The sequence below is a fragment of the Thiohalophilus sp. genome (genome assembly GCF_046483665.1).
Taxonomy (GTDB): Bacteria; Pseudomonadota; Gammaproteobacteria; order UBA6429; family Thiohalophilaceae; genus Thiohalophilus.
Genome location: NZ_JAWOCR010000049.1, coordinates 1 through 50800, shown reverse-complemented (window position 1 = coordinate 50800; position 50800 = coordinate 1). Strand labels below are relative to the sequence as shown.

Below are 50800 nucleotides of genomic sequence, written 5' to 3'. Positions count from 1 at the left end.
GACCGTGTGACCCTCGGGAATAATCGGTCGTCCACGCCGGTAAATAGCCGCCACCCGGGCCTCGACCCCGGGCATGTGCTGGCGCAGGGTGCGCAGCTCATGCCCGACCAGCGGGCCGCCATAATAGGCGCGTACCCCGACCAGCTGGACCAGCCCCTCGGCAAAATCGAGCACCTGCAGGGCGCCGCGGTGATTGATCAGACTCTGTACATAATTGGTGATCAACTGTTCGGGACTGATCAGCACATCGATGGGCAGGGCAGCCGGATTGAACAGGTTTTTGTATTTGAGATATTCCAGGGCCCGGATCCGGGCGATCTTGGTCGGGGTATGGAAGATGGTAGAGGCGACCTGACAGGCGACCATGTTGGTTTCGTCGCTGTCGGTAACGGCGATCAGCATATCGGCGTCGTCGGCCCCCGCGCGCTGCAGGACTTCGGGATGCGATGCATGACCGACGACGGTGCGCAGATCGAGGCGATCCTGCAGTCCCTGCAGAACCTCTTCACGCTGGTCGATCAGGGTAATGTCATTGGCCTCGCTGGCGAGATTCTCTGCCAGCGAACTGCCGACCTGACCGGCGCCGAGGATGATGATCTTCATAAAAGTCCAGAGACGTTCTTGTTATTTGAACGCAATTGTAAAGTGTTTGCTGGCTGTTTACCCGTCCTGGGGAATATTTTTCGGATCGATACCCAGCGAGCGAAGCTTGCGATACAGATGGGTCCGTTCCAGCCCCACGGCCTGGGCGACCTTGCCGACACTGCCCCGGGCCTTGCGCAGCTGATACTCGAGATAGTCGCGCTCGAACTGTTCGCGGGCCTCGCGCAAGGGCAGATCGTAATTGACCTCTACCTCTCGCTTGTGCAGCGCCGACCCGGTATCGCCCAGGGCGATATCGACCTCGTCGACATCGATTTCATGGCCGGAACCGACGATCAGCAGTCGCTGGATCAGGTTGGTCAGCTCGCGCAGATTGCCCGGCCAGTGATAGTTGCGCAGCCGGTTCTGGGCCGCCAGGCTAAATTTGCGATAAGGCAGCTTTTCCTGATCCACCAGCAGGTTGGTGAAAATGTTGAGCAGCTCGGGAACATCCTCGCGGTGTTCGCGCAGCGCGGGGATGCGCACCGGGACGACATTCAGCAGATAAAACAGGTCCTTGCGAAACTGGCCATCGGCCACCCGTTGTTCCAGATCCTGGTGGGTGGCGGCGATAATGCGCACACGCAGCTCGACCGGCTGATTGCCGCCGGTACGATAAAAGCTATGAGTATCCAGGGCTGAATAGAGCCGGGCCTGGGTGGCCAGGTCCATTTCGGCAATATCGTACAGCAACAGCGTGCCACCGTTGGCCTGTTCGAGCAGGCCGTAATGCACGCTGCCGCCCTGTTCGGCGCCGAACAGTTCGCGGGCGGCATTGTCCGGCGCGAGACTGGCAGCATTGACCTCGACAAACGGACCGTCGCGGCGGGTGCTGGAGTCGTGCAGGTATCGGGCGGCGATGTGGATGCCGCAACCCGGTTCGCCGCTCATCAATACGCCGCTGTCGTGTTCGGCGATGCGTCGCAGCTGATCGCGCAATCCCTGCATGACCGCGCTTTTGCCGATGGGCTCCTGAACCTGCAGGTTGTGGCGGCGCAGACCCTGGTTCTCGCGTTGTAGTTTCTGGGTTTCCAGCGCATGTTCGATGGTCAGCAGCAGCTTGGCCAGGGAAATCGGCTTTTCGATGAAGTCATAGGCTCCCAGGCGGGTCGCCTCGACGGCCGTTTCCACGGTGCCGTGACCGGACATCATGATCACCGGCCCGCCGGCCTGCTCCTCGTCTTTCCACTCCTTGAGCAGGGTGATGCCGTCGATATCCGGCATCCAGATGTCCAGCAGGATCAGATCCGGTTTGCGCTGACGATGTTGCTGGCGGGCGGTTTCCCCGTTTTCGGCCACGGCGACTTCGTAACCTTCGTCCTCGAGGATCTCCTGGAGTAACTGGCGAATGTCCGGCTCGTCATCCACCACCAGAATATAGGGCGCAGACGTGGTGGGCTCGGACAGTTCCCGGGCGGCGGCTTCAGGCGGCTGCATCATCTTTGCTGTTATAGGTTGATTCGGAATCGCTGTCCATTGTATCGCTGATTTCCGCGCCGGAGGAAACCACCGGCAGGCGAATAATAATGGTAGCACCGCCGTCGGGATTGTTTTCGGCCCACAGCATGCCGCCGTGTTCCTCGATGATTTTCTTGACGATGGCCAGACCCAGGCCGCTGCCACGCGGTTTGGTGGTGACATAGGGATCAAACAACTGGTCGAATACATTGGCCGGAATGCCCGGGCCGTTGTCCTCGATTTTCAATTCCACATAGCGGCAGCTGTGTTCGTGGGCACAGCGGGTGCTGACCTGGATGCGGGCGCCACTGGCATACTCCATGGCTTCGAGCGCATTTTTGAACAGATTGTGCAGAACCTGGCGCACGCGGCCGGCGTCGGCCTCGATCTGCGGCATGCTGGGGTCCAGTTCGAGTCGAAAATGGATCTGGTGATTGCTGGTGCGATACAGATCCAGGACCTCGTCGATGATGTGATTCAGATCCAGCGTTTCCAGCTCTAGTTCAGGCATGCGCGCGTAGTCGGAGAACGCCTTGACCATCTGCTTGAGAGATTCCACCTGCTGAACAATGGTGTGGGTCGAACGGTCCAGAACCTCGGCATCCTTTTGTTCCATCTTTTTCAGGTATTTATGTCGCAGACGCTCGGCCGCCAGCTGAATGGGGGTGAGCGGATTTTTGATTTCGTGCGCCAGACGTCGGGCCACTTCACCCCAGGCCGCGTTGCGCTGGGCCTGAATCAGGGCGGTGATGTCATCGAAGACGATGATATTGCCGCTGTCGCGATCGCCGCTGTCGGGTAACGGGGTACCGCGGCACATCAGCACCTTGCGGCCGTTGGGACCGAACAGGGTGACCTGTTCCTGCCATTCCTGTTCACCGGCATCCAGGTACTGGCAAATGGCATCGATCAGCTGATGGGTGGCGGGCTCGGCTTCGGCCAGCGTATCCAGGCTCGCATCATGATAGCGATTGAGATCCACGTTCAGTATCTCGCTGGCCGCCAGATTGTGAGTTCGCAGGCGATGATCGTGATCCAGGGTCAACACGCCGGAGGAGAGGTTGGCCAGCACGGCTTCCAGATAGGCGTGCTGGGCTTCCAGTTGGTGCTGACTCTGCTGGGCCTGTTGCTGGGCGATGGCGATCTTGTGGGTCATTTCGTTGAACGAACGCACCAGAAAACCCAGTTCGTCCTTACCCGGCAGGGGCAGGCGCTTGTCATAATTGCCGGCCGCCACGGCCCGGGTCCCTTCCACCAGATCGTAGATGGGTTGCACCATGCGTCGCGCGGCATAAAAGGCCGCCCAGATCGACACCAGAATACTGAGCAACAACACCAGAGACAGGGTCAGGATAAAACTGTATTTGAGCGGTGTGCGCAGATAGGCCACTTCCCGATACTGACTGAACGCGGTTTGCACACTGTCGGCCAGAGTGTTGAGGCGATCGCTGACCGGGAACAGGGCCTGTAAAAAGCGGGATTCGGTCACCGCGTCGGGCCCCGGCAGGGTGACGGCCGCGCGAAAATGCAGCCCGCTATCCTTGATCGGTACCAGTCCGATATCGTCATTGCCCTGACGGAGCATGTGCAAACTGCTGTCATCCAGTCGTTCGGGTAACAGGTGAGTCGATTCCATACTGCTGGAAGCGATAATGCGCCCGTTACGAGAGAACAGTGTCAGTTCGGATGCCTCGGTACTGCGGTGAATCTCATTCAGTTTCAGCGCCATGAGATTGTCGGGGGTATCGGACAGATTGCGGCCCAGACTCCGGGTTTCGCGCAACAGCTCGCGCATACGCATGCCCAGTGATGCCTGACTCAGTTCCAGGGCATCATTCAGAGCGTTTTCCACTCGCACATCGAACCAGCTGTCGATACCGCGCTTGATAAAGTCGAGCGAGAAATAATAGACCACAGACACCGGCGTCACCGAGAGGATAATAAACATGACGACCAGCCGGGCGGTGAGGCGGGTTCCGGTGTCCTGTTTGCGGTATTGCTGGATCAATTGCCACAGGCTTTTGCCGATCAACACCAGCAACAGGCCGATGGCCAGCAGGTTAATGCCGAGCATCAACGAATAGAGTTTGCCGAACAGGGCCGAGTTATGCGTGGCTCCGCTCATCAGATAGAGCGAGGTCAACAGCAGCACGAACAAAATGATGATCGGCGCGCTGCCGGAAAACAGCTTGCGAATCAGTGAACCAATGACCATGAGTACCAGTCGCTTTGCAGTTGCCAGTCACTGGAAATATAGGCCAGGGGGCGCATCGGTGCAGGCAGGGATTCGATATCCAGGCGGCTGCGCAGTTCCACCTTGTATTCGGCGCCCGGTTCCAGCAGGTTGGCGTCAATCAGCGGCAGACTGTCGATGCGCCCCAGTGCCCACAGGGCAGTGTCCAGATTGACATAGTTTTCCTGAATCCCGCTGTTGAGATTGTGAATGACATATTTTTCGGTCAGCGCATGATAGAGCAGCAGGTAATTCTGGGTGAGCGTCGCCAACTCCTTGTTCAACCACCAGCGGTGGGTACGTTCCACCCGGATATCCATGGCGATGATCAGCGGGAGCCCATTTTTGACCGCGTCGATGGCCTCGGGGGACAGTTGATAATCGATACGGGCCTGGAGGTGATAGACATCGCCTTGCAGAGCCATGCCGGCATCCCGAATAACAAACCCGTTACTGGCAACGGCCAGTGGCGCGCTGCCCAGCACACTGGCCAGCAACAGGCCGCGGAGCCAACGTCCGGGTGCCGGGCGGCTGGTGTCAGCTTGTTTTGACCAGACGTGCGTAATAGAAACCATCCATCTCATCCTCACCCGGCAGGATCTGTTGTCCGGCCGACAGGGGGTATCCCCAGCTCGCCCCGAGAGGCACATGCCGTGCCGTATTCCCGGTCGCAAGAAAGCGTTCCACCTGTTGCGTGTTTTCCTCGGGAAGTACCGAACAGGTTGCATACAGCAGCGTACCGCCGGGTTTGAGCAGGGGCCACAGGGCCAACAGCATAGCATGTTGTGTGGTGGCCAGTGCGGGGATGTCGCTTTGCCGACGATGTAGTTTGATATCCGGATGACGACGAATCACGCCGGTGGCGCTGCAGGGGGCATCGAGCAGGATACGATCGAAGGGTTGCCCGTCCCACCAGCTGGCGGGTCGGGCGGCGTCGCCGGTGACCAGCGTGGCCGTCAGTGCCAGGCGGCTCAGAGTGTCCTGCACCCGTTGCAGGCGTGCGGCATCCACATCCAGTGCGATCAGTTGTTGCAGATCCGGCTGGCGTTCCAGCAGGTGGGCACTCTTGCCGCCCGGGGCGGCGCAGGCATCCAGTACCCGTTCACCCGGTTGCGCATCGAGCAGGGTCGCCGCCAGCTGGGCGGCTCCGTCCTGCACGGACACCTCGCCCGTGGCAAAGCCGGGCAACTGCTCTACCGGGCAGGGATCCTGCAGAATCACGCCGCTTTCGGTATGCGCGGCCGGGCGGGCTTCCAGACCGGCATCGAGCAAACGCTTTATATAGGTATCACGATTCCCGCGCCGGTCATTGACCCGCAGGGCCATGGGGGCCTGGGTGTTGTTCGCTTCCACGATCGCCGGCCAGTGATCGGGCCACGCCTGTTGCAACGCGGTGAGTAACCAGGGGGGGTGCGCGGTGCGGGCCGTGGGGGCCTGCTCCAGGCGCAATTCCAGTTCATTTTGGCGACGCTCGTAATTGCGCAGCACCGCGTTGACCATGCCCCGCGCCCAGCCCTTGTTCAGGCGTTTGGTCAGGGCCACGGTCTCATCGACCGCCGCATGAGCGGGAATCCGGGTAAAACGCAGTTGATAGAGGCCGAGTAACAGCAGCAGGCGCAGATCGGCATCTTTCTTCTTTAAAGGTTTGTGCAATAGCTGTGAGAGCAGGAACTCCAGCTGCGGATACCAGCGCATCACCCCGTAACACAGATGCTGGAGCAGGCCCTGATCCCGGGATTGTTCCAGTTGTGGAATCACACTGTCCAGGGCGTTATCGAGCTTCTGCCCCTGCTGAACGATTTGCTGCAGGACCTGCAGGCTGGCGAGGCGGGCATTCATGGTTTGTCGCTGTTGGCCAGCTGCATGCCGGGTTCGATGCGTCCGGGACGACCATGCAGGAAGGCCGCGGCGCTCATCGCCTTGCTGCCGGCCGGCTGGATTTGCTGCAGCAGCAGGGTGCCCTCACCACAGGCTACCTCAATGCCATCGACGTCGGTACTGAGTACGCTGCCGGGTGTCGCGGTCGGCCTCTGTGTCCGGGCGTTTGCCTGCCAGATGCGCAGGGGCTGACCGTCGAGCAGGGTGTGACTGACCGGCCAGGGATTAAAGGCGCGCACTTCGCGGGCCAGTTGTTCGGCCGGTTTGTGCCAATCAATACGCGCCTCGGCCTTGTTCAGTTTGCGGGCGTAGGTGGCCTGGCTGTCGTCCTGGGGCTGCGGTATGAGGTTCTCCAGGTTAGCAAGTGCTTGCACAATCGCCTTGCCGCCCAGTTTTGCCAGCCTGTCGTGCAGACTGCCGCCGGTATCATTCGGGGCGATGGGGCAGGACAATTTGAGCAACATATCGCCGGTGTCCAGCCCGGCATCCATCTGCATGATGGTGATGCCGGTCTCGCGGTCGCCGGCCAGAATGGCCCGCTGAATAGGCGCCGCGCCCCGCCAGCGCGGCAACAGCGAAGCGTGAATATTCAGGCAGCCGTGGCGGGGAATCTCCAGTACTTTTTGCGGCAGCAGCAGCCCGTAGGCGGCAACGATCATCCGATCCGCCTGCCAGCTCGCCAGTTCCTGCAGGGCTTCGTCGGATTTGAAATGCTCCGGCTGGCAGACGGGCAGGTTGTGCGCCAGCGCCAGTTGCTTGACCGGGCTGGCCTGCGGCTTGCGCCCCCGCCCCGCCGGGCGATCCGGCTGGGTATACACTGCAGCAATCTCATAACCCGCATCCAGCAGGGCACGCAGGGCCGTGGCAGCAAAGTCGGGGGTTCCGGCAAAGATCAGGGGAGAGGGAGAGGCCATCGTTATTTTTTTAAGTTAAGTGCCGCCGCTGGATAAGTGACTAGGTGCTAGGGCCTAGGTTCTAGGACCTAGAAACTAGCCCCTAGCCCCTGTCGGATTTATCCGACCTGCCGTTGTTGTTTTTGCAGCTTTTTACGGATGCGCTGGCGCTTGAGGTCGGAGAGATAGTCGACGAACAGCTTGCCTTGCAGGTGATCCATTTCGTGCTGGATGCAGACCGCCAGCAGCCCTTCGGCCTCCATTTCCACCGGCTTGCCGTCGCTGTCCTGCATCTTGAGGCGAATATGCTCGGCCCGCTCGACCGGCTCGTAAATGCCGGGCACTGACAGGCAGCCTTCGTCGATCTGCTGGATGCCGTCCTTTTCGGTGATCTCCGGGTTGATCACCACCAGCGGCTGGCTCTTGTCCTCGGAGACGTCGATCACGATCAGCCGCTGATGGAAATCCACCTGGGTGGCGGCCAGGCCGATGCCGGGCGCGGCGTACATGGTCTCGAACATGTCGTCGATCTGCCGGTGCAGGCGCGCGTCAAACTCGGTCACCGGCTTCGCCTTGATGCGTAACCGATCATCGGGATAATTCAAAATATTGAGTATTGCCATATGATTTCGTGATGTTTCTCTAGTACAAGTGTAGAAAAAGCTGCTAACATTATGATACTACTAGGATAGACCTGCCAGATTCGGGCTTGTTCCGGGCGCCAGGTCGATTAAACTCGAATAATAAAGCGGCCTCTGACAGGGGAACCTTGCATGGTGAATAATAAACTGACTGGCCTCAGATTGACACGTTTCCTGTCCATTGTTTTGCTGGGCCTGGGTCTTACGGCCTGTGGCTCGCCTCCGGAACAGCCGCCTGCGCCGGCACCCCAGACCAGCAGCTATTCCCTGCAGGAGCCCGAGGCCCCGGAACCGGAAAAACCGGTTTTCAAACCCGACTATCCCGAACGTTATGTGGTCAAAAAGGGTGACACCCTGTGGGGTATTGCCGGGCGTTTTCTCAATGATCCCTGGTTATGGCCGCAGGTCTGGCATATCAACCCCGAGATTCGCAATCCGCATCTGATCTATCCCGGTGATGTCGTCGTGCTGTATCGCGACGCCGACGGTAAACCCTATCTCACCCTGGAAGGCAGTGGCGGCGTGGCACCGCCGACCGGTGGTATCGAGACCGAAAAATTGTCGCCCCGGGCGCGCTATGAGTCAATCGAAAAGGCTATCCCGACCATCCGGCGCTCGGTGATTGCCCCGTTTTTGCAGCGTCCGCGGGTCATCGGCAAGGACGAGCTGGAGGAGGCTCCGTATATTGTTTCCAGTTTCGAGGAGCATCTGATCAGCGGTACGGGTAACCGGATTTATGCCCGGGACATCCAGGATGAGAGCATCGGTCGTTATGAGGTGGTGCGTCCGGGCCGGGTCTACCGGGATCCACAAAGCGGGGAAGTGCTGGGCTATGAAGTCATCCGGCTGGCCGATGCCCGGGTCACCCGGGGCAAGAGCGGTCGGGATGACGTGGTTACACTGAATATCACCCGGGCCCAGCAGGAAGTACTCAATGGCGATCGCCTGCTGCCGGTCGAGGATCAGCAGCTCGAGTTTAATTTCTTCCCTCGGCCACCCAAAAAAGAAGTCGAAGGCGAGATCATTGCGGTGCACAACGGTCTTTCCCAGATCGGCCAGTATAATGTGGTCGTTCTGAACAAGGGGACCCGGGAGGGGCTGGAACCGGGCCATGTGATGGCCATTTACCAGGACGGCGGCACGGCCCGGGATCCCGACAGCTGGTTCGGCTTTCATGTGGATCTGCCCGACGAGCGGGCCGGCATTCTGATGGTGTTTCGCACTTACGAGAAGGTCAGCTATGCACTGGTGATGGAAGCCTATCGTGCACTGCATGTGAACGACAAGATCGCCAACCCCTAGCTAAAAGGCCTCCTCTGTCGGAGGCCTTTATTCAGCCAGGGGTTTAAAAGTGGCAGGGCTGTGCAAATCGCCGCCAGGTGATACACTAGCCTGATAAACCGTCAATCCGACCGGCAGATCCGCTCAGGATTGGTGACCAAACGGAGTTGGTCTGGACAGGAGCTATGGCTGAGCAACAGGAATCACTGCGCCCCTGGCTGGTGCTTCATCGGGCCCCGTACCTCGGCCCCGCGACTTTTCACTCCCTGAACGAGCGTTTTGGCAGCCCCGGGAAGATTCTCGGTGCCGGACGAGCGGCGTTGTCCGCCGCCGGTTTGCGCGAGGAGACGGTAGCGGCATTGTTGAGCCCGGATGAAGCGGCGATCGACGCCGATCTGGCCTGGGCCGGTCAGTCCCGGGCACACATACTGCCCCTGACGGATCCGCGTTATCCCGCGCGCCTGCGGGAGATCAGTGCCCCGCCATTGCTGTTGTATGTATTCGGCGACCCCGATTGTCTGTCTCTGCCCCAGCTGGCGATGGTCGGGAGTCGCAACCCGACCCCGGTCGGGCAGGAAACCGCCCGGGAGTTTGCCCGCCATCTGGCCGGGATGGGATTAACCATTACCAGCGGTCTGGCCCTGGGCATCGATGCCGCCAGCCATCGGGGGGCCCTGAAAGGCAGTGGCTATAGTGTCGCCGTGGTGGGTACCGGACTGGATCGGGTCTATCCAGCCCGGCATCGTGAGCTGGCGCACGAGATTGCAATGCAGGGAGCGCTGGTCTCCGAGTTTGCGCCGGGCATGCCGCCGCTGGCCGCGAACTTTCCGCGCCGCAACCGCATTATCAGCGGTCTGTCGGTGGGCACGCTGGTGGTGGAGGCGGCGCTCCAGAGCGGGTCGCTGATCACCGCCCGGCTGGCGCTGGAGCAGGGGCGTGAGGTTTTTGCCGTACCCGGTTCCATTCATAATCCGCAGGCCCGGGGTTGTCATCAGTTATTGCGCCAGGGGGCCAAACTGGTCGAGACCGCGCAGGATATATTGGAAGAACTCGGTTCACTGGTGGCCTATACAGCGACGGCCGGGACGGACGAACCGGCTGGTGACTCTGCACCTGAACTGGATGCGGAGTATCAAAAAGTGCTGGAGTGCATCGGTTACGAGCCGACATCCGTAGACACCGTGGTAGAACGTAGTGGATTGACGGCCGATGCCGTTTGTTCCATGCTCTTGGTACTGGAATTGCAAGGCTTTGTAGCCGCCACCAGCGGTGGTCATTATTGCCAGACCTGCTAGAGGGGTAGAAAAATGAAAGAGAGTGTACTCGACGTATTGATGTATCTGTTTGAAAACTATATGAATGATGAAATAGAATTCGATACGGACGAGGAAACACTGCGCGTTGAACTGCAGGAAGCCGGTTTTCGTCAGGTCGAAATCACACGGGCCTTTGAGTGGCTGGAAGGACTGGTTGCTCTGCAGGATGACCCGTCGATTTACAGTGGCAAAACCACCGGTTCAATTCGTATCTATACCGCCGAGGAATGTGAGCGACTGGATATCGAGGCGCGCGGATTTCTGCTGTTCCTGGAACAGACCGGTGTTCTCGATCATTTCACCCGTGAAATGGTGATTGATCGGGTCATGGCACTGGGCGAAGACGAGATTGATCTCGAGCAGCTCAAATGGGTCGTCCTGATGGTACTGTTTAACCAGCCGGGCAGGGAAGCGGCATTTGCCTGGATGGAAGATCTGGTGTTTGACGAAATGCCCGGTATTCTGCATTGAGTGGTAAAACAAGCAGAGTTAACCCCGGTGCCCGCTAAACGCGGGCATTTGCTTTTATAAGAGTAACCAATACTTATGGCTAAAAGTCTGGTCATCGTTGAGTCGCCCGCCAAGGCCAAAACGATCAAAAAATATCTTGGCAAGGATTACGAGGTCCTGGCCTCCTATGGTCATGTCCGCGATCTGTTACCCAAAGAAGGCGCGGTCGATCCCGAGCATGACTTCGCTATGAAGTATCAACTCATTGAAAAGAACGAGAAACATGTTGATGCGATTGCAAAATCATTAAAAAAAGCCGATAACCTCTATCTCGCAACGGACCCGGATCGCGAGGGCGAAGCTATCTCCTGGCATCTGTATGAAATTTTAAAAGACCGGGGCCTGCTCAAGGACAAGGATGTCGGCCGCGTGGCCTTTAACGAGATTACCAAGCGTGCGGTTAACGATGCGGTCGAACACCCGCGTGAACTGTCTGATGATCTGATTCATGCCCAGCTGGCGCGTCGCGCGCTGGATTACCTGGTAGGTTTTAATCTCTCGCCCCTGTTATGGAAAAAAATACGCCGCGGGCTGTCCGCTGGCCGGGTGCAAAGCCCCGCCCTGCGTTTGATCGTCGAGCGCGAGAATGAAATCGAAAACTTCAAGCCCAGGGAATACTGGACGGTCGATGCCGAGGTGGAGCAACAGAAACAGACCTTCACTGCCAAGCTGACTTGTCTCAAGGGCAAGAAAGTCAGCCAGTTCACCATCAACAACGAAAAGAAAGCCAAAGACGCCGAGCAGACTTTAAGCTCCGCCGCCAACGGTAAACTCACCGTCTACAAGGTCGAGAAGAAACAGCGCAAGCGTAACCCGGCTGCGCCGTTCACCACTTCCACCATGCAGCAGGAAGCCTCGCGTAAGCTGGGTTTTACTGCACGCAAAACCATGAGTGTCGCCCAGCAGCTGTATGAAGGGATCGATCTTGGTGGTGAAACCGTGGGTCTGATCACCTACATGCGTACCGATTCGCTAAATCTGGCCGACGAAGCGTTGACCGAGATCCGGCAGTATATTCAGGACAAGTACGGCGCCGATAACCTCCCCGGCGAACCGCGTCAGTTCAAAACCAAATCCAAAAATGCCCAGGAAGCACACGAAGCGATTCGTCCGACGTCAGTCTTGCACGAGCCGGCACAAATTAAAAAGCATTTGAGCAAGGATCAATTCCGCCTCTATGAGCTGATCTGGAAACGCACCGTCGCCTGCCAGATGATCCATGCCACCATGGATACCGTGGCCGTGGACCTGGCCGCCGGCAGTCCGGACAACCTGTTTCGCGCCAACGGCTCTACCGTGGTCAAGCCCGGGTTTATGGCGCTGTATCTGGAAAGCGAGGATGACAGCAAGAAGGACAAAGACGACAAGGATCGCATCCTGCCGCCGATGAAAGAAGGCGATGTGGTTAAACTGCTCAAGATCCTCCCCGAGCAGCACTTCACCGAACCGCCGCCGCGTTACTCTGAAGCCAGCCTGGTCAAGGCGCTGGAAGAATATGGTATCGGACGTCCTTCGACTTATGCCTCGATTATCTCCACCCTGCAGCAGCGTGAATACGTGGAGATGGACAAGAAGCGTTTTATCCCGACCGACGTCGGACGCATCGTTAACAAGTTCCTGACCGAACATTTTCCCCGCTACGTGGATTACGAGTTCACCGCGCATATGGAAGATGACCTGGATGCCATATCCCGCGGCGAGAAAGACTGGGTGCCGATGATGAAAGACTTCTGGGAACCCTTCCACGAACTGGTTGAGGAGAAAGACAAGAGCGTGGATCGCAAGGATGTGACGCACGAGCAAATCGAGGAAAAATGTCCCAAGTGTGGCGGCAGTCTGGCCATTCGGCTGGGCCGCCGCGGCCGGTTTATCGGCTGTAATAACTATCCCGAGTGCGATTACACCCGTAACGTTAACGAGGACGCCAACGCCGAGCCGGAAGTGATCGAGGGGCGCAAGTGTCCCGACTGCGGTTCGGATCTGATCATCCGTCACGGCCGTTATGGCAAGTTCATCGGTTGTAGCGGTTATCCCGATTGCCGTTATATCGAACCGCTGGAAAAACCGGAAAACACCGGTGTGCAGTGTCCCGAGTGCAAACAGGGTAATATGCTCAAGCGCAAGGCGCGCAGCGGCAAGATCTTCTTCTCTTGCGAGCGCTATCCTGACTGTAAATACGCGGTCTGGAACCAGCCGCTCAACGAAGCCTGTCCCGAGTGTGGCTGGCCGATGCTGACACTCAAGACCACCAAGCGGCGTGGCACCGAAAAAGTCTGCCCGCAAAAAGAGTGCAATTACAGCGAAGCGGTGGAAACCGAGGAAGAGGCGGAACAGGAATAAAATAATAAAGTTGGCAGATGGCAGTTGTAAGTCGTGAATCGTCTATCGTGGCCGAACTGACTTGTTTAGCCATGGCACGTTGTAGGGAGCGGCTGCGCCGCGATACGATCTGGAATAATCCGCGAATGAACGCAAATATCATTTTTATTACATATAGATGTAACGCGAGGCCTCATAAGTGAGGCCAGTAATCAGAGATATCGAACAGAACGTTGAAATCATCCGTTTGACATTAAGGAATCTGTCCTCTGATGAGGCCGAATCATTTTACATTTTCGTCCATTCGCGTTCATTTGCGGATTAAGAAGCTGCGATCTGAACAGTGACACGCATGTCTTCGTCGATAGAGCAAGCGGTGGAAGTGTTGCGCGAGGGCGGGGTGATCGCCTATCCCACCGAGGCGGTCTATGGTCTGGGTTGTGACCCGGACGATCAGGCGGCCATCGAAAAGATTCTTGCGCTCAAGCAACGGGAACGAAGCAAGGGGCTGATCCTGATCGCCAGCGACGTCGATCAGTTGCAACCTTATCTGGAAGAGTTACCGGAAGTGGCGCATCACCGGGCCCTGGCCAGCTGGCCGGGACCGTTTACATGGGTGTGGCCGACCAAAGCGGACACGAGTGAGTGGTTGCGAGGCGACTTCGCTACTCTCGCGGTCCGCGTGACCGCCCATCCGCTGGCGCGGGAACTGTGCCAGGCCTTTGGCAAGCCGCTGGTCTCGACCAGCGCCAACCTCAGCGGCCAGCCGCCGGCACGGACCGCTGCCGAAGTGCATGAACAGTTCGGCCCGCGGGTGGACTTTATTCTTGAAGGTGAGGTTGGCCCGCACAGCAGCCCGACCGAAATCCGCGATGCGCTCAGTGGAGAATTGATCCGCGGGGGTTGAGGGGCAATAAAATAATCTCTCGCCAAGGCGCAAAGACGCAGAGATTTAAAATAAAGTCGTTGGCAGTTTCCCCGTTTTTCGTGCAGGTCACTCTGGCGATAGCCTGCATGACACTTCTCGAATGGGGAGTCAGGCAGTGCTATGTGAACCTGACTTACAATACTTTGCGGCCTCTGCGGCTTTGCGAGAGTAATGATAATAAATTACGTTTCAATGGTGTAAGTAAAAATGAATGAAGTGAATCCCGAAGCGGTCAAATCCTATCTGCTGAATCTGCAGGATAAAATCTGTCATGCCCTGGCCGAGGAGGATGGCGGTGATGGGTTTGTGGAGGACAGCTGGGAGCGTGAGGAAGGCGGTGGTGGCCGTTCGCGGGTAATGGAAGAGGGCAAAGTATTTGAGAAGGCCGGGATCAACTTTTCACATGTTTATGGCCCCGGCCTGCCGGCTTCGGCCACGGCGCACCGACCCGAACTGGCCGGCCGCAGTTTTCAGGCCATGGGGGTGTCGCTGGTCATTCATCCGCGCAATCCCTATGTGCCCACCTCGCATGCCAATGTGCGGTTTTTTATTGCCGAAAAAGAAGGCGCCGATCCAGTCTGGTGGTTCGGCGGCGGGTTTGACCTGACACCTTTCTACCCGTTTCGCGAGGATGTCATTCACTGGCATACCGTGTCGAAGCAGGCCTGCGATCCGTTCGGTGAGGAGGTCTATGCGCGCTATAAAAAATGGTGCGACGAGTATTTCTATATCAAACACCGTAACGAGACCCGGGGGGTCGGCGGCCTGTTCTTTGATGATCTGAATGAATGGGGTTTCGACAAGAGCTTCGCTTTTATGCAAAGCGTCGGCGATCACTATGTTCCTGCCTATTTGCCTATCGTCGCCAGGCGCAAGGGCACTGACTATGGCGAGCGAGAACGGGATTTCCAGCTCTATCGTCGCGGGCGTTATGTGGAATTCAACCTGGTCTACGACCGCGGCACCCTGTTCGGCCTGCAGACCGGCGGGCGCACCGAATCGATCCTCATGTCGCTGCCGCCGCTGACCCAATGGCGCTATAACTGGGCACCGGAACCGGGCACGCCGGAAGCCGAACTGTACGACCACTACCTCCAGCCGCACGACTGGCTTGCTTAGGTACTAAGTACCTGGTATCTGGTATCTAGCCCCTGCCCGAAGGGCCAGCGCCTCTGCGTTGAGATCTTTTGTTTATTCGTTAAGCAGGCGTTTAATTTTGGCAAGGATATCCGGCCGCTCCCAGTCAACGCTGCCGAACAGGGCGTAGCGAATGCGTCCCTGTTTATCGATAAGGTAGCTGGTCGGGAAGGCAAAGACGTCCCACTGTTGTAATGCCTTGCCGTCACGATCCAGCAGGATCGGAAAAGTGACATTGACTTTATTTTGCAGGAAATCCCGGATAGTGGGTTTGTCCTCGGCCATGTTAACGGCCAGGATAGTGAACGACCTGTCTTGCAGACGCTTTTGCAGTCGTTCCATGGAAGGCATCTCGTGCACGCAGGGCGGGCACCAGCTGGCCCAGAAGTTGACCAGTACCACTTCGCCGTGATGGGCGCTCAGATCGTAACGTTTGTCATTTAGCCCCGGCAGCTGGAGCGGCGGCGGAGCCGGGTTGCCGGCGAACGATTTCAGTTCGCGCTCGGGCTTGCTCGTGGGCAGCGGCTGCAATTCTTTTTTCAGCGCGCTGACATTGCGCGATCGAGCGGGCCAGCGGTGCAGGGCCAGTGCAGCCTGGCGTATGAGTGGGGCTAACCGGGCTGCCAGTTGCTGTTCTCGCTGTGTCGCGTCGGGGCGAAAATAGAAGCGATCGCGTGCATCGTTTAACAGCCGGAAGAACACCTCGCTGCCGCTGCGTGACAGCGCGGGGATGGTCTGATCCAGTTTCCAGCGCCATGGCGATTTGGCCGGTTGCAGAATAAAGATCGGTGCATTGGTCTTTTCAATCACCGGCAACAGCCGCGCGGCCTGACCCGGGTCAGGGGTCTGGTGATAAAATCCGGGGCTGATCAGGATCACGCCGGGGGTATTTGTTGTGCCGGGATGCCGCTGTTGCCATTGATGCAGCCCGCGCAACAGCGGCAGGACTCCGCGACCGCTGCTGATCAGATACAGTTTGTGATGTGTTGAGTGCGCGGCGTCGATCAGGTGGCGAACATCTCCTGCGGGGATACGATCCAGGCTGCTGGCGGTGGGCGGCAGAAAGCGGGATTCGAACAGATCCACCAGCCAGGTTTCATGTCCGCCGGCAGCCAGGGTGGTGGCGGCATCGCGTTCGGCCGGCTGGATCCCGTGTTCCGAGGGCAGCCAGATAAACCGGGTTGTCCCCTGTGCGGGATAGCGACGAAAACTGATCTCGGTGCCATCTTCACTGGTGATCATCCCGTTGTGGACGGTTTGCGCTTTGACAGCGGCGTTGCCAGCCAGCAGTATCAGGCCAAGCAGGTACAGCCGCATGTTGTCGTAAGGCCGGCGAGTTGACATCATACTCATCAGCGGATGAAAGAATCGGTTGTTTACTGGACCATCAACATAACCCGGAAACTATACAGATGCCACAATTTGAATATGATCTGGTCATCATTGGCAGCGGCCTGGCCGGCTACACCCTGGCGCGGGAATATCGCAAGCTGGACAAGACAGGTTCGCTGTTGTTGATCAGTCGCGACGACGGCGTGTTTTATTCCAAACCCATGCTCTCCAATGCGCTGGCGGGCAACAAAACTCCCGAGCAGCTGGTGATGAAACCGGTCGAGAAGATGCGCGAGGAGCTGGCGGCCGATATCCGGGTGGGGACCGATATAACGGAAATCGATCCGCAGGCGCATCGGCTGGTCAGCAGCCAGGGTGAGGTGAAATACGGCAAGCTGGTACTGGGACTCGGCGCCACGCCGCGTCAGCTACCCTTGCAGGGGGGAGCAGCCGATGCGGTGATCAGTGTCAACGATCTCACGGCCTATCGCACGTTTCGTCAGCAACTTGAGGGCAAGCAGCAGATCAGCGTGATTGGTCCCGGCCTGGTCGGATGCGAGTTCGCCAATGATCTGTTGCGCAGCGGCCATCAAGTCCAGGTGATCGGGCCGGACCCTTATCCGCTGAGTCTGTTGTTGCCCGAAGCGGTCGGCCAGCGTATGCAGGAGGTGCTGGCGGAGAAAGGTTTTGAGTGGTATCTGGAGCGTACCGTGGAGCGGATCGACCGACAAGATGATGGCCTGCACCTGATGCTCTCCGATGGCACCGAACTGCAGAGTGATTTTGTCCTGTCCGCCGCCGGGCTGGTGCCCAATATCGAGCTGGCCCGGGCTGCGGGGTTAAAGGTCAATCGCGGCATCGCGGTGGATCGCCAACTGGCTACCAGCGCCCCGGATATTTACGCCCTGGGTGATTGCGCCGAGGTGGCCGGTATGTGGTTGCCGTATGTGATGCCTATCATGAATGCGGCGCGGGCCCTGGCCAAAACCCTGGCCGGCGAACCGACCGATCTGGTTTATCCACCCATGCCGGTGGTGGTCAAAACTCCGGACTTTCCGCTGGTCATCTCGCCACCGCCAAAAGACGCGGGCAACGGACACTGGCAAATCGACAGTGATGACAGCGGTCTGCGAGCCCTGTTTGTCGATTCGGATGAACAGGTGCTGGGCTTTATCCTGACCGAAGACAAAACCCGGGAGAAACAAAGCCTGGTCAAACAGCTGCCCAACGTACTGGACAGCTGAACACCCGGGGTATGGACAGAATTACAGCGCCTTTTGTCCGCCAGCGAAGACTGTCAGCAGAACAGCGAAGGGCAACTATGGTTGTAACAAACGAAGCTTCGTCGAACAGCCCGAAGATATATTCGTAATCGGGTATTCCCCTGCCCCCGTTGCCGGGTATCGTGTTCGTCTCACCGAGCGTATCTCGCGAGTATTGATAAGCTTTCCGGGCGGGGGTGTCGCGTTGGCGACGTGATCCCTGCGCTTATCCACGACCTGTCAGAGCGATTCCCGCAACTGGTTAAGATGCCGATGGAACTGTTGCGATAACGCGGCGGGAATATCCGCACCCTCTTCCAGACTCAGCAGGATCTGTTCGATCTGCCGGCATTGTTCAGTGACCTGCGCGAAACCGTAACTGGCTCCGGAACCGGCCAGGGTGTGGCAGAGCCGGATCAGCTCCTGGCGGATAGCGGTATCGGGGGCTGACAGCAGTTGCTGCCAGAGCTGATCGATGACGGCGACCCTGTCCGGCAACTGGCGGGCATAATCCTGCTGCAGTCGCTCGAGTCTGGCCTGAATGTCCGGGACGTTGCTATTCATATAGTGTTTTGCCGGGTCGTGGAGCGTCTTCGCGGTTCGGGATCATGGCCTGCCTGTGGCGGGGTTATTCGCCGTTGCTTTGCTTTCAAGTATGGTGCAAATCCCGATAAATGAAAAACACCGCCAGGCAAACCCCGCGGCGGCAGGCAATTTGTTAAACTGCATCTTATGGATATTTCCGGCATTCTCGATCCCCTCAACGACGCCCAGCGCCAGGCGGTCTGCGCCCCGACCGGCAATGTCCGGGTGTTGGCCGGCGCCGGCAGCGGCAAGACCCGGGTGCTGGTGCATCGCATCGCCTGGCTGCTGCAGGCCGAGAATGTTTCGCCCTATGGCATTCTGGCGGTGACCTTCACCAACAAGGCCGCAGGTGAGATGCGTTCGCGCATCGAGCAGTTGCTGGGCATTCCGGCGGCCGGACTGTGGGTGGGCACTTTCCATGGTATCGCCCATCGCCTGCTGCGTGCGCACTGGAAAGAAGTCGAGCTGCCCCAGGGCTTCCAGATTATGGACAGCGAGGATCAATTGCGCGCGGTCAAGCGGGTGGTGCGCGAGATGGGGCTGGACGAGGAGCACTGGTCGCCGCGTGAGGCGCAGTGGTTTATCAATGCTCGCAAGGATGAGGGTCTGCGACCGCAACATCTGGAACATCATGGTGATCCCTGGCAACGCCACATGATCGCCATATACGAGAATTATGAAGCCGCTTGCCGGCGGGCCGGGCTGGTGGATTTTGCCGAGCTGCTGTTGCGCGCCCACGAGCTGTGGCTCAAACATCCCGATATTCTCGGCCATTACCAGCGCCGCTTCGGGCATATCCTGGTGGATGAGTTCCAGGACACCAATACTATTCAGTATGCGTTCGTGCGCCTGCTGGCGGGACAAACCGGCCAGGTGTTCGCCGTCGGCGACGACGATCAATCCATCTATGGCTGGCGTGGCGCCCGGGTGGAAAACATTCATCAGTTTGCCAGCGATTTTGCCAATACCCAGACCTTTCGCCTGGAACAGAATTACCGCTCCACCTCGACGATTCTCAACGCGGCCAATGCGCTGATTGCCAACAACAGCGATCGGCTGGGCAAGAGTCTGTGGACTGCGGGCGAGGAGGGTGAGCCGATCAGACTGTACGGGGCATTCAACGAGCAGGAAGAAGCACGCTATATCGTCGAGCAGATTCAGGACTGGGTTGAACAGGGTGGCGCGCGCAGCGAATGTGCCCTGCTGTATCGCTCCAATGCCCAGTCGCGGGTACTGGAACAGGCCCTGCTTCAGGAACGCATTCCCTACCGGGTGTATGGCGGATTGCGCTTTTTCCAGCGCCAGGAAATCAAGGACGCGCTGGCCTATCTGCGTCTGGCGGTCAATCACGAGGATGATGCCTCACTGGAACGCATCATCAATGTGCCGACCCGCGGTATCGGCAGCCGCACGATTACCTCGCTGCGCGAGACGGCCCGTAACAGCGGTGTATCCCTGTGGCGGGCGATGTATCAGTTGATCGAGCATAAACAGCTGTCAGCCCGCGCGCTGGGAGCCTTGCAGAATTTTGTGCACTTGATCGAGACGCTGGGTCATGAGGTTCGCGATCTGGAGCTGTATGAACAGATCGAACAGGCGATTCAGGCCAGTGGTCTGATCGCACACTATGAAAAGGAAAAAGGCGAGCGAGGCCAGGTGCGGATAGAAAACCTGGAGGAGCTGGTCAGCGCCGGACGTGACTTCACCCCGGAACCGGTGGAAGATGGCGAGCCCGAACTGGCGCCGCTGGAAGCGTTTCTGGCCGATGCCGCGCTGGAGGCGGGCGAACGCCAGGCCGATGAATGGGACGACTGCGTGCAACTGATGACTCTGCACTCGGCCAAGGGTCTGGAATTCAAACAGGTGTTCATGTGCGGCATGGAAGAGGGACTGTTTCCCCATCGCCTGTCGGCGGAAGATCCGGGGCGGCTGGAGGAGGAACGGCGCCTGTGTTACGTGGGTATGACCCGCGCCATGGCACAGCTGACCCTCTGCTATGCCGAAAAGCGTCGCCTGTATGGCGAGGAGCATTACGCCAAACCGTCACGCTTTCTCAAGGAGATCCCGCCCGAATTGATCGAGGAACAGCGCCTGACGGGCGTGGTAACGCCGGCCACCAGTTACTCCCCCGGGGCTGGCAACGTCTCGTTTAACGAGTCGGGTTTTATCCTGGGACAGCGGGTCTGCCATGAAACCTTCGGCGAGGGCGTGGTACTGAATTACGAAGGCGAGGGCCGTCACTCCCGGGTGCAGGTCAACTTCGAGTCCGAAGGCAGTAAATGGCTGATGGTCGAATACGCCAACCTGATGGCCTGTTGATTCGGGCCAGTTTAAACACTTGCCATAGCCCGGGCAGGGAAGTTTATTTGTGGTTTGCCCAGATAATGGCCCTGGGCAAAGTCCACACCGAACTCCTGTAGCAAGCCGAGCGTTTTTCTGTTTTCCACAAATTCGGCGATAGTCTGCTTGCCCAGCGCATGGGCGATCTGGTTCATGGAGCGAACCATCGCCTGATCGACCTGTGAACTGGCCAGACCCTTGACGAAAGAGCCATCGATCTTGAGCTTGTCCACAGGCAGGTGTTTGAGATAGGCAAATGACGAGAAGCCGGTGCCAAAATCATCCAGAGCAAACTGGCAGCCGATATCCTTGAGCTGATAGATAAAGCGGGTAGCCTCGGCCAGGTTGGAGATCGCCGCGGACTCGGTAATTTCAAAGGTCAGGGTGGCGGGACTGAGGCCGGTTTCCCGTAACAGGCTGTTAATCAGGGGCAGTAACTCGCGATCCTCGAAGGCGCGACCGGAAAGATTAATCGCGAAATGGATCTGATCATTATCCTGATGCAGTTCAGCCAGATATTGCATGGCATTACGCACAGCCCAGCGATCCACGTGATTGATCAGACCGAAACGCTCGGCGGCGGGTAAAAATCCCCCGGGCAATATCACGTCACCATCATCCATTGACATGCGAAGCAGCACTTCGTAATTATCGCAAAGGCCACTGTCAATATTGACGATGGGTTGAAACGCCAGCTTGAAATGGTTGTTCTCGAACGCATCCCGTACCCGGCTGGCCCAGCCCATGTCCTCGGCCATTCCATCGCGTTGCTTGTCGCCGGGATTGTACAGATGCAGACAGTTGCGGCCCTGGGATTTGGCAACATTACAGGCCAGATCGGCATGCGAGAGTACCTCATCGCCGGTGCTGGTCTGTCGATTAAGCATGGCGACACCCAGGCTGCAAGTGATGTTGAAGGTTTTACCACCCTCAATGAAACGAAAGTTTTCAAACAGCAGGCGGATGTTCTCGGCGACCTGTATGGCAGCGGGTTGTTCGACATCATCCAGCAAGATGGTGAATTCATCACCGCCGAAGCGAGCCAGCAGATCTGCATCGCGGGTATGTCCCTGCAGCAGCTCGCAGCATTCGAGCAATAATCTGTCCCCGGCAGCATGGCCGAGCGTGTCATTGACATACTTGAACTGATCCAGATCCAGATACAACAGTGCGCAGCTGTTGCCGTGGCGGTGAATCCGGCTGAGTGAATGCTCGAGTTCGCGTTGAAAATAATTACGGTTATAAAGCCCGGTCAGCGTGTCATGCTGGGCCTGATAGGTCAGCTCGCGCTCGAAGGCCTTTTGCGCCGAGATGTCCCGCGCGGTGCCCATAATACTGACGATCTTGCCGTTTTCATTGTGCTGTGGCTTGGCATTGAAACTGATATAACGCCGTTGTCCCTCCCGGTCCAGATGGATAGTTTCATACTCCAGCAGCTCATAGCCCTGCAGTACCCGGTCCATGGCTTCCTTGTCCTTGCGACTGGCTTCAGGGGACTGGAATTCGGTGAAGTGCTGAAACAGCATCTCCTCGGCCTGATAGCCGTAAATCCGGCTTACGGCATCATTGAGATAAGTCCAGCGTCCGTCGCAGTCCATACTCCAGACCATATCATGGGCGGTTTCGACCAGATTGCGGTAGCGGGCCTCGGCATCCAGCAGCATTTGCTCGGTGGCCTTGCGTGCCGAGATATCCGCCAGCAGGCAGGTGTAATACATATGCTCGTCGTTATGCATCAGACTGATGCGCATCGACATGGGAATGGCATAACCGGTGCGATGGCGCCCCTCCACTTCTACTTCCTCGCGCGGCAGTGAGGTTTCGTCCCGGGGCAGAATGAAGTCAGGCAGCAGCCAGTCCAGGGATTTGCCGCGAATCTCGTGGGATGTAAAACCGAACAGCTTTTCTGCGGCGGGGTTAAAGGTTTCGATGGCGTGCTGATCATTGACTACGATAATCCCTTCGGCAGCGTGGTCGACAATGGCATGGACGTGACTCTCCTGGTCCCCGAGGCGCCGGAACAGTCGGCCCAGCATCTGAATCATATAGCCTGTCTCGTCTGTCGAGCGCGGCCGCAGACGTTTGGCCATATCTTCGTAATTGGTGGCGCCGCTGCCGCTGATCAGTTCCTGCACCGGCTGCAGGGATTGTTTGAGACTGCGGATGGATAAAATGGTGACGGTAAAGGCAAACAGCCCGAGTGCCGCCCAGATCAGCATGATCTCGCCGGTCATGTACTGGGTACGCCACCAGTAGTATTTGAGCAGGATGGTGCCGGTGAGCAGCGGTACATACCCCCCGATCAGCAACATTTTGGCCTGCATGCTGACATGCACCTGGCGAAAACCATTGTGCTCCACCAGCCGCCCGATCAGTGCCAGCGTGTAGAGATAGCCGGGCATGCCGACCAGAATGGCGATCACCAGTTGTAACAGGATGAACTGACTGAGACTGGCAAAGGGGGATTGTTCAGCGGGATAGAGCCCCAGCCAATGTTGCAGGGTAGGTGCGAGCAGCGCATAGAGCAGGAAAAACAGCCAGTAGTGGTGACTGAAACTTTTCAGTCGCTGATCCAGGTGCTCAGGCAGAGGCGTGTACCCTTGCTGGCCGCTTTGCCATTCCCGCAATGGTTTAAAATAGCGTCTGAAATAAAAATAGATGGTGGTCGGAAGTACCAGGGCGATCAGGCCCAGTAACAGGGCGGCTTGCAGGGAGGCGAGCTGTTCCGCACGGATCATGGTAAAAAACCAGGCCGTCGAATAGCCGATGATCGGAGTGAGTACGAAACTGGCGATGATTACCAGTACCAGTCGCCGGTGGATTCGCCTCAGAGCTTGTTCTTCCATGGCACCCGCATTATTGTTTTGTTTTGCCGGAACAGCAGTCTGACCAATCCACTCAATAGTGACAGAATAGAATCCGTGACACCAGTAGCAAATCCCGGGTCAGATTAGCCCGGTTTGTTCACAATCTGCATCAACGATTTTGACAAACTAACGATTCCGCAACGAAAAATCGTATCGAACCAATAACAACGGGGACGGAACCATGAAACGACGTGACTTTATTAAATCTGCCGGTGCCGGCTCATTGCTGGCTGGCGGCCTGGTAACCGGTACCAGCGTAGCAGTGGCGAAACCGAAATATCAGTGGAAAATGGTCACCACCTGGCCGAAAAACTTTCCTGGTCTGGGCACCGGTGCCAACAATCTGGCGGCCCTGATTAATGAGCTCAGTGACGGCCGGATTGAGGTCAAAGTCTACGGAGCCGGAGAGCTGGTCCCCGCGCTGGAAGTGTTCGATGCGGTTTCCCGGGGGACCGCGCAGATGGGCCACGGCGCCGCCTATTACTGGAAAGGCAAGAGCGAGGCCGCCCAGTTTTTCTCTGCCGTGCCGTTCGGACTGACCGCCCAGGAGATGAATGGCTGGCTCTATTACGGCGGCGGCATGGAATTGTGGGAAGAAGTCTATGCCCCGTTTAATCTGGTGCCAGCGGCGGCCGGCAATACCGGTGTACAGATGGGCGGCTGGTTCAACAAGGAGATCAACTCCCTGGCCGATCTCAAGGGACTGAAGATGCGCATCCCTGGCCTGGGCGGCGAAGTCCTCAAGCGCGCTGGCGGCACCCCGGTCAACCTGCCCGGCGGCGAGCTGTATACCTCGCTGCAGTCCGGCAACATCGACGCGACCGAATGGGTCGGACCCTATAACGATCTGGCCTTCGGTCTGTACAAGATCGCCAAATACTATTATTACCCCGGCTGGCACGAACCGGGCACCACACTGGAAGCGATGATCAACAAAGAAGCCTTCGAGGAATTACCGAAGGATCTGCAAAGCATCGTGCGTAATGCCTGCAAGGTGGTCAATCAGGACATGCTGGCCGAGTACACCGCACGCAATAACCAGGCGCTCAAAACCCTGGTGGAAAAACATAACGTCGATCTGCGCCGCTATCCGGATGACGTGCTGAAAAAACTGCGCAATCTCTCCGACGAGGTCGTCGCCGAAGTAGCCGGGAAAGACAAGATGAGCAGGAAAGTCTACGAGTCATTCAAAAAATTCCGTGACCAGGCAATGGAATGGCACCGCATCTCCGAGCAGACCTACATGGCCGCGAGAGAGATGTAGCTAAATTTAGCAAAGATCCTGACGCAGAGTCGCGGAGACGCAGAGAAGAAAAATATAATCGTGAGTGAATGGAAGGGCATTCCGTATATGGAGAGGCCCGGGAAAATGAATAATTTAATTGCCTTGTGTTCTTCTCTGCGACTCCGCGGCTCCGCGAACTCCGCGTTAAATGATCAGCCTTAATCAGAGGTGTCTTCCTGGAGTTTGAGGGAGAGGGAGTTGATGCAGTAGCGCAGGCCGGTGGGGGGCGGGCCGTCGGGGAAGACGTGGCCGAGGTGGGCGTCGCAGCGACTGCAATGCACTTCGGTGCGGGTCATGCCGTGGCTGGTATCCTCGGTGATCTCGATGGCGTCCTTGCTGATCGGCTGCCAGTAACTGGGCCAGCCGCTGCCCGAGTCGAATTTCTCCCTGGAATGAAACAGCGGCTGGCCACAGCAGACGCAGACATAAGTCCCCGGCGCCTTGCTGTCGCAATACTCTCCGCTGAACGGCCGCTCGGTGCCGTGCCGACGGGTGACCTGAAACTGCTCCTCGCTCAGTAATCCCCGCCACTCTTCATCCGACTTTTTGATCTTTTCTACCATGATTCCCTTTTACACACAGCAGTAGGATCGAGCAAGGGTTTAAGCTCTGTTTTGGGATAACGGATTAAAGCGCGGAGGACGCGGAGGCGCAGAGGCGCGGAGAAAACAACAATTATTTCGCAGTATACTTTTTAACTCCTCTGCGACTCCGCGCCTCTGCGTCCTCCGCGTTATTTCCCAGAGTCCCTGAAAAAAGATGAGACCTGTTCGACTTAAGGTGAGGTCACATAGGCTATCGCCAATGTGACCTACGCGACTAGCGGCTAGCAACTAGTAACTAGCCCCTGTCATCTAGCCATAGATGACCCCCGGCAGCCAGGTGGCCAGGCCGGGCCAGAGGGCGAGCAGGGCGAGGGCCAGCAGCTGGATGGCGATAAACGGCATGACGCCGCGATACAGCTGTGTGGTACCCAGTTCAGGCGGAGCCACGCCGCGCAGGTAAAAGAGGGCGAAGCCGAACGGCGGGGTCAGAAACGAGGTTTGCAGGTTGATGGCAATCATCACCCCGAGCCAGATAGGATCGAGCCCCATCATCAGCAGAATGGGCGCGACAATCGGTACGATCACAAAAGTGATTTCGATAAAGTCGAGGATGAAACCGAGCAGGAACATGACCAGCATGACGATCAGCATGGCGCCGACCACGCCGCCGGGCAGGCTGGTCAGAATCTCGCGCACCGCCTCGTCACCGCCAAAACCGCGGAACACCAGCGAGAACAGCGAGGCGCCAATGAAGATCAAAAACACCATGCTGGTGACCTGGACCGTGGTGCGCATTACCTCGCGCAGTTTGCTGACATCGAGCTGACGTTGTAACCCGGCCAGCAGTATGGCGCCCACGGCACCGACCGAGGCTGCCTCGGTGGGCGTGGCGGCACCGGCCATAATGGAGCCGAGTACGGCGACGATCAGCAGCAGCGGGGGAATCAGCACCTTGATAACCCGTCCGGCGAGTTCCCGATTGCTGTGCTGGCGCTCGTCACGCGGCATCACCGGAACCTTTGCCGGCTGCAGCCAGGCAACGCCCAGCATATAAAGGACATACAGACCCACCAGTAACAGGCCGGGAATCAGCGCCCCGGCGAACAGATCGCCAACCGAGACGGTCTCGGGGGCGAACAGTCCCATATCGAGCTGGGCCTGCTGATAGGCCGAGGAGAGGACATCCCCCAGCAGCACCAGAATGATCGATGGCGGAATAATCTGCCCGAGGGTTCCCGAGGCGCAGATGGCACCGCCGGCCAGGCCCGGGTCGTAGCCCCGTTTGAGCATGGTGGGCAAAGAAAGCAGGCCCATGGTCACGACGGTGGCGCCGACGATGCCGGTGCTGGCCGCCAGCAGCATCCCGACCAGGATGACCGAGATCCCGAGGCCACCGCGCAGGGGACCGAACAGCATTGCCATGGTATCGAGCAGCTGGTCGGCGACTTTGGAGCGTTCCAGCATGACCCCCATGAAGACAAACAGGGGTACCGCGATCAGGGTGCCGTTGGTCATGATCCCGTATAGCCGGTTGGGCACCGCACTCAAAAAGGCGTCATCGAAGGTCCCGGTCAGGTGACCGAGCAGGGCAAAGGCGATTGCGGTGCCGCCCAGGGCAAAGGCCACCGGGTACCCGCTGAGCAGGACCAGGCCGACGACCAGAAACATCAGTAATGGCATCCATTCGGCCATGGTCAAAGCACCTCCTGCTGGTGTTCGTCACTCTGGCCATGTCGGCGTCCGCGCAGCACCTGCCAGCTTTGCAGGGCCGCGGCCAGCCCCTGCAGCATCAGCAGCAGCGGCATCAGCAGCAACAGACTCTTGAGCAGATAAACGAAGGGCAGGCCCCCGGATTCGCTGGAAGTCTCCAGCCGTTCCCAACTGACCGCCACATAATCCCAGCTGATATAGGCGATGAACAGGCACATGGGCCACAGCAACAACAGGGTGCCCAGCAGGTTCACCCACGCCTTGCCGCGCGGGCCAAAGCGCTGGTAGAAAATGTCGACCCGTACATGGCCTTCATGGCGCAGGGTATAGGCGGCCCCGAGCATAAAGACCATGGCGTGCAGGTAAGTGATCACTTCTTGCAGGCCGATCCAGCCCAGATCGAACCCGTAGCGCAGCACTACTACTAGAAATGTGATGCAGACCATCGCACCGGTCAGCCAGGCGATGGCGCGCCCGCTGTACTCGCTCAGTTGCTCGAGAAGGTGGCTCAGCTTGTCCATAAAGAGGTGCCGTCCAGGCGGTGTTCCTGGCCACAGCAGGGCCGTGGATCAGGGGATGGGCAAAGCCTCTCAGGGTTTACCCTGAGAGGAGTTATACACAGTTGGCTAAGTGCATGACACATTTATGAAAATATTCGAAAAACTGAACCTGAGCCCATAAAAATAATATAAGTAGTTGTTATATAGAATAAAACAGAAATCGCTAATATTCTCGCCCCGAAATAGTGCCGAAAAATGCACCGAATCAGGAAAATTCCAGCATTTCGTCCACAAAGTTATCCACAAGTAAACAACAGGGCCGAGGGACGAGTTACGAGGGCCGAGGTAAAAAGGCCCGTTGCTTTTGCAGGGCGGAGCTAAAAAACCTCGTCCCTCGTCCCTCGTCCCTCGTCCCTCCCGGAGGGCGCGAGCGATAGCGAGTCCCGGGAGGCTATTCGCCGCGCCAGGATGCGCCGGAAGACCAGCGGGTCTTTGATGTGGGTGATTTCCCCCTCGCGCGGGAAGTGCATGTCGTACAGTCGCGAGAGCCAGAAGCGCAGTGCGGCGGCGCGTAGCATCACCGGCCAGGCCTCGTACTCGGCGTCGGTGAATTCCCGTTCCCGGCGATAGGCATCGAGGAACGCTTCAAGGCGAGGCTCATCGAAATGGCCGTTTTCGTCGCAACACCAGTCGTTGACCGTGACCGCCACATCGTAGAGCAGCACGTCATTACACGCGTAATAGAAGTCGATGATCCCGGTGAGTTTGTTACCGATAAACAGCGCATTGTCGCGAAACAGATCGGCATGGATGACGCCGCGAGGCAGATTGTCATGTCGATGCTGCTTTTGAAAAGCGATCTCGTTGTCCAGCAGCCGGGCATCCTCGCTGCTCAGCCGGGGCAGAACCTGTTCGGCTGTTTCCACCCACCAGTGCGGACCCCGCTGGTTTGCCCGGTAGCCGGTAAACGACTGGCCGACCACATGCAGATGACCGAGCGCCTGGCCCAGCGCGGCGCACTGGGCCTGGTTGGGCTCATCCACGCTCTTGCCCTCCAGGCGTAATACCAGCGCGGCCGGTTTGCCATTAAGGGTGCGCAGATAATGGCCTTCATTGTCGGCTTCGGGGTGGGCGCTGGGAACATTGTGTTCGGCCAGATGCGCCATCAGATCGAGAAAATAGGGTAATTCCTCTATCGACAGCGCCTCGAACAACGTCAGGACATAGCGTCCCTTTGTAGTGGTGACAAAATAGTTGGTGTTTTCGATACCGGCGCTGATACCCCGATATTCCACCAGTTGCCCCAGCGAGTAGTGGCATAAAAATGCTTCAAGCTCGTGGCGCTCGACCTTTGTATAAACCGACATATCGGATTTCAGCCAGACTCGTTAGTGTAAATGGTTGCCGTGTTACCAGCGTTTGAGTATCCACTGATTGACAGTCGGATTATCCAGATCATTCTTTCGGGTATCCACCTCGCCGTCGCCATCGGTATCAATGAAATAATACGGCGCGCCTTTGTCGGGCGTGACTTTGACGTAGCGTAGCTGACCTTTGATTCGCACCTCTTCGATGATACGGTCCTCGCGCCGGATTATGGTGACTTCCGGTTGCGGAACGTCCTCATAACCTTCCAGCTCCTCCGGTAACGGGGGCGGTGGCGCATCGTCGGCAGCCTGCAGGGACCCGGCGATCAGCGACAGGCTGACCAAGAGAAACAGAACTGTGCGTTGACTCATTGATTAACCGCCTTAGAGATCCAGCATGATCTCGGCTTCTTCTGCCGAGGGCTCGAAGCCACTGTACTCATAATGTTTAAAGATAGCATCCAGGATCGCGTCGGGCTCGTCCAGAATCTGGATCAGATCGAGATCCTCGGCGTTAATCGTGCCCTCGTCGACCAGGGTGGTCCGAAACCAGTCGAGCAGGCCGGCCCAGAACGGTTCATGCACCAGTATGATCGGAATGCGGCGTGATTTTTTGGTCTGCACCAGAGTCAGGATCTCGGCCAGTTCGTCCAGTGTACCGAAGCCGCCGGGCAACACCACGTAGGCGGCGGCGTATTTGACAAACATTACCTTGCGCGAGAAAAAATGGCGAAAGGAGAGCGAGATATCCTGGTAGGCGTTACCGGCCTGCTCATGCGGCAGCTGAATGTTGAGTCCAATACTGGGGGACTTGCCTTCGAAGGCTCCCTTGTTGGCCGCCTCCATGATTCCGGGCCCGCCCCCGCTGACCACCGAAAAGCCGGCGTTGGACAGCACCCGGGCAATCTCGATGGTTTTCTGATAGTAAGGGTGATCCGGCTGATTGCGGGCCGAGCCGAAAATGCTCACCGAGGGGCGGATCTGCGCCAGCCGTTCGAAACCTTCGACAAACTCCGCCATGATCTGGAAAATTTTCCAGGATTCGCGGGTCAGCATGGTATCGTTGACCGGCAGCATTCCGGGGTGTTTGTGCTTATCGTCCATTATATTCGGTTCGGTCCTGTCTCAGTGTCGGCGGCGAGCGGCCGCAATATCGCGGCCGGGCAAGTATAATGCATCCCGTGGAGCGAGTTCGACAGATTCGGCCACTATTCTCACGTAACGGTTAACCATTACCCATGTCCGACAAGCAGAACAAACCCTTTATCCTGGTCGACGGCTCATCTTATTTGTTCCGCGCCTACCATGCGATGCCCAAACTGACCAACTCCGACGGCGAGGCCACCGGGGCTATCTACGGGGTGATCAATATGATCCGCCGCCTGCTCAAGGATTACCACCCCGAGCATATCGCCGTGGTATTCGACGCCAGGGGCAAGACCTTTCGCGACGATCTCTATGCCGAGTACAAAGCCAATCGCCCGCCCATGCCCGACGATCTGGCCGAACAGATTGAGCCCATCCATCAGATTATTCAGGCCATGGGCCTGCCGCTGCTGTGCGTACCTGGCGTGGAAGCTGATGATGTGATCGGCACCCTGGCCCGCCAGGCCGAGGCGGAAGGTATCGAGACCCTCATTTCCACCGGCGACAAGGACATGGCCCAGCTGGTGGACGAGCACGTCACCCTGATCAATACCATGTCGGGCAGTATCAGCGATGTGGAAGGAGTGCAGGCGAAGTTCGGCGTAACGCCGGAGCAGATCATCGATTATCTGGCGCTGATCGGCGACACGGTGGATAACGTACCGGGGGTACCCAAGGTCGGCCCAAAAACGGCGGCAAAGTGGTTGCAGGAATACGGTTCGCTGGATGCCATCCTGGAGAATGCGGATCAGATCAAGGGCAAGGTAGGGGAATACCTGCGCGACTCGCTGGATCAGTTGCCAGTGTCGCGCGAGCTGGTCACGATCAAGTGCGATGTCGATCTTGATGTCAGCCCCGATACTCTCAATCGCGGCGAACCCGACAACGTGGCGTTGCGCGATTTCTATCAGCGTTATGAATTCAAAAGCTGGCTCAGCGATCTGCTGGGCGAGCAGGCTGGTGCCAGGCACGACAACGGCCAGAGTAACGCCGATGACAAGCCGGTTTACGCCACCATACTGGATCAAAGTGCCTTTGAGGGCTGGCTCAAACGGCTCAAATCGGCCGAGCTGTTCGCCTTCGATCTGGAGACCACCAGTCTCAATTACATGCAGGCGGAAATCGTCGGCTGCTCGTTTGCCATCGAGCCGGGCGAGGCCGCCTATCTGCCGGTGGCGCACAACTATTCCGGTGCCCCGCAACAGCTGGATCGCGACAAAGTGCTCGAGCAGTTAAAACCGCTGCTCGAGGAGCCCAAATACCCGAAGCTCGGCCAGCACATCAAATACGACATGAACGTCCTGGCTCGCTACGACATTCATCTCGAGGGCGTCGCGTTTGACAGCATGCTGGAGTCTTATGTACTGGAGAGTACCGCCAGCCGTCACGACATGGACACCCTGGCGCTCAAGTATCTGGGCCACAAGACCATTCATTATGAGGATGTCGCCGGCAAGGGCGCCAAACAGGTGACCTTCGATCAGGTGGCAATCGAGCCGGCCAGCGAGTATGCCGCCGAGGATGCCGATGTCACGTTGCGCCTGCATCAAACCCTGTGGCCCAAACTCGAAGCCATTCCGTCGCTGGCCAACGTGTTCAAAGCAATCGAGATGCCGCTGATGCCGGTGCTCTCGCGCATGGAGCGCCGCGGAGTGAAGCTGGATGTGGCCATGCTCAACAAGCAAAGCAAGCAACTGGCCAAACAGCTCAACGAGCTGGAACAGGCCGCGCACGAGTCGGCCGGCGAGACGTTTAACCTCGGCTCGCCCAAACAGCTGCAGGCGATCCTGTTCGAAAAACAGGGCCTGCCGGTGGTGAGCAAAACTGCCAAGGGCCAGCCCTCTACCGCCGAGTCGGTGCTGCAGGAGCTGGCCGTCCAGGGCTACGAGCTGCCGCAACGGGTGCTGCAATGGCGGGGCCTGAGCAAGCTCAAATCCACCTATACCGACAAGCTGCCGGAGATGATTCACCCCGCCAGTGGCCGGGTGCATACCTCCTATCAGCAGGCGGTGGCCGCCACCGGCCGATTGTCATCGACCGAGCCCAACCTGCAGAACATCCCGGTGCGCAGCGAGGAAGGGCGGCGCATTCGCCAGGCGTTTGTTCCGGAAAAAGGCTATCGCATGCTGGCGGCCGACTATTCGCAAATCGAACTGCGGATCATGGCCCATCTGTCCGGCGACAAGGGCCTGCTCGATGCGTTTAAAAACGGCGAGGACATCCACCGTGCCACCGCGGCCGAGGTGTTCGGCGTCGAACCGGATAAGGTCAGCAGTGAACAGCGCCGTTCGGCCAAGGCGATCAACTTCGGATTGATCTACGGTATGTCGGCGTTCGGCCTGGGCCGTCAGCTTGGTATCGATCGCGGTCAGGCGCAGGAATACGTCAATCTCTACTTCGCCCGCTACCCCGGCGTCAAACAGTACATGGACGATATCCGCGAGAAAGCCCGCGAACAGGGCTATGTCGAAACCGTGTATGGCCGCCGGCTCTACCTGCCCGAGATCAATACCAGCAACCACACCCGCCGCCAGTATGCCGAGCGCACCGCCATCAACGCCCCCATGCAGGGCACCGCTGCCGACATCATCAAGCGCGCCATGATTACCCTGGATGCAGTGATCGAAAAAGACCAGCTGCCAATCTGGATGATCATGCAGGTCCACGACGAACTGGTCTTTGAGGTCAGAGAGGACGCCGTCGATGAAGCGACGCAGATTATCCGTGACAACATGGTCAGGGGCGCCGAGCTCTCCGTCCCGCTGGAAGTGGATATCGGTGTTGGCGATAACTGGGACGAGGCGCACTGAAGGGCGGAGCAGGTTTGTGTCAGTTGGGAGTCAGGCCGCACTGCCCCTTGCGACCTCTGTCGGATGACAAATTCCTTGTCTCTGTCACAATGAATTAGTCTGGCTGTTGGTTTAAGAAAGCTTTGAATAAAGCGTGTTTTCATGCCGGCGAATGCCGGAGATCAGCTAAATCAGCGTATTAGTGAATTTCGGCTTTTGCCGGAATGACTCGTTCAGAAATGCATTAACCCGAAGAACCGGGATCTGAGGCCGGTAGTGAAGGAGAGCGGAGTATGTCAGAGATAGTCAAGCGGGTCGCCGAGTGGAGCGTGTTGCTGATCGAGACGCTGGGTATTGCGATTATTACTCTGGTAGCAATGTATGCCCTGGTTCAGGCTGTGCGCCGCCTGGTTAAAGAAACAGAACGGGAACCGATTTTTCAGGAGCTGCGTCAGCGGGTGGGCAGCGGTATCCTGCTCGGGCTGGAGTTTCTGATCGCGGCGGATATTATCCATACCGTGGCGGTCGATCTGACGTTCTATTCGGTGGGCGTGCTGGCCGTGGTAGTGCTGATTCGAACCTTCCTGAGTTTTACCCTGGAGGTCGAATTGACCGGTCGCTGGCCCTGGCAGGAAAAAGCATAAACCGTTCTGGTAAGATCCTTGCAGCGTGCCGTCCTCTGTCAGCAGGACGACGAGAAACAAGGCGGATCTTTTTGATTGCGCGGGTTTCAAGCCGGGAGTTTGTTGAATGTACACAGAAGAAGATATTGCCTCGGCGGTCGATGCGGGCGTTTTGAGCAACGACACGGCGGAAGCATTTCGTGCGCATGTAGCCGGCCTGCGACAGGGACCGGTGGTGGACGAGGAACACTTTCGCCTGATTACCGGCTTCAACGACATTTTTGTGGTCATCGCCAGTTTGCTGTTGCTGGCTGCCGTGGGCGGGATTGCCGGTGTACTGGCGGACTGGGTCGGCGCTGCCGCCGTGGCGGCGGTAGCCTGGCTGCTGGCCGAGTTCTTTACCCGGCAACGTCGCATGGCCCTGCCGTCGATCGTATTGTTGCTGGCCTTTGTCGGCAGTGTGCTGTTCGGGGCGTTTCTGTTACCGGTTCCAGGGCAGGAAGCGCAAAGCCTGGTCATTGCCAGCGCCCTGGCGACATTGGCTGCCTGGTTGCACTGGCGCCGTTTTCAGGTGCCTGTCACAGTGGCCGCCGGCGCGGCGGCGCTGGTGGCGTTTGCGATTGCCCTGTTGCTCTGGGCCGCGCCCGGGGCCCGACACTGGCTGAGTATGATTTCCTTTATTGCCGGCGTGGCTGTCTTCTTGTTAGCGATGTACTGGGATACACAGGATACCGCCCGCCTGACCCGTAAATCGGATGTTGCCTTCTGGCTGCATTTGCTGGCCGCGCCATTGCTGGTGCATCCGGTGTTTGCCGCGCTGGGAGTCTTTGAAGGGCAGATGGACCTGTGGCGTGCTGCTGTGGTGATCGTGTTATATATGGTGATCGGGGTTGTGTCGCTGTGTATCGATCGTCGGGCCCTGATGGTTTCCGCCCTGGTCTATGTGATGTATGCCTTCAGTGCCCTGCTGGAGCAGTACGGGGTGGTGAGTCTGGGTTTTGCTCTTACCGCGCTGGTGATTGGTTCCGCCCTGTTGCTGCTCTCGGCTTTCTGGCATGCCAGCCGCGCGCAAGTGCTTCGTCGGGTTCCCCGAACGGTACAGCGCTGGCTGGTGCCCGCACGTTGATCAGGCATATCGCATAGCCGATTACTTTGATTTTAATTTATCAAAGTGGCCGCAGCGTCTTTTGCCTGTACTGAGTTTCGGATTGTTTATACAGGGACGTTCTTTGTGCGGTAGCCGTTTTTGTTATTGTGATGACGTGGCATAAGTTGGAATAATCCGCTTAACTTCTTTACGGCGCATCACTCAAGGATTTCAGTGAAACTCCCCTGGCGTAAAAACAACAGCGACGACGAACAGCGGATCGGTCTGGATCAGGAGCGCGTCAGTCTCGAGCGGGTCGGCCACAGTCGTATCGACGAGGCGGTCTCGAGTGTGCGCAAGACGCCATGGAGTCTGACCCTGTTGCAACTGCTGTGGACGGCCGGGCCGGTGACCTTTCTGGCCATGCAGGGCGGCTACTTTCTGGGCTTCGGGCATGCCGCGCCGGCGCAGAACTTTGTATTCTTTGCCGCCTATACGCTCATTCTCGGTGTAATTGGTTTGCTGGCCCGTTTTGTGGCGGTGATATTGCGGGGACGGCGCCAGAACGATGCCCGCGAGGTATTGAGCAAGACGCTCGATCTGTTACCGGATCTGTTGTTTGAAAGTCGCGACATGATTCTGTCCGAACTGGCGCCGGAAGATCGGCGTCTGCGTGCGGCCGGCGCCCTGTTACATGAGCTGGATCTGAGCCCCGACAGCGTGGCGCTGGCGGTGCGTGAGCTGACCGGCGATGCCAGCCTGGCCGGGATTACCGAACAGATCGAAATTTATCGTCGCCTGGGTCTGCGTAGCCGGGTGCAGGATCTGATCGATGCCAGTGCCGATGCGCGCGCGGCGGCGCTGGAGAAGGTTCACGCGACGGCGCCGGACGAGGCGGACCTGTTGCGCGATCGACTGACCGGGATAGCCCCCTCGTTCGAGCATGGCGTGCCGCGCCGGGATAATTTTCTCGCTGCGATCTTCAATGCCGCTGATCGTCAGAGTCTTGATTTGATGGCGCTTGAAGATGTCCAGGAGCTGCTGGTACTGGCTTTCGAACTGTTGAGTGGCCGCGAGATCACTCGCCTGGTGATTGATTACGAGGGCGGCTGGCAACAGGTGCGCAGCCTGGACGAGGTCGAGGACGCCCGGAATCGTTACAGCGTTCGCCAGGCGATGGCTACCACGCGCCTGCATGCCCTGGCCACCTGTCTGGCAGATCATCCGGAGCTGGGATTCGATGAGTCGGTAACCAGTTTGCCGCCGGAGGAACTGCTAGCCCATCTGGCCGCCGGGCTGGAACAACTGGTGCAGCAGGGCCGGCTCAGCAAGGCGGCCAGCTGGCCGCAGCTGAAAACGATTCTGGAGCTGGTGCGTGAAAGCCGCCGCGCCAGTGAGGAAGTCCAGAAAGGGCGGGATCGTTATATCCGGGCGCTGGAGCGCTGGGAAGCCTTGCGCCGGCGGCATGCCAAACAGCCTGCGCTGTTGGCGTTGCCGCGTGGTTCGCGGGGCCTGCGGATTCGCGAAGAGCGCATTGCGCTGGATGATGAAGAAAAGATCGAGGTGGCGAAGCAGTTTTGCGAGTACCTGCGCGGACTCGGTTTTCGGGCCACCGAAAACGGCTTGCAGCGCGGCGGGCGGTCGCTGAACAGCGAGGATATCAAGCGTCTGGGGATACGTCTGGTGTTGATCCTGCAATCTTATATCTCGTTGACCGATGCCAGTATTCAGCGGGCGATTTACACCAGTCGCGCCGCCTACCTCGGCGGACTGGAGGCCGGTTTCAGCGCCGATGCCAAGGCGGGCCTGGGGGCCGCAGCGGTGCGCGAGGTGCGCGAGGATCTGGGCAAAAGTGCCGAGTACCTGGCGTTGCGCATCCGCCGGGTTTATCAGGTGCCGTTGACCGATTCGATGATCAATTTTCTGGTGGAACATTACAACGCCAGCCGGGAACGGCTGGAGGTGATTGCGGCCTCGCCCCTGGACGAGACGCCCTATTCAAACCAGTTCGCCGGGATTTTACAGGGCCTGTCGATGGACTCCGAACGCTGGCGGCGGATTATTCAGCAACTCGAGCGGCTGCTGCATGATTTCGATCACCGGCGTGTGGGGCGTTAGGACTTCTGTACTCGAGAGCAATTGGATTAGCCGGCGTGCCGCTGGCCGGAACTTTCTTTCTTCGTGGCTGTCCTATTTTGTGAGTGCAGCAATGCGCTTATTCCCGCAACCCTCCCTGTCGTGGGAATTAAAAAGTCCGGTTTCCCCAAGCCGGGCTATTTTGCAGGCCCCGGACGGCACTTTATCCCCACTTCGTCCGGGGCATTTTTTTGTCCGTTTGTACTGTTCCATTTTATACCCGCTTTATATCTGGCTAAAACGCGCAGATTACGCTGCCCTTGGTCTGCGAGGCACCTCTACCGATATGTAATGGTAGGCCGGATATAGCAACGCGGTGTCCGGCAATCGGCTGAACATGCCCAATCCACCCGTGATTTACCCCCCTGCTTTTTCAGGGCAGGTCGGTGTGTTCGCTGTTTGGGTGGTTATACCCGTTTGGGCAGGTGTGTGGCAGGAAGGTAAAAGCGGATCTCTCGCCGAGACGCAATGGCGCAGAGCAACTGAAGGTGCTTATTCTCCGCGCACTTTGCACCCACACACCGGGCGTAAACGTCTCTGCGAGAGGTTCCCAGCCGGGTCGAATGCCTGCGTACCAGCATTTCGACCCGGCAAACGGGTTCAGAACGCGGCGTCAAAGCCGACCAGGAAATAATTCTCGTTGGTCAGATGGCCGGTGTAGTAGGTCCCGGTTTGGGCGACCTTGCTTTGCAGATCGGCATTGAATTCGATCACGCCCTTGACGTTGCGCATGAAGTAATAGGAGGCGGTATAGGTCAATGTATTCATGGCAATGCCTTCAAAGATGGTATCGGTGTTTTCCAGATCCCCGGCGTCGGCGTAGTTATACAGCAGCGAATGGGCCCAGCGCGGACTGTGGATGTAGTCGATGCCGATGAAGCCGCCGAACCATTCGTAGTTTTGCCCGGCATTGATAAAACCGTCCCACTCGTTCCACAGGGCCTGCGCGAACCAGTAGGTCTGGTTGCCGAGCTTGCCGTTGAAATCGAGGCCGACGATATTCTTGTCGGTCTGCCGATTCCCGCTGTCGGTGCCGGCGGCGCCGGTGGCATTCTTCTGCTGACCGCTGAAACCGAACAGGCCGGCACTGACCGGGCCGATATCCCCGCCGATGCGCCCGAAGAGCGACTTGGAGGTGTCGTTGTCAAACAGGTGATCCGAGCGCTGGTACCCCGGGCTGTTGATGGTGAGGTTCTCCTTGATACCGTTACCGTTGACCAGGCCGACGGCCAGATCCAGTGGTCCTGCGGTGGTATCGAAAATGACACCGCGATCGTAGGTGATGCCGGCCATGCGATAGGGCATATAGTCCTGGAAGGTCAGGCGGGTTTCGCGCGGGAACATCAGGTCCGAGACCTGGAACTGCCCCAGTTGCATGCCGACATCCGAGCCGAACAGGGCATCATGTGAGAACCAGGCGTCCTCGACGATGGTTTCGCCATTGCCACCCTTCTCGGCAAAAATGGCGTAAAAGTAATAGGTAATGTGCTCCGACAGCGGGGCGCTGGAGAGCATCTTGATCAGGTAGGGCGACTGGAAGTCGCTGTCTACTTCGGTGGTCTCGCCGCTGCTGACATCGATCGCCTCGGCATCACGCGCCTGGGCAAAGGCCTGAGCGCGAAACGCCACCGGCGGGGTTTTGGCCAGGGCCAGCATGTCGTCGCCGGTGACCACGGTGTTGTCCTTCCAGTTGGGCAGGCGGAAGTTGGAGGCGGCAAAACTTTCGCCGAATTCGTTCAGCTTGGGAAAGGCGGCGTGGCAGGTGGCGCAGGACATTTTGTAGTCGCGGGCGAAGGCCGGCATGGCGTTCGCCTCGGGCAGCAGCAGGATCAGCAGCAGCAAACTGCTGAACAGCGTGTGTAGATGAAAGCGTTTGAGCATGGTTGTTCTCCCCGTTGCAATGGCAAGTTGTTTTAGCGAAACGGCCCGGCATAACAGGATAGTTACGGCAAGCCCAGGCGGTTCGGCTGCTTATCAGGGGAGTCTGGCAGATCTTTCTGAAATAAAACTGAATCGGGAGACCGTGATACAGATTTAACAAACGTTCACAATCGCCGCCTGTTGCGGGGCCCCCGAGCGCACTAAGCTGTAACTGTCTGACTCCCGCTTTACCCAGAGCGGGATTCAACGCCCGGTCCCCAATGCCGGGCGAGCTTGACCCCGGAATGACGTGATTCCCCACATCCCAACCCCTATTCCGGGGTTTTTTTTTGCCTCCCTTGATCCGGCTCAAGGTCGAGCCAGCGATTGACTACGTTTAATGCCTCCTCGAGTCCCTGTTTTTTAGTGGCGGAGAACAGTTGCGCGCTGGCCTGTGGATAGTCGGTCAGTTGTTTGCGCACCGCCAGCAGGGTGTTCTGCGCCGGACCGCGCTTGAGCTTGTCGGCCTTGGTCAACAGGATATGCACCGGCAGATCGGCATGGCGACAGAATTCGAGCATTTGCCAGTCGTAGTCGGTCAGCGGATGGCGAATGTCCATCAGCAGGATCAGGCCGGCCAGGGACTGGCGTTGCTGCAGATAGACGGCCATGGCCTCGCCCCACTCGCGCTGGATGGCCTCGGGCACCCGGGCGAAACCGTAGCCGGGCAGGTCCACCAGCCGTCGCTGTTCGTCCAGGGCGAAAAAGACCAGGTGCTGGGTGCGCCCCGGGGTCTTGCTGGTGCGGGCCAGCGCCTTGCGCCCGGTCAGGGCGTTGAGTGCGCTGGATTTTCCGGCATTGGAGCGCCCGGCAAAGGCGACCTCGAGGCCCGTGTCTGCGGGGGCTTGCTGTGGCCGGGGCACGCTGAGCAGGAACTGGATGGCGGAGTAGGGGCGGCGTAACTGGTCGAATCGGATACTCACGGCGGCTCGGTAGTGGGTTTCGGTGTGACTGTAGGGTATAATGGGTCTTCTTGACCGGCTATTGGGCAGCTGATATACAGATTGCCGCTTTGTGTGTGGAGATTCTAGCATGACGAACCTGGGGACGGCGTCATGGTCGAAAGTTTTATACCATCAACATCGATTGGAGTTAGGAGTAAACTAATGAAAAAAGCAATCACCGGTACTGTCGTATCCCTGGCCATGCTGGGGCTGGCTTCCGTCGCCCAGGCGGCTGAAGGTCAAAAAGTCTATCAGCAGGCCTGCTTCGCCTGTCATGGCACCGGCGCTGCCGGCGCACCGAAGCTGGAAAAAAGCGCCTGGACGGATCGTTTGTCCCAGGGTAAAGAGGTTATGTATGACAGCGCTATCAATGGTAAAGGCGCCATGCCGGCCAAGGGCGGACGTGCGAATCTGAGTGACGCGGACGTCAAGGCCGCGGTCGATTACATGCTCTCAGAAGTCCAGTAAGCGTCCGAACAGTTTGTCAAACATCGCAAGGTTGGTTTAATCACAAATGAAGTATTTAACGTTAGTCACTTTTTTCGCGGTTTCCCTGTTTCTGCCGGGGTTTGCTTCTGCGGCCCAGGCGGCCGGCGATGCCAGAGCCGGTGAAGCCAAGGTTGAAGCCTGTGTCGCCTGCCACGGTGAGAAGGGCAACAGTGCTGTTGCCAATTTCCCCAAGCTGGCGGGTCAGCATGCCGGCTATACGGCCAAGCAGCTGGCGGATTTCAAACAGGGTGAGACCCGTTCCGATCCGCTGATGGCCGATCAGGTTGCCGGTTTGAGCGAACAGGACATGGCGGACATTGGTGCCTATTACGCCAAACAGTCTCCTGGCATGGGTCAGGCCGACGAAAAACTGGCGGCGTTTGGTGAGAAACTCTACCGTGGTGGTAATCCCGAAAAGGGCCTGACAGCCTGTATCGCCTGCCATGGTCCGACCGGTGCCGGTAATCCGGCGGCGAATTTCCCGCTGTTGAGCGGCCAGCATGCCGATTATCTGGTCAAGGCGATGCAGGATTTTCGCGACGGAAAGCGGACCAACGACATGAATGGCATGATGCAGGATATCGCCGGCAAGATGAGCGATCGGGAAATCGAGGCGGTTGCGTCTTATATTTCCGGTCTGCACTGATGGCCGATTACTGATCGTTCCGACAAACGAAGCACGACAAAAAGGGCGGATCACCGCCCTTTTTTGCGCCCGAAAGTCGACTTTTTTATTTGCAGCGAAGGAACTTGTATCGCTCAAAGCAGACTTAAGAGAGTAACAGGGCGCACCGGTTTTGACCCGCGTCATGGCCGGACAGAATAACCATAATACTTTACAGATAAAAACGCAGATAACTCCTGCCTGGCACAACACCCGAACATGAACCACTCCCCGGGTGGCAAGGTTAAATTTACCCCGATGTGTGATAGCGTAGCGCACCGGATGGGCGATGAGAATGGCGAGCAAGCGTGAATAAATCCCGACAACAAAAACCAGCTGCCTGGCTGGAATTCCTCGGTTCCATGAACCTGGCGATCACCATGCTGGTCGTGATCGCCGTGGCCTCGGTGATCGGCACGGTTTTGCAGCAGAACCAGCCTTATCAGGATTACATCATCAAGTTCGGGCCTTACTGGCACGAGATATTCAAGGTGCTGGATTTATACGATGTCTATGGCGCCATCTGGTTTCTGGTGCTGCTCGGGTTTTTGTTGTTAAGCACCAGTGTCTGTGTGTATCGCAACGGTCCGGGTATGTTGCGGGATATGCGCCACTTTCGCCTGAACATGAAAGAAAAGTCCCTGCGAGTCATGCGCAATTTCCGTGAATGGACTCTCAGTGACTCCCCGCAGCAGGTCGAGCAGACATTTACGCAATATTTGAATAACAAGGGTTATCGCGCCCGGCGCAAGGAGCGCGAGGGCGTCACGATTCTGGCCCTGATGAAGGGGCAGATGAATCGTCTGGGCTATCTGTTCACCCATGTCGGGATCGTGGTGATCTGTATTGGTGGCCTGATGGATGGGAATCTCGGCATGTCAATCAAGGAATGGCTCGGCGAGATCGAAATTGAAAAACGGGATATTGCTGCCAAGGAAGTGCCGCCCATCAGCCGACTGGGTCCGGGAGAGAACTGGTCGTTCCGCGGCAGTATTACCTTGCCGGAAGACAGTGTCAGTAACATGGTGTTTCTGAATATACGCGATGGCTATCTGGTTCAGGAACTGCCGTTTGCCGTCGAGCTCAAGGAGTTCCGTGTCGAACATTATCCCTCCGGTCAGCCCAAGTCCTTTGAGAGTGATCTGGTGATTCATGACGACCAGCTCGAAGAGCCGATGGAAGAAACCATCGCGGTGAATCATCCCCTGATCTATCGGGGTTATGCTATTTACCAGGCCAGCTTCTCCGATGGCGGCACGCGGATGCAGCTCAAGGCCTGGCCACTGTTCGACAGCAATCCGCAACCGATCGAGCTGGATGGCAAGGTTGCGGCCAAACGCCAGGTTGAAACCCCCGATGGTGTGATGACCATCGAGTTTGAGGATTTCAAGGAATTCAATGTGTTCCCGGCCGATGAAGATCTGGCGACGGCTACCGACAAGGTCGAGCAAAGTGAGATGGTGCGTGGCGGAACCCTGGGACAGGCCAGCAAGAAGTTTACCAATTACGGCCCCAGTTTTACTTTCCGGGTCCGCCAGCCCAACGGGGAGGCGCGTGAATTCGTCAATTACATGGTGCCGGTACGCCAGGAAGGACGTTACTTCTTTTTAAGCGGCATGCGCGAAAGCCAGGCCGAACCATTTCGTTATCTGCATATTCCCGCCGATGACAACATGTCCGTGGATCGCTTCATGCGGTTACATGCCTGGTTAAATGATAAGGATCGGGTGCGACGGATTGCCGAACAAAGTGCCCGTCAGGCGATGTCCGAAGCAAACATACAGGACAGGGAAATGATGCAAAACATCGTGACCTCCATGGTTCGACTGACCAGTGAATTCAATCGCGGCGGTTATCAGGCGATCGATCGACGCATCCAGCAAACGGTACCGGAACAGCAGCAGATGAGGGTAGCCGAGACCTATCTGAAAATTCTCAATACCGTGCTGGAGAATCTCTACTGGGAGTTATTGCAGGCGGAAAGCGCGTCCCTTGAGCAGGGTGTCAGCGCGGAACAGGGGCGCTGGTTCGAGGATGCGGTCAATGCCCTGGCATCCATGGGGCCATACAGCTCGCCGTTTTATCTGCAAATGACCAATTTCGATCTGCGTCAGGCATCAGGGCTGCAGATTACGCGTTCCCCGGGGAAAAATGTGGTTTACCTGGGCTGCGTAATGTTGATGATCGGTGTGTTCCTGATGTTTTATATTACTCATCAACGTTTGTGGGTGATGATACGCCCGGAAGGCGAGGGCAGCCGTGTTATGCTGGCGGGGATGGGTAACCGCAATCAGGCTGACTTCAGCAAGAGGTTTGACGATCTCGCCGATGAATTGGATCGACATTACGCATCACGTCAATAACGACAGACAGGTGACAGACTATGGCGGTAACCAAAGAACAATTTAACAAAGACTTCGGCAAGGAGTCCTTTTTCAGGCAGTTGAGCCTGTTTGACTGGATATGGGCGGCCGCCCTGCTGTTTGGTGCCGGGTATGCCTGGAAAAAATATTCCGCGTTGATGGATAACTACGAGGTCGGCATTCTGTTTGGCACGGCCATCGCGTTGATTGCGCTGGGCTGGTACTGGAAGGCGACCCGCAACCTGATGATTGCCATCGCCGCGATCAGTCTGTTTGCCGTCAACCTGTATGGCAATGACCCCGGCCGGGCTGAGCAGAATTTCTTTCTCAAGTTCCTGTTCTCCAGTCAGTCGGCCACCATGTGGATGAGTGCGTTGTTTGTCATGGCCACTGTGACTTATTTTGTCTATCTGGCCAAACCGGGCGAGTTTATCGGCAAGGTGGCGACGGCCATGGTCTGGGCGGCGACCACCATGGGCTTTGTCGGCCTGATGGTGCGCTGGCGCGAATCCTATCTCATCAGCCATGACGTCGGTCACATTCCGGTCAGCAATCTGTATGAAGTCTTTATCCTGTTTGCAATCGTTACCGCGCTAATCTATCTGTTTTACGAGGCTCGCACCCGCGCCAAGGGTATGGGGGCCTTCGCCCTGACGATCATTTCTGCCTCGATTGCCTTTTTGCTCTGGTACCACTTCGAAAAGGGCGCGCACGAGATCGAGCCGCTGGTTCCGGCACTGCAAAGTTACTGGATGAAGATCCATGTGCCGACCAACTTCGTCGGATACGGGGCCTTCGCGCTGGCAGCCATGTTGGCGATACCCATGCTGATCAAGACCTATGCCGAACAGGCATCCGCGACGCGTATTTTCTGGGGAGCGGTCGGTTTTGTTGGGGCGCTGACCTTTGTTTATCAGATCGCCAAATCACTTGCTGTCGCAGAAGGATTCAGTGGCTCGGCGCTGCTTTATGCACTGGCTGTGGGGGTGGCCGCGTCGGCGCTGGCCGCGCTGGTATTCTGGGCACTTTCCCGTAGAAGGGTGATTGAGACGTATCCGTCCATGGATGTGCTGGATGATGTAATGCACAAATCCATCGCCCTGGGATTTGCCTTTTTCACCGTCGCCACCATCCTTGGCGCCATGTGGGCGGCCGAGGCCTGGGGCGGTTACTGGTCCTGGGACCCGAAAGAGACCTGGGCCCTGATCGTCTGGCTCAACTACGCCGCCTGGTTGCACCTGCGCCTGACCAAGGGCTGGCGCGGCGCACCGCTGGCCTGGTGGGCCATTATCGGCCTGTTCATCACCACCTTCGCCTTCCTCGGCGTGAACATGTTCCTCTCCGGCCTGCACTCCTACGGGGAGCTGTGAGGTACCGTTTATCGAGATAGCTGGAAATAACGCGGAGGTCGCAAAGGAAATAATTTGATGATTTCTTGTGTGGCTCAGTCCTCTGGCCAGGGCTCCGGCTTACGCACAAATCACGCCGTTCAGGTCTGAAGCACAACACAAAGAAAATAATAGTTTTTTCTTTGCGTCCTTTGCGTTTCTCCCGCCAACCTGGGGAAGGGAGTAGCGGATGGGTCCGTTGCCGTACATGTACTGGTTTAAGCTGGCAATATCCATACTCAGCCTGCGGAACAGGTGATCCAGGCTGATGATGGCATGCTGACGAGATTGATAGCGATAAAGGGATGTTCAGCCGCCGTCGGTTGTACAGGATGCGCATCTGTTTGAGCGGGCGGATAGAGGCGACGCTGACGCGAATGTGGGCGGAGCGGGCCTGGCGGTCGAAAAACGACATTTCGCCCATCACCTCGCTTTCCTGCAGTCAACCGATTTCCCTGTCCTTACCATGAACTTCGAATAACAGTGTGACTTCCCCGATAACGGCAATCACGTTATTCTTTTTAACAAGACCGCTCCGGAGAATTCTGCCAAGGGCTGAACTTCCTTCACCGTAAGTGATTTGCACAGCTATGGCTGGTTCTGGAAGTCGGTAAGGTCGATTTGTCTGGCAGTATAATCTCGTCAATGTGCACGACGTAGTTTAAAGGACGCCGGAGCGAGGGGGAGCGGGGACGTGGCTTGCTTCGGACAGTGAGTTTGAATAGTCTGAGAATAACCGGATATCAGGAGTCATTGATGAAGACGATTTTGCGAATATTCACCCCGCTGCTGGCGCTGGCGATGCTGTTCCCGATCCCCGTTCAGGCGGAGTACGACGAGGGCATTGAGTACCGGCGTATCACACCGGCGGCAGAGAAGTTGACCGACAAGCCCCGCGAAGTGGTCGAGCTGTTCTGGTATGGCTGCCCCCATTGTTATCACTTTGAGCCGAAATTGGAAAAGTGGATCGAGAACAAACCGGATCATGTTGGCTTTGAACGGGTGCCGGCGGTTTTCGTCCATCCGCAGACCGGTCGTCCCAATCCAAAGTGGGCATTGCATGCCAAATTATTCTATACCGCGGAGTTGCTGGATATCCGGGATAAAATCCACGGTCCGTTATTTGAGCGTATTCACGCCGGCGGTAAACATATCCATACCAGCGATCAGGCAGAAGCTTTCTTTGCGGAGTTTGGAGTCGACACGAAGACTTTTCGCAATACGATAAATTCCTTTGCCGTCGACAACAAGCTGCGGCGCGCCATTGAATTAACCCGGCGTTATGGTACCAACGGTGTTCCGACTCTTGTTATCGATGGTCAATATATTACCGACGGTCCTATGTCAGGTGGTCATGAGGCCATGCTGGGTGTCGTACAGCAGCTGCTTGAAACGGACCCCGAGTAGTGCTCGCGCAGGTATAACACCGGGTTGATCAGCAGGAGATGAATGAATGAAAGCCGCCGAACTTTTCGTGCGCTGTCTTGAAAATGAAGAAGTGGAATATATCTTTGGCATTCCCGGGGAAGAGAACCTGGATGTTATGGATGCCTTGCTGGATTCGGATATCAAGTTTGTTACCACCCGGCATGAACAGGGTGCGGCTTTCATGGCCGATGTCTACGGGCGATTGACCGGTAAGGCGGGGGTCTGCCTGGGTACGCTGGGACCGGGCGCCACCAATCTGTTCACCGGGGTGGCCGATGCCAACATGGATCATGCTCCGCTGGTGGCAGTGGCCGGCCAGGCCAGCACCCATCGCCTGCACAAAGAGTCGCATCAGGTCCTGGATCTTGAAGAGATCTTTCGCGCTATTACCAAATATTCCTCGCGCCTGCTGACACCGGACATTATTCCCGAGGTGGTCCGCAAAGCCTTCAAGGTGGCGCAGACGGAGAAGACCGGTGCCTGTTTCATTGAATTTCCGGAAAACATCGCCGAGATGGAGATTGTCGATCAACCCCTGCCGGTCAAATATCCCTATCCGCCGGAGCCGCCGGGTGAGAAAGTGGATAGGGCGGCCGATATTATCTCGCGCGCCAAGAACCCGATCATACTGGCGGGTAACGGGGTCATTCGCAGCCGCGCCTGGAAGCAGCTGGCCGAATTTGCCGAGCAATTGCGCATACCGGTGGCCAATACCTTCATGGCCAAGGGCGTGGTTCCCTTCAAACATTCAATGGCTCTGGGGAGCGCCGGATTACAGGCTAACGATTACGTTAGTTGCGGTTTCAGTCAGGCCGACGTGATCATTTGCATCGGTTATGATCTGGTTGAATATCATCCTTATTTATGGCATCCGACCAGGGATCGCACCATTATCCATATCGATAATTCACCGGCGGAAGTTGATGCGTATTATCCGGTAGAAGTGGGCGTTGTTGGCGATATCAAGCACTCCCTGCTGCGCATCATGAACCTGGCCAGTCCGCATACCGGCACGGCCATGAAAAACCTGCGTAAAGCCTTGATCGAGGATATGAACCAGCACAAGGATGATACGGCGCTGCCGCTCAAGCCACAGAAAATCATCTGGGATCTGCGTACCGCGATGAATCTGGAAGACATCGCACTGTGTGACGTCGGAGCCCATAAAATGTGGATGGCGCGTATGTTCCGCTGCGAATTTCCCAATACCTGTTTGATCTCCAACGGATTTGCCAGCATGGGGATTGCCGTGCCCGGTGCAATTGCCGCTAAACTGGCATATCCGGACCGTAACGTGGTGGCAGTGACTGGTGATGCCGGCTTCCTGATGAATTCACAGGAGATCGAAACAGCCATGCGAATGAAAACGCCGATCGTGATTCTGGTCTGGAATGATAACGGTTACGGTCTGATCGAATGGAAACAAATCAACAGTTTTGGCCGCAAGTCACACGTTGATTTTAACAATCCGGATTTTGTCAAATACGCTGAGTCGTTCGGCGCCAAAGGCTATCGAATTGAAAAAGGTGAGGATTTACTGCCGACCCTGAAAAAAGCGCTGGCAGATGACACTGTGAGTATTATCGATTGCCCGGTGGATTACAGTGAAAACCTCAAACTGACCCAGAAGCTGGGTGAAATGATTTGCCCAATCTGAACAGACGATGATGTCACAAGCCACCGGTACCAACAACAGGGCGCAAACGCTGAAGATACTCAGCTACAACGTCCAGGTGGGTATCAAGACCAGCCGACCGTATCAATACCTCACCGGTAGCTGGCGACATGTCCTGCCCTGTGCCCGGCGTCTCGGCAACCTGGACTTGGCGGCAGAAATGATGAAGGAATATGACATCGTGGGCGTTCAGGAAGTCGATGCAGGCAGCCTGCGCAGTAATTTTATTAACCTGACTGAATACCTGGCCGAACGGGGCGATTTCCCCTACTGGTATCATCAGGTCAATCGCAAATTCGGGCGTATCGCGCAGCACAGTAACGGATTGCTGAGCCATTTTCATCCTGCCGAAATACAGGACCTGCGCCTGCCGGGCCTGATTCCCGGTCGTCAGGCCATACTGGCCCGTTACGACGCCGGCGGTGACACGTTGGCTGTCATTGTCGTGCACCTGGCTCTGAGTCGACGGGCCAGGTTGCTGCAAATGGATTATCTCGCCGATGTGGTTAACAGTTTTCCCCATGCGATCGTTATGGGGGACATGAACTGTCGCCATGACAGTCGTGAGATGCAGCACCTGATCGCCCGTACCCGGTTGCATGAGCCGATCGAGGGGGTGCATACCTTTCCCAGCTGGCGCCCGCAGCATAATATCGATCACATCCTGGCGACATCCGAGTTAACCATCAACAGGTTTTACGAACTCGAGAATTTCGGTTCCGATCATTTGCCGCTGATGATGGAGGTCAGGCTACCGCCGGGCATGCAGTTTTATCGCTATAACCGCGACAAGTCGCAAACCCTGAATGATTATCTGCAGAATCTTGATGGCTGAGTATGGCAAACGAGACTGGTAAAAGCAGCCGCGAGGCCGATCATTGGAAGAAAAAATATTATGACAGCCTGGATGAGCTGGACGAACGTCAACGTGAATGGGGACAACTGGAAAAACAGTTGAGGTTGCTGGTTTCCCGTCTGACCCTGATTACTGAAACTGATAACACCCGGCTGAGCAAGCAACTGGAGAAGCTGCGGGGACAGATCCGTGAAAGCAGTGATTTATCGCGCCTGCAAACCCTGTTTAGCGAAATCAATACGGCAATCAGCCACCTGCCGGAACGCACCGCCGGTAAAGACGAGTCGGCGAATCCGGCCAGGGCCTTGCAGCTGTTACTGGATGAATTACCCATCCCTGAAGACCTGGCACGCCAGGAAAAATATGTCCGAAAGAAACTGGCGCGTGTGGCAGGCATCAGTGAGTTGCCCGATGCAGTTAAAATCCTCGCTGAATTGTTAAGCCTGACAATTGAAAGAGGTCTTCCAGATGTCACAGCCGATTCCCTGGGCCCCGCAGAAAATGCAGAAGACAGAACCGGGCTTCTGAGCTCACTGTTTCGCCGTGGCAGCAAGGTAGCTACAGAGACCGTAGACACTGCGGAACTTGATCAGCCTCTGTCGCTTGCCCCCGACCATGAGCAGACGGAATCATCTGGCTCAAAGTCAGAACCAGTAACCGAAGAAGAAGGTATTGCCTGCGCCCTGGCCGGGGAAATTCTGATTCAATTGTTGGAGCGAATCGATTTTTCCGATGAACTGGCAGTGGAGTCGGAACTGGTCCGTAAAAAACTTGAGCCCTGTGAAGACGTGGCAACGTTGACCCGAGGGCTGGATGATACGGTCAATCTGATCGCCGATTTGCAGTCCCGTGTTCGTTCAGAAAAACAGGATCTTGAAAATTTCCTGCTGCAACTGACGGATCGATTGCAGGAACTGGATAAGGATATACAGCAAACCGCACGTCTTCGGGATGCGGCATTGAATGAATCACGGGAAATGAACCAGATAGTTAATTCACAAGTGAGTTCGATAGAGCAAAGCATGAGTGCGGCATTGGACCTTGATTCGTTGAAAACCGCGATCCAGTCGCGAGTGGTAATTATTCGTAACCATGTAGACCGTTTTCTTGAACTGGAAGAAGGTCGCGGTAGTGATTCACGTGAAATAATCCGGCGTTTGGAGAACCAGATACAGGCTGCGGAAACCGAATCGGAAAAACTGCGCCAACAGGTCAAGATGGCCCAGAACAAGGCAGAAACCGATGCGTTAACCGGAGTTCCCAACCGCATGGCCTACGATAAGCGACTGGAGGAAGAGATTGCCCGACATCGTCGTTATAATACTGATTTTGTGCTGATGTTATGGGATATCGATTATTTCAAGCGAATCAATGATACCTATGGGCATGCTGCCGGCGACAAGGTCCTCAAGGTGATTGCCGAGGTAATGCAGCAACAGTTGCGTGAGACCGATTTTCTGGCCCGTTACGGCGGGGAAGAATTTGCCATTATTTTAGTGGAATCAGATATTGCTGCTGCCGCAGCAGTGGGCGAGAAACTACGACAGGCTGTTGAAGCACTGGAATTTCACTTTAGAGGGACTCGCGTTCCTGTTACCGCATCCTGTGGCTTTGTCCAGGCAGGGGAAGAGGATGCTGCACACCTGTTCGAGCGAGCCGATACCGCTCTTTACAGTGCCAAGGATAAGGGGCGAAACCGCATAGAAAGCACGGGCGGCTGATAACGCCTGTCAAAAATTATTCAACTTTCATAAATCTGTCACCCACCATTCAACTGGCTTACATAATCTGATGCCAGGCTTGATCCGGCTTAAATTAATCAGGATCAGGCTATGGCAGTTCCAGCGGTAACCCTCAAGTCCACTAATCCGTTTTCTCTGGACGAGCTTTTTAACAAGAGCTCAAGCTATCGATCGCTCCGTTTTCTGCAAAATGCAATTGAGTCAGCGTTTGGCTTGCGCGAACTGGCGCGACGTTATGACGAACTGGAACCTGCGACTGACCCGCAAGCTTTTGTCCGGCAGGTTTTTGATACGATGGATATTGGTTATGCGGTCGAATCGGGCCGGATTGAGAATATCCCGCAAATCGGCCCGACCATTGTGGTTGCGAATCACCCGTTTGGCGCACTGGAAGGTATGTTACTGGTCGAACTATTGAGCCAGTGGCGTGCGGATATCAAGATTATGGCCAATGGCCTGTTGAACCGGATTCCCGAGCTGGCATCGGTATTTCTTGGCGTTAATCCCTATGGCCACAAGGC

Annotated in this window: 39 protein-coding genes and 1 pseudogene; 22 read left to right on the top strand and 18 right to left on the bottom strand. The window is 57.1% G+C overall.

All coding sequences use genetic code 11. From position 1 onward, the window contains the following. From trkA to def, 7 genes are all read right to left on the bottom strand, one after another. Positions 1-603, bottom strand: a 603-nt coding sequence (trkA, locus tag R6U90_RS10800; protein ID WP_410352700.1) for a Trk system potassium transporter TrkA, incomplete at its 3' end; no start/stop codon positions are given. Between the two features lie 57 nt (positions 604-660). After that, complete coding sequence (locus tag R6U90_RS10795) at positions 661-2079, bottom strand: sigma-54-dependent transcriptional regulator (protein WP_410352699.1); 1419 nt, start codon at positions 2077-2079, stop codon at positions 661-663. Continuing rightward, a complete protein-coding gene (locus R6U90_RS10790; protein ID WP_410352698.1) occupies positions 2066-4315 on the bottom strand; it encodes an ATP-binding protein in 2250 nt (749 codons plus the stop codon). Before R6U90_RS10790 ends, R6U90_RS10795 begins: the two co-directional genes overlap by 14 nt. After that, positions 4297-4908 (bottom strand): DUF4390 domain-containing protein, encoded by a 612-nt coding sequence (locus R6U90_RS10785; RefSeq protein ID WP_410352697.1) that lies wholly within the window; start codon positions 4906-4908, stop codon positions 4297-4299. The genes R6U90_RS10790 and R6U90_RS10785 overlap by 19 nt, the downstream gene beginning before the upstream one ends. After that, positions 4871-6172: a 16S rRNA (cytosine(967)-C(5))-methyltransferase RsmB gene (rsmB, locus tag R6U90_RS10780; protein ID WP_410352696.1), complete on the bottom strand. Its 1302-nt coding sequence runs from the start codon at positions 6170-6172 to the stop codon at positions 4871-4873. Before rsmB ends, R6U90_RS10785 begins: the two co-directional genes overlap by 38 nt. After that, on the bottom strand, positions 6169-7125 hold the full coding sequence (gene fmt / locus R6U90_RS10775; protein WP_410352695.1) for a methionyl-tRNA formyltransferase: 957 nt from the start codon (positions 7123-7125) through the stop codon (positions 6169-6171). Before fmt ends, rsmB begins: the two co-directional genes overlap by 4 nt. Before the next feature lie 98 nt (positions 7126-7223). Then, positions 7224-7727 (bottom strand): peptide deformylase, encoded by a 504-nt coding sequence (gene def / locus R6U90_RS10770; protein WP_410352694.1) that lies wholly within the window; start codon positions 7725-7727, stop codon positions 7224-7226. 150 nt (positions 7728-7877) lie between these two features. Between def and R6U90_RS10765 the strand changes: the two genes are divergently transcribed. The 6 genes from R6U90_RS10765 to hemF all read left to right on the top strand — a co-directional run bounded on the left by R6U90_RS10765 (position 7878) and on the right by hemF (position 15218). Continuing rightward, the gene (locus tag R6U90_RS10765; RefSeq protein ID WP_410352693.1) at positions 7878-9047 is read left to right on the top strand and encodes a LysM peptidoglycan-binding domain-containing protein; all 1170 of its coding nucleotides are present in this window, start codon (positions 7878-7880) and stop codon (positions 9045-9047) included. Positions 9048-9211: 164 nt separating this feature from the next. Then, complete coding sequence (dprA, locus tag R6U90_RS10760; RefSeq protein ID WP_410352692.1) at positions 9212-10321, top strand: DNA-processing protein DprA; 1110 nt, start codon at positions 9212-9214, stop codon at positions 10319-10321. 12 nt (positions 10322-10333) lie between these two features. Then, entirely contained in the window at positions 10334-10813 is a 480-nt protein-coding gene (locus R6U90_RS10755; protein ID WP_322567342.1) for a DUF494 family protein, read from the top strand. 75 nt (positions 10814-10888) lie between these two features. Beyond that, positions 10889-13192, top strand: coding sequence for a type I DNA topoisomerase (gene topA, locus R6U90_RS10750; protein WP_410352691.1), 2304 nt, complete (start codon positions 10889-10891; stop codon positions 13190-13192). Between the two features lie 331 nt (positions 13193-13523). Continuing rightward, positions 13524-14078, top strand: coding sequence for an L-threonylcarbamoyladenylate synthase (locus R6U90_RS10745; protein WP_410352690.1), 555 nt, complete (start codon positions 13524-13526; stop codon positions 14076-14078). A 228-nt stretch (positions 14079-14306) separates the two neighbouring features. Next, positions 14307-15218 (top strand): oxygen-dependent coproporphyrinogen oxidase, encoded by a 912-nt coding sequence (gene hemF, locus R6U90_RS10740; protein WP_410352689.1) that lies wholly within the window; start codon positions 14307-14309, stop codon positions 15216-15218. Between the two features lie 72 nt (positions 15219-15290). Here the strand turns inward: hemF and R6U90_RS10735 are convergent, their stop codons facing one another. After that, entirely contained in the window at positions 15291-16583 is a 1293-nt protein-coding gene (locus R6U90_RS10735) for a TlpA family protein disulfide reductase (RefSeq protein ID WP_410352688.1), read from the bottom strand. Between the two features lie 65 nt (positions 16584-16648). Here R6U90_RS10735 and R6U90_RS10730 point away from each other — a divergent pair, with 65 nt between their 5' ends. After that, a complete protein-coding gene (locus R6U90_RS10730; protein ID WP_410352687.1) occupies positions 16649-17812 on the top strand; it encodes an NAD(P)/FAD-dependent oxidoreductase in 1164 nt (387 codons plus the stop codon). 258 nt (positions 17813-18070) lie between these two features. On the opposite strand, the gene R6U90_RS10725 is transcribed toward R6U90_RS10730, so the two are convergent. Then, positions 18071-18394 (bottom strand): Hpt domain-containing protein, encoded by a 324-nt coding sequence (locus tag R6U90_RS10725; RefSeq protein ID WP_410352686.1) that lies wholly within the window; start codon positions 18392-18394, stop codon positions 18071-18073. Between the two features lie 168 nt (positions 18395-18562). Between R6U90_RS10725 and uvrD the strand changes: the two genes are divergently transcribed. Then, positions 18563-20734 carry a DNA helicase II gene (gene uvrD / locus R6U90_RS10720; protein ID WP_410352685.1) on the top strand — a complete coding sequence of 724 codons (2172 nt, stop codon included), beginning with the start codon at positions 18563-18565 and terminating at the stop codon, positions 20732-20734. A gap of 11 nt (positions 20735-20745) precedes the next feature. On the opposite strand, the gene R6U90_RS10715 is transcribed toward uvrD, so the two are convergent. Next, entirely contained in the window at positions 20746-23601 is a 2856-nt protein-coding gene (locus R6U90_RS10715; protein WP_410352684.1) for a putative bifunctional diguanylate cyclase/phosphodiesterase, read from the bottom strand. Positions 23602-23803: 202 nt separating this feature from the next. Here R6U90_RS10715 and R6U90_RS10710 point away from each other — a divergent pair, with 202 nt between their 5' ends. Then, positions 23804-24886 carry a TRAP transporter substrate-binding protein gene (locus R6U90_RS10710; RefSeq protein WP_410352683.1) on the top strand — a complete coding sequence of 361 codons (1083 nt, stop codon included), beginning with the start codon at positions 23804-23806 and terminating at the stop codon, positions 24884-24886. Positions 24887-25065: 179 nt separating this feature from the next. Here R6U90_RS10710 and msrB read toward each other — a convergent pair whose 3' ends face one another. The 6 genes from msrB to R6U90_RS10680 all read right to left on the bottom strand — a co-directional run bounded on the left by msrB (position 25066) and on the right by R6U90_RS10680 (position 30133). Continuing rightward, complete coding sequence (gene msrB / locus R6U90_RS10705) at positions 25066-25470, bottom strand: peptide-methionine (R)-S-oxide reductase MsrB (protein ID WP_410352682.1); 405 nt, start codon at positions 25468-25470, stop codon at positions 25066-25068. 291 nt (positions 25471-25761) lie between these two features. Further along, positions 25762-27144 carry a TRAP transporter large permease subunit gene (locus R6U90_RS10700; RefSeq protein WP_410352681.1) on the bottom strand — a complete coding sequence of 461 codons (1383 nt, stop codon included), beginning with the start codon at positions 27142-27144 and terminating at the stop codon, positions 25762-25764. A gap of 2 nt (positions 27145-27146) precedes the next feature. After that, the gene (locus R6U90_RS10695) at positions 27147-27683 is read right to left on the bottom strand and encodes a TRAP transporter small permease subunit (protein ID WP_410352680.1); all 537 of its coding nucleotides are present in this window, start codon (positions 27681-27683) and stop codon (positions 27147-27149) included. A gap of 356 nt (positions 27684-28039) precedes the next feature. After that, complete coding sequence (locus tag R6U90_RS10690) at positions 28040-29029, bottom strand: homoserine kinase (protein ID WP_410352679.1); 990 nt, start codon at positions 29027-29029, stop codon at positions 28040-28042. A gap of 42 nt (positions 29030-29071) precedes the next feature. Beyond that, positions 29072-29401, bottom strand: a complete 330-nt coding sequence (locus R6U90_RS10685) for a DUF2782 domain-containing protein (protein ID WP_410352678.1) — start codon at positions 29399-29401, stop codon at positions 29072-29074. Positions 29402-29413: 12 nt separating this feature from the next. Beyond that, positions 29414-30133, bottom strand: a complete 720-nt coding sequence (locus tag R6U90_RS10680; protein ID WP_410352677.1) for a TIGR00730 family Rossman fold protein — start codon at positions 30131-30133, stop codon at positions 29414-29416. 134 nt (positions 30134-30267) lie between these two features. Between R6U90_RS10680 and polA the strand changes: the two genes are divergently transcribed. The 4 genes from polA (at position 30268) to R6U90_RS10660 (ending at position 36792) form a co-directional block, all read left to right on the top strand. Next, positions 30268-32985, top strand: coding sequence for a DNA polymerase I (gene polA, locus R6U90_RS10675; RefSeq protein WP_410352676.1), 2718 nt, complete (start codon positions 30268-30270; stop codon positions 32983-32985). 272 nt (positions 32986-33257) lie between these two features. Then, positions 33258-33608 (top strand): DUF1622 domain-containing protein, encoded by a 351-nt coding sequence (locus R6U90_RS10670; RefSeq protein WP_410352675.1) that lies wholly within the window; start codon positions 33258-33260, stop codon positions 33606-33608. Between the two features lie 106 nt (positions 33609-33714). Then, positions 33715-34713 (top strand): hypothetical protein, encoded by a 999-nt coding sequence (locus tag R6U90_RS10665; protein ID WP_410352674.1) that lies wholly within the window; start codon positions 33715-33717, stop codon positions 34711-34713. 195 nt (positions 34714-34908) lie between these two features. After that, positions 34909-36792, top strand: a complete 1884-nt coding sequence (locus R6U90_RS10660; RefSeq protein WP_410352673.1) for a hypothetical protein — start codon at positions 34909-34911, stop codon at positions 36790-36792. 618 nt (positions 36793-37410) lie between these two features. Here the strand turns inward: R6U90_RS10660 and R6U90_RS10655 are convergent. Together R6U90_RS10655 and yihA are read right to left on the bottom strand one after the other, a co-directional pair. After that, on the bottom strand, positions 37411-38691 hold the full coding sequence (locus R6U90_RS10655; RefSeq protein ID WP_410352672.1) for a hypothetical protein: 1281 nt from the start codon (positions 38689-38691) through the stop codon (positions 37411-37413). Positions 38692-39002: 311 nt separating this feature from the next. Further along, positions 39003-39653: a ribosome biogenesis GTP-binding protein YihA/YsxC gene (yihA, locus tag R6U90_RS10650; protein WP_410352671.1), complete on the bottom strand. Its 651-nt coding sequence runs from the start codon at positions 39651-39653 to the stop codon at positions 39003-39005. Positions 39654-39836: 183 nt separating this feature from the next. On the opposite strand from yihA, the gene R6U90_RS10645 reads away from it, so the two are divergent. The 9 genes and pseudogenes from R6U90_RS10645 to R6U90_RS10605 form a co-directional block, all read left to right on the top strand. Further along, complete coding sequence (locus R6U90_RS10645) at positions 39837-40142, top strand: c-type cytochrome (RefSeq protein ID WP_410352670.1); 306 nt, start codon at positions 39837-39839, stop codon at positions 40140-40142. 46 nt (positions 40143-40188) lie between these two features. Then, positions 40189-40809: a c-type cytochrome gene (locus R6U90_RS10640; RefSeq protein ID WP_410352669.1), complete on the top strand. Its 621-nt coding sequence runs from the start codon at positions 40189-40191 to the stop codon at positions 40807-40809. 326 nt (positions 40810-41135) lie between these two features. Continuing rightward, entirely contained in the window at positions 41136-43190 is a 2055-nt protein-coding gene (locus R6U90_RS10635; protein ID WP_410352668.1) for a cytochrome c biogenesis protein ResB, read from the top strand. 20 nt (positions 43191-43210) lie between these two features. Next, positions 43211-44560, top strand: coding sequence for a c-type cytochrome biogenesis protein CcsB (gene ccsB, locus R6U90_RS10630; protein ID WP_410352667.1), 1350 nt, complete (start codon positions 43211-43213; stop codon positions 44558-44560). 774 nt (positions 44561-45334) lie between these two features. Continuing rightward, entirely contained in the window at positions 45335-45985 is a 651-nt protein-coding gene (locus tag R6U90_RS10625) for a thiol:disulfide interchange protein DsbA/DsbL (RefSeq protein WP_410352666.1), read from the top strand. Between the two features lie 46 nt (positions 45986-46031). Then, on the top strand, positions 46032-47663 hold the full coding sequence (locus tag R6U90_RS10620) for an acetolactate synthase large subunit (RefSeq protein WP_410352665.1): 1632 nt from the start codon (positions 46032-46034) through the stop codon (positions 47661-47663). Positions 47664-47670: 7 nt separating this feature from the next. After that, positions 47671-48516 carry an endonuclease/exonuclease/phosphatase family protein gene (locus tag R6U90_RS10615; protein WP_410352664.1) on the top strand — a complete coding sequence of 282 codons (846 nt, stop codon included), beginning with the start codon at positions 47671-47673 and terminating at the stop codon, positions 48514-48516. Between the two features lie 2 nt (positions 48517-48518). After that, entirely contained in the window at positions 48519-50258 is a 1740-nt protein-coding gene (locus tag R6U90_RS10610; protein WP_410352663.1) for a diguanylate cyclase, read from the top strand. A 111-nt stretch (positions 50259-50369) separates the two neighbouring features. Then, a pseudogene (locus R6U90_RS10605) lies at positions 50370-50800 on the top strand (hypothetical protein); the annotation flags it as partial.

Coding starts and splice junctions, on each gene's coding strand:
- fmt (WP_410352695.1), bottom strand. CDS start 7,125: ATGGCCTCTCCCTCTCCCCTGATCTTTGCCGGAACCCCCGACTTTGCT.
- R6U90_RS10745 (WP_410352690.1), top strand. CDS start 13,524: ATGTCTTCGTCGATAGAGCAAGCGGTGGAAGTGTTGCGCGAGGGCGGG.
- R6U90_RS10755 (WP_322567342.1), top strand. CDS start 10,334: ATGAAAGAGAGTGTACTCGACGTATTGATGTATCTGTTTGAAAACTAT.
- topA (WP_410352691.1), top strand. CDS start 10,889: ATGGCTAAAAGTCTGGTCATCGTTGAGTCGCCCGCCAAGGCCAAAACG.
- rsmB (WP_410352696.1), bottom strand. CDS start 6,172: ATGAATGCCCGCCTCGCCAGCCTGCAGGTCCTGCAGCAAATCGTTCAG.
- R6U90_RS10765 (WP_410352693.1), top strand. CDS start 7,878: ATGGTGAATAATAAACTGACTGGCCTCAGATTGACACGTTTCCTGTCC.
- R6U90_RS10700 (WP_410352681.1), bottom strand. CDS start 27,144: ATGGCCGAATGGATGCCATTACTGATGTTTCTGGTCGTCGGCCTGGTC.
- R6U90_RS10640 (WP_410352669.1), top strand. CDS start 40,189: ATGAAGTATTTAACGTTAGTCACTTTTTTCGCGGTTTCCCTGTTTCTG.
- def (WP_410352694.1), bottom strand. CDS start 7,727: ATGGCAATACTCAATATTTTGAATTATCCCGATGATCGGTTACGCATC.
- R6U90_RS10725 (WP_410352686.1), bottom strand. CDS start 18,394: ATGAATAGCAACGTCCCGGACATTCAGGCCAGACTCGAGCGACTGCAG.
- R6U90_RS10655 (WP_410352672.1), bottom strand. CDS start 38,691: ATGCTCAAACGCTTTCATCTACACACGCTGTTCAGCAGTTTGCTGCTG.
- R6U90_RS10710 (WP_410352683.1), top strand. CDS start 23,804: ATGAAACGACGTGACTTTATTAAATCTGCCGGTGCCGGCTCATTGCTG.
- R6U90_RS10735 (WP_410352688.1), bottom strand. CDS start 16,583: ATGATGTCAACTCGCCGGCCTTACGACAACATGCGGCTGTACCTGCTT.
- R6U90_RS10615 (WP_410352664.1), top strand. CDS start 47,671: ATGATGTCACAAGCCACCGGTACCAACAACAGGGCGCAAACGCTGAAG.
- R6U90_RS10715 (WP_410352684.1), bottom strand. CDS start 23,601: ATGGAAGAACAAGCTCTGAGGCGAATCCACCGGCGACTGGTACTGGTA.
- msrB (WP_410352682.1), bottom strand. CDS start 25,470: ATGGTAGAAAAGATCAAAAAGTCGGATGAAGAGTGGCGGGGATTACTG.
- R6U90_RS10685 (WP_410352678.1), bottom strand. CDS start 29,401: ATGAGTCAACGCACAGTTCTGTTTCTCTTGGTCAGCCTGTCGCTGATC.
- R6U90_RS10620 (WP_410352665.1), top strand. CDS start 46,032: ATGAAAGCCGCCGAACTTTTCGTGCGCTGTCTTGAAAATGAAGAAGTG.
- R6U90_RS10795 (WP_410352699.1), bottom strand. CDS start 2,079: ATGCAGCCGCCTGAAGCCGCCGCCCGGGAACTGTCCGAGCCCACCACG.
- R6U90_RS10645 (WP_410352670.1), top strand. CDS start 39,837: ATGAAAAAAGCAATCACCGGTACTGTCGTATCCCTGGCCATGCTGGGG.
- R6U90_RS10665 (WP_410352674.1), top strand. CDS start 33,715: ATGTACACAGAAGAAGATATTGCCTCGGCGGTCGATGCGGGCGTTTTG.
- R6U90_RS10610 (WP_410352663.1), top strand. CDS start 48,519: ATGGCAAACGAGACTGGTAAAAGCAGCCGCGAGGCCGATCATTGGAAG.
- R6U90_RS10670 (WP_410352675.1), top strand. CDS start 33,258: ATGTCAGAGATAGTCAAGCGGGTCGCCGAGTGGAGCGTGTTGCTGATC.
- R6U90_RS10790 (WP_410352698.1), bottom strand. CDS start 4,315: ATGGTCATTGGTTCACTGATTCGCAAGCTGTTTTCCGGCAGCGCGCCG.
- R6U90_RS10730 (WP_410352687.1), top strand. CDS start 16,649: ATGCCACAATTTGAATATGATCTGGTCATCATTGGCAGCGGCCTGGCC.
- R6U90_RS10695 (WP_410352680.1), bottom strand. CDS start 27,683: ATGGACAAGCTGAGCCACCTTCTCGAGCAACTGAGCGAGTACAGCGGG.
- dprA (WP_410352692.1), top strand. CDS start 9,212: ATGGCTGAGCAACAGGAATCACTGCGCCCCTGGCTGGTGCTTCATCGG.
- R6U90_RS10690 (WP_410352679.1), bottom strand. CDS start 29,029: ATGTCGGTTTATACAAAGGTCGAGCGCCACGAGCTTGAAGCATTTTTA.
- R6U90_RS10680 (WP_410352677.1), bottom strand. CDS start 30,133: ATGGACGATAAGCACAAACACCCCGGAATGCTGCCGGTCAACGATACC.
- ccsB (WP_410352667.1), top strand. CDS start 43,211: ATGGCGGTAACCAAAGAACAATTTAACAAAGACTTCGGCAAGGAGTCC.
- uvrD (WP_410352685.1), top strand. CDS start 18,563: ATGGATATTTCCGGCATTCTCGATCCCCTCAACGACGCCCAGCGCCAG.
- R6U90_RS10785 (WP_410352697.1), bottom strand. CDS start 4,908: ATGGTTTCTATTACGCACGTCTGGTCAAAACAAGCTGACACCAGCCGC.
- R6U90_RS10625 (WP_410352666.1), top strand. CDS start 45,335: ATGAAGACGATTTTGCGAATATTCACCCCGCTGCTGGCGCTGGCGATG.
- hemF (WP_410352689.1), top strand. CDS start 14,307: ATGAATGAAGTGAATCCCGAAGCGGTCAAATCCTATCTGCTGAATCTG.
- polA (WP_410352676.1), top strand. CDS start 30,268: ATGTCCGACAAGCAGAACAAACCCTTTATCCTGGTCGACGGCTCATCT.